General features: G+C 65.4%; 36 protein-coding genes and 1 riboswitch. Of the genes, 22 read left to right on the forward strand and 14 right to left on the reverse strand.

From position 1 onward, the window contains the following. Positions 1–1,335: ATP-binding protein (locus tag ACFP9U_RS07740; protein WP_378620325.1), on the reverse strand; the 1,335-nt coding region annotated here is incomplete at its 3' end. A 306-nt stretch (positions 1,336–1,641) separates the two neighbouring features. Between ACFP9U_RS07740 and ACFP9U_RS07745 the strand changes: the two genes are divergently transcribed. After that, positions 1,642–2,274: a LysE family translocator gene (locus ACFP9U_RS07745; protein WP_378620327.1), complete on the forward strand. Its 633-nt coding sequence runs from the start codon at positions 1,642–1,644 to the stop codon at positions 2,272–2,274. 113 nt (positions 2,275–2,387) lie between these two features. Here the strand turns inward: ACFP9U_RS07745 and bmt are convergent, their stop codons facing one another. The 10 genes from bmt to ACFP9U_RS07795 form a co-directional block, all read right to left on the reverse strand. Further along, entirely contained in the window at positions 2,388–3,407 is a 1,020-nt protein-coding gene (bmt, locus tag ACFP9U_RS07750) for a betaine--homocysteine S-methyltransferase (protein ID WP_378620329.1), read from the reverse strand. A gap of 453 nt (positions 3,408–3,860) precedes the next feature. Continuing rightward, entirely contained in the window at positions 3,861–6,662 is a 2,802-nt protein-coding gene (gene gcvP / locus ACFP9U_RS07755) for an aminomethyl-transferring glycine dehydrogenase (protein WP_378620331.1), read from the reverse strand. Positions 6,663–6,671: 9 nt separating this feature from the next. Beyond that, a complete protein-coding gene (gcvH, locus tag ACFP9U_RS07760; protein ID WP_378620333.1) occupies positions 6,672–7,040 on the reverse strand; it encodes a glycine cleavage system protein GcvH in 369 nt (122 codons plus the stop codon). Positions 7,041–7,046: 6 nt separating this feature from the next. After that, positions 7,047–8,150 (reverse strand): glycine cleavage system aminomethyltransferase GcvT, encoded by a 1,104-nt coding sequence (gene gcvT / locus ACFP9U_RS07765; RefSeq protein ID WP_378620334.1) that lies wholly within the window; start codon positions 8,148–8,150, stop codon positions 7,047–7,049. Between the two features lie 148 nt (positions 8,151–8,298). Further along, positions 8,299–8,386: riboswitch (glycine riboswitch) on the reverse strand. Between the two features lie 108 nt (positions 8,387–8,494). Next, positions 8,495–8,830 carry a helix-turn-helix domain-containing protein gene (locus ACFP9U_RS07770; RefSeq protein WP_378620385.1) on the reverse strand — a complete coding sequence of 112 codons (336 nt, stop codon included), beginning with the start codon at positions 8,828–8,830 and terminating at the stop codon, positions 8,495–8,497. Positions 8,831–9,099: 269 nt separating this feature from the next. Further along, entirely contained in the window at positions 9,100–9,936 is an 837-nt protein-coding gene (fghA, locus tag ACFP9U_RS07775) for an S-formylglutathione hydrolase (RefSeq protein WP_378620335.1), read from the reverse strand. 10 nt (positions 9,937–9,946) lie between these two features. Next, complete coding sequence (locus ACFP9U_RS07780) at positions 9,947–10,216, reverse strand: type II toxin-antitoxin system RelE family toxin (RefSeq protein WP_378620336.1); 270 nt, start codon at positions 10,214–10,216, stop codon at positions 9,947–9,949. Further along, complete coding sequence (locus ACFP9U_RS07785) at positions 10,200–10,427, reverse strand: DUF6290 family protein (protein ID WP_378620339.1); 228 nt, start codon at positions 10,425–10,427, stop codon at positions 10,200–10,202. Before ACFP9U_RS07785 ends, ACFP9U_RS07780 begins: the two co-directional genes overlap by 17 nt. Positions 10,428–10,482: 55 nt before the next feature. Then, complete coding sequence (locus ACFP9U_RS07790) at positions 10,483–10,941, reverse strand: YaiI/YqxD family protein (RefSeq protein WP_378620341.1); 459 nt, start codon at positions 10,939–10,941, stop codon at positions 10,483–10,485. Between the two features lie 13 nt (positions 10,942–10,954). Beyond that, complete coding sequence (locus tag ACFP9U_RS07795; protein ID WP_378620343.1) at positions 10,955–12,082, reverse strand: S-(hydroxymethyl)glutathione dehydrogenase/class III alcohol dehydrogenase; 1,128 nt, start codon at positions 12,080–12,082, stop codon at positions 10,955–10,957. 178 nt (positions 12,083–12,260) lie between these two features. Here ACFP9U_RS07795 and ACFP9U_RS07800 point away from each other — a divergent pair, with 178 nt between their 5' ends. The 11 genes from ACFP9U_RS07800 to ACFP9U_RS07850 all read left to right on the forward strand — a co-directional run bounded on the left by ACFP9U_RS07800 (position 12,261) and on the right by ACFP9U_RS07850 (position 29,406). Then, a complete protein-coding gene (locus ACFP9U_RS07800) occupies positions 12,261–14,270 on the forward strand; it encodes an acetyl-CoA carboxylase biotin carboxylase subunit (RefSeq protein WP_378620345.1) in 2,010 nt (669 codons plus the stop codon). A gap of 114 nt (positions 14,271–14,384) precedes the next feature. Next, on the forward strand, positions 14,385–14,750 hold the full coding sequence (locus ACFP9U_RS07805) for a GIY-YIG nuclease family protein (protein WP_378620386.1): 366 nt from the start codon (positions 14,385–14,387) through the stop codon (positions 14,748–14,750). A gap of 95 nt (positions 14,751–14,845) precedes the next feature. Further along, positions 14,846–18,373 (forward strand): DNA polymerase III subunit alpha, encoded by a 3,528-nt coding sequence (gene dnaE / locus ACFP9U_RS07810; protein WP_378620347.1) that lies wholly within the window; start codon positions 14,846–14,848, stop codon positions 18,371–18,373. A gap of 379 nt (positions 18,374–18,752) precedes the next feature. Beyond that, the gene (locus ACFP9U_RS07815; protein WP_322452112.1) at positions 18,753–19,331 is read left to right on the forward strand and encodes a sigma-70 family RNA polymerase sigma factor; all 579 of its coding nucleotides are present in this window, start codon (positions 18,753–18,755) and stop codon (positions 19,329–19,331) included. A gap of 69 nt (positions 19,332–19,400) precedes the next feature. Then, positions 19,401–19,991: an ANTAR domain-containing response regulator gene (locus ACFP9U_RS07820; RefSeq protein ID WP_378620349.1), complete on the forward strand. Its 591-nt coding sequence runs from the start codon at positions 19,401–19,403 to the stop codon at positions 19,989–19,991. Between the two features lie 8 nt (positions 19,992–19,999). Continuing rightward, positions 20,000–21,232 (forward strand): CmpA/NrtA family ABC transporter substrate-binding protein, encoded by a 1,233-nt coding sequence (locus ACFP9U_RS07825; protein ID WP_378620350.1) that lies wholly within the window; start codon positions 20,000–20,002, stop codon positions 21,230–21,232. Positions 21,233–21,559: 327 nt separating this feature from the next. Further along, positions 21,560–22,837 (forward strand): MFS transporter, encoded by a 1,278-nt coding sequence (locus tag ACFP9U_RS07830; protein ID WP_378620353.1) that lies wholly within the window; start codon positions 21,560–21,562, stop codon positions 22,835–22,837. Positions 22,838–22,864: 27 nt separating this feature from the next. Beyond that, positions 22,865–25,309 (forward strand): nitrite reductase large subunit NirB, encoded by a 2,445-nt coding sequence (nirB, locus tag ACFP9U_RS07835; RefSeq protein ID WP_378620354.1) that lies wholly within the window; start codon positions 22,865–22,867, stop codon positions 25,307–25,309. Continuing rightward, a complete protein-coding gene (gene nirD / locus ACFP9U_RS07840; protein ID WP_378620357.1) occupies positions 25,306–25,644 on the forward strand; it encodes a nitrite reductase small subunit NirD in 339 nt (112 codons plus the stop codon). Before nirB ends, nirD begins: the two co-directional genes overlap by 4 nt. 45 nt (positions 25,645–25,689) lie before the next feature. Then, positions 25,690–26,541, forward strand: coding sequence for a formate/nitrite transporter family protein (locus ACFP9U_RS07845; RefSeq protein WP_378620359.1), 852 nt, complete (start codon positions 25,690–25,692; stop codon positions 26,539–26,541). Between the two features lie 12 nt (positions 26,542–26,553). Next, positions 26,554–29,406 carry a molybdopterin-dependent oxidoreductase gene (locus ACFP9U_RS07850; RefSeq protein ID WP_378620361.1) on the forward strand — a complete coding sequence of 951 codons (2,853 nt, stop codon included), beginning with the start codon at positions 26,554–26,556 and terminating at the stop codon, positions 29,404–29,406. Between the two features lie 185 nt (positions 29,407–29,591). Here the strand turns inward: ACFP9U_RS07850 and radC are convergent, their stop codons facing one another. Genes radC through sfsA form a run of 3 tightly spaced genes read right to left on the reverse strand, consistent with a single transcriptional unit; the run spans position 29,592 to position 31,917 of the window. Beyond that, positions 29,592–30,356, reverse strand: a complete 765-nt coding sequence (gene radC / locus ACFP9U_RS07855) for a RadC family protein (RefSeq protein WP_378620363.1) — start codon at positions 30,354–30,356, stop codon at positions 29,592–29,594. Between the two features lie 33 nt (positions 30,357–30,389). Beyond that, positions 30,390–31,217 carry a type I methionyl aminopeptidase gene (map, locus tag ACFP9U_RS07860; protein ID WP_378620365.1) on the reverse strand — a complete coding sequence of 276 codons (828 nt, stop codon included), beginning with the start codon at positions 31,215–31,217 and terminating at the stop codon, positions 30,390–30,392. Next, complete coding sequence (gene sfsA / locus ACFP9U_RS07865; RefSeq protein WP_378620366.1) at positions 31,201–31,917, reverse strand: DNA/RNA nuclease SfsA; 717 nt, start codon at positions 31,915–31,917, stop codon at positions 31,201–31,203. The genes map and sfsA overlap by 17 nt, the downstream gene beginning before the upstream one ends. A gap of 243 nt (positions 31,918–32,160) precedes the next feature. Between sfsA and ACFP9U_RS07870 the strand changes: the two genes are divergently transcribed. The 10 genes from ACFP9U_RS07870 (at position 32,161) to ACFP9U_RS07915 (ending at position 44,016) form a co-directional block, all read left to right on the forward strand. Then, positions 32,161–32,856: a hypothetical protein gene (locus tag ACFP9U_RS07870; RefSeq protein WP_378620368.1), complete on the forward strand. Its 696-nt coding sequence runs from the start codon at positions 32,161–32,163 to the stop codon at positions 32,854–32,856. 260 nt (positions 32,857–33,116) lie between these two features. Further along, positions 33,117–33,971 carry an IclR family transcriptional regulator gene (locus tag ACFP9U_RS07875; protein ID WP_378620369.1) on the forward strand — a complete coding sequence of 285 codons (855 nt, stop codon included), beginning with the start codon at positions 33,117–33,119 and terminating at the stop codon, positions 33,969–33,971. Positions 33,972–34,003: 32 nt separating this feature from the next. After that, positions 34,004–35,167, forward strand: coding sequence for a zinc-dependent alcohol dehydrogenase (locus ACFP9U_RS07880; RefSeq protein ID WP_378620372.1), 1,164 nt, complete (start codon positions 34,004–34,006; stop codon positions 35,165–35,167). A 31-nt stretch (positions 35,168–35,198) separates the two neighbouring features. Further along, positions 35,199–36,116 (forward strand): FAD binding domain-containing protein, encoded by a 918-nt coding sequence (locus ACFP9U_RS07885; protein ID WP_378620373.1) that lies wholly within the window; start codon positions 35,199–35,201, stop codon positions 36,114–36,116. After that, positions 36,109–37,992, forward strand: a complete 1,884-nt coding sequence (locus ACFP9U_RS07890) for a molybdopterin-dependent oxidoreductase (protein ID WP_378620375.1) — start codon at positions 36,109–36,111, stop codon at positions 37,990–37,992. The genes ACFP9U_RS07885 and ACFP9U_RS07890 overlap by 8 nt, the downstream gene beginning before the upstream one ends. Further along, entirely contained in the window at positions 37,992–39,008 is a 1,017-nt protein-coding gene (locus ACFP9U_RS07895; RefSeq protein ID WP_378620377.1) for a xanthine dehydrogenase family protein molybdopterin-binding subunit, read from the forward strand. The genes ACFP9U_RS07890 and ACFP9U_RS07895 overlap by 1 nt, the downstream gene beginning before the upstream one ends. Positions 39,009–39,078: 70 nt before the next feature. Then, on the forward strand, positions 39,079–40,056 hold the full coding sequence (locus ACFP9U_RS07900; protein ID WP_378620378.1) for a Bug family tripartite tricarboxylate transporter substrate binding protein: 978 nt from the start codon (positions 39,079–39,081) through the stop codon (positions 40,054–40,056). 42 nt (positions 40,057–40,098) lie between these two features. Continuing rightward, positions 40,099–40,611: a tripartite tricarboxylate transporter TctB family protein gene (locus ACFP9U_RS07905; protein ID WP_378620380.1), complete on the forward strand. Its 513-nt coding sequence runs from the start codon at positions 40,099–40,101 to the stop codon at positions 40,609–40,611. Positions 40,612–40,616: 5 nt separating this feature from the next. After that, positions 40,617–42,128 (forward strand): tripartite tricarboxylate transporter permease, encoded by a 1,512-nt coding sequence (locus tag ACFP9U_RS07910; RefSeq protein ID WP_378620381.1) that lies wholly within the window; start codon positions 40,617–40,619, stop codon positions 42,126–42,128. Beyond that, positions 42,121–44,016, forward strand: a complete 1,896-nt coding sequence (locus ACFP9U_RS07915; RefSeq protein ID WP_378620383.1) for a thiamine pyrophosphate-dependent enzyme — start codon at positions 42,121–42,123, stop codon at positions 44,014–44,016. The genes ACFP9U_RS07910 and ACFP9U_RS07915 overlap by 8 nt, the downstream gene beginning before the upstream one ends. Positions 44,017–44,169 lie beyond the last annotated feature (153 nt).

Genomic DNA, 44,169 nt, shown 5'->3' on the forward strand with positions numbered 1-44,169 from the left:
CTTGCGCACCGCGCTCTTGCGGCTCACCTCGCGCTCCTGCCGGCGGCGCAGCCGCTCGTCGGCGCGCGCGATCACCCAGTCGAGAAGCTTCGAGGCTTCGGCCGGGTTATCGGCGAGCCAGTGGTCGAAGGGGTCTCGCACGGCGTTCTCGACGATGCGCATCGCCGCGGCGGTGGCCAGCTTGTCTTTGGTCTGGCCGACGAATTCCGGCTCGCGCACGAACACCGACAGCATGCCGGCGGCCGAGATCATCACGTCCTCTGCCGTGATGATGGCGCCGCGCTTGCTGCCGGTCAGTTCGGCATAGCCGCGCAAACCCTTCACCAGCGCGTTGCGGAAGCCGGCCTCGTGGGTGCCGCCCTCGGGTGTGGGCACGGTGTTGCAGTAGGAGTTGAGGAAGGCGTCGCCGCCATACCAGGTGACGGCCCACTCCACCGCGCCGTGGCCGCCGCGCTTTTCATTGCCACCGGAGAAAACCTCCTTGGTGACCTGGAACTCGCCGTCGAGCGAGGCGGCGAGGAAGTCCTTGAGGCCGCCGGGGAAATGGAAGGTGGCCTTCTCCGGCGTCTCGTCCTTCTCCTTCAGGAGGGACGGCGCGCAATTCCAGCGGATTTCCACACCGCCGAAGAGATAGGCCTTGGAGCGGGCCATGCGGTAGAGGCGGTCGGGCGAGAATGTCGCGCCGGCGCCAAATATCTCGGCATCCGGCTTGAAGCGCACGCGCGTGCCGCGCCGGTTGTGAACCTCGCCGAGATTTTCGATCTTGCCCTGGGCCGCGCCGCGGGCAAAGCGCTGGCGGTAGAGTTGGCGATTGCGCGCGACCTCTACCTCGAGTGTCTCCGACAGCGCGTTGACCACCGACACGCCGACGCCGTGCAGACCGCCGGAGGTCTCGTAAACCTTGGAATCGAATTTGCCGCCGGCGTGCAGCGTGGTCATGATGACTTCGAGTGCGGACTTGTCCTTGAATTTCGGATGCGGATCGATGGGAATTCCGCGCCCGTTGTCGGTGACGGTCAGGAAGCCGTCCGCTTCGAGCTCGACCTCGATGAAGGAGGCGTGACCGGCCACCGCCTCATCCATGGAGTTGTCGATCACCTCGGCGAAGAGATGATGCAGGGCCTTGGCGTCCGTGCCGCCGATATACATGCCCGGGCGCCGGCGCACCGGCTCCAGCCCCTCCAGTACCTCGATATCCGCGGCGCTGTAGCCGCCATCTCCGGCCGGGACGGCCGCAGGATGCGACGGCTTGCGCTCGGCAGCGGCGGGTTCGGGCTGCTTCACGCGTTGTGCACTGGAGGCGAGCCCGGAAAAGAGATCGTTGGTTTCGTCCATATGAATTGTGCTTCCTAAACCCCCGAATCAGCCGTGATTCTGCCATGGAATTCATGGCGAAGCGAAGGCCGTTCCGGTTCCGTTCGGTTCGTTTCCCGACCGCGAGGGCAATCAGACGCGTTGCATGAATGTGGTCCGACGGCGTGCTGTGATAGGCGAAGCCGGCGTACGCTTCAATGCGCAAGTCCCGCGCTTCACCGGATTTCGGGAGATGCAGGGATGCAGGGCGTCTTGGCGGGGCGTTGCAAACCGGCTGCGGCGGTGGTCTAGTTCGCTCTCCGAGCGGAATGTCTCGAGGAGCGCGCCGTGGAACCCGCCGTCCTGTTGATCAGTGTCTTCGCCATCTTCATTCCCGCCCTGATCCTGCCCGGGCCCGATTTCGTCGCCGTGGTGCGCTCGTCGATGAGCAGGGGGACGACGGCCGGGCTTCTGACCACCGCCGGGGTGACGCTGGGGCTGGGCTTCTATGCCGCGCTCAGCCTGCTCGGCCTCTCCGCGATCCTGGCCCAGTACCAGTGGGTCGCCTGGGCGATACGACTGGCGGGCGGGCTCTATCTCATCTATCTCGGCGTGCGCCTGATCCTCTCCACGCCGGAGCAGATCACCGTGGACGAGGGCGATCAGACATCACGGGCCAACGCGTTCTTCTTCGGCTTTGCCGTCACGCTCACCAATCCCAAGGCGATCGTGCTGTTCGCCAGCGTCTTCGCCACCGCCGTCACGGCCGAGACGCCCGCCTGGGTCATGATCGTCATGGTCGGGCTGGTCATGGCGACCGCGCTTGTCTGGTATTCCTTCGTCAGCCTGTGCATGTCCTCCGCACCGGTGATCCGATCGTTCGGCCATGCCCGGCACTGGATCGAACGGGTGGCGGGCGTGTGCTTCGTCGGCATCGGCGGACGCATCCTCGCCGACAGCCGCAATCCGATCTCGACCTGAGGCCGTCAGGGCTCGGGACCGCAGGATGGGATGAACTGCGTTCATCTCCACGGGCATCATTCCGGACAACGGCGCGAGACGACCGGCCTTAACTCGTCTGCTTTCGGGGGAGGTCAGGCGCGCGTGCGGCGGCGCTCCCGGCGTCCCGGGCCGACGCTGCCGGCGCCGCTTTGGGCCGCGGCCTTGTTGCGCATGGGCCCGACGCGCGCCTCGATCCCGGTGATGTCCGGGCGTTCGGCCTTCTCGTGTTCGTCGAGCGCCTTGCGCATCGCCGCCAGATGGGCGAACGAGGTGCCGCAGCAGCCGCCGATGATCCTGGCTCCGCCGTCGACGGCGAGGCGCACATAATCGGCCATAAGTTCGGGCGTGCCGGAATAATGGATTTCCGACCCGTGGAACTCCGGGATGCCGCAATTGCCTTTCACGACGATGGTGGCGTCCGGCCGTGCTTCGGTCATATCGAGGAGCGCGGCCAGGATATCGGGTGCGCCGACGCCGCAATTGGCGCCCACGGCCAGCGGTCTTTCGGCAAGATCGTCGGCGACCCCGTGTATGTCCTTCGGCGCGAGGCCCATCATGGTGCGGCCGGCGGTGTCGAAGGATCCGGTATAGGTGTAGGGGAGCCCTACGCGGATGGCGGCCTCCGCCGCCGCGCGGATCTCGTCGGGGGCCGACATGGTCTCGATCCAGGCGACTTCCGCGCCGCCGGCCTTCAACCCCTCGATCTGCTCGGCAAACGCCTCCACCGCGTCTTCATAGGTAAGCGCGCCGAGGGGCTGCAGGAGTTCGCCCGTGGGGCCGACCGAGCCTGCGACGATGACGCGCCGGCCGGCCTTCGCCGCCACGGCGCAGGCGATCTCGGCGGCTTTCCTGTTGAGCGCGTGAACGCGGTCCTGCGCGTTGTGCAGCTTCAGCCGGTGGCGCGTGCCGCCGAAGGAATTGGTGAGGATGATGTCCGACCCGGCGTCGACGAAACCCTGGTGCAGCGCCTCGATCTTTTCCGGCGCTTCCTCGTTCCAGAGCTCCGGCGCTTCGCCCGACTGCAGACCCATGGCGAAGAGATTGGTGCCCGTTGCGCCGTCGGCGAGCAGTACGCCCTTTTCAGCAATCAGCGCATCGATGGGATTTTGCATGAGCGACCGCCTTTCGGGACGGGATTCAGTCTTCAGAATGTGAAGAATAAAGATATAAAGAAGTCTTTATGTGATGTCAATCACCATCGGCGGCCGGCCCCGGCATTCGGCGGCGACAGTCTCCGCCATTTTCGCCCGCCCGCGAAAGCAGGGCAATCGCATCTGCAGGAATTTTTGCCGCCTCGGCGACAACCGCGCCGTTACCCCGGAAAGCCGAGGCTTATCCGGGGCCTATTGGTCGCAAGATCATGGAGCACGGCCCGGTGCTCGTCCCGGTTGTGTTCAGGAACCGGCGGCGCTTTCTGCGGAGAACGGCCGCGCCTCTTAATGGGTCCCGGCTCGGCGGCTTCGCCGCTTGGCCGGGATGACGGGGGAGAGGACAGTGCCCCTCGCCCCATTGTTCAAACGCGATCGCCCGCCCGCATGCGGTCATTATGGCGGCTACGGTCAGCCTCAGCTCGCCAGTGCCTCCATCGGCGGGCAGGAGCAGACGAGGTTGCGGTCGCCGGCGACATTGTCGACGCGCGAGACCGGCGGCCAGTATTTCGAGCCGGCTTCCATGCTGCCCGTGGGGAAGGCGGCCTCGGCGCGCGAATAAGGGTGCGACCACTCATCGGCCATCAATTCGCTAGCCGTGTGTGGGGCGTTGACGAGCGGATTGTCGTCCTTCGGCCATTCGCCCTTTTCCACGCGCTCGGCTTCGCGGGCGATGGAGATCATGGCGTCGCAGAAGCGGTCGAGCTCGCTCTTCGGCTCCGATTCCGTCGGCTCCATCATCAAGGTGCCGGCCACCGGCCACGACATGGTGGGTGCGTGGAAGCCGTAGTCGATGAGGCGCTTGGCCACGTCCTCCACCGTGATCCCGGCACGGTCTTTCAGGACGCGCGTGTCGAGGATGCATTCATGCGCCACCCGGTCGTTGCGGCCCTTGTAGAGCACGGGATAGTGCGCCTTCAGCCGCTCGGAGACGTAGTTGGCGTTGAGAATGGCCATTTCGGTCGCCCGCTTGAGGCCTTCGGCGCCCATCATGCGGATATACATCCAGGTGATCGGCAGGATCGAGGCGCTGCCGAAGGGCGCACTTGCCACCGCATGGGTCGTGCCCAGCGCCTCGTGGCCCGGCAGGAAGGGCCGCAGATGTGCCTTGACGCCGATCGGGCCAACGCCCGGCCCGCCGCCGCCATGGGGGATGCAGAAAGTCTTGTGCAGGTTCATGTGGCAGACGTCGGCGCCGAGGTCGCCCGGGCGGGCGAGGCCGACGAGGGCATTCAAGTTGGCGCCGTCGAAATAGACCTGCCCGCCATGGTCATGGATCACCGCGCACATGTCGCGCACGCCTTCCTCGAAGACGCCGTGCGTGGAGGGATAGGTGATCATCAGGGCGGCGAGCCGCGCGCCATGCTCGGCGGCCTTGGCCTTCAGGTCCTCCATGTCGATGTCGCCACTTTCGGTGCAGCGCACGACGACGACGCGCATGCCGGCCATGGAAGCGGAGGCAGGGTTCGTGCCGTGGGCGGAGGAGGGGATGAGGCAGACGTCGCGCGCGCCCTCGCCGCGCTCGCGATGGTAGCGGCGGATGGCCAGAAGCCCGGCATATTCGCCCTGGCTACCGGCGTTGGGCTGAAGCGAGACGCCGTCGAAGCCGGTGATCTCGGCGAGCCAGCCTTCCAGTTCCCCGATCATGCGGCGATAGCCTGCCGTATGGCCTTCCGGGGCGAAGGGGTGCAGGCCGGCGACCTCGGGCCAACTCACCGGCATCATCTCCGCGGCGGCATTCAGCTTCATCGTGCAGGAGCCAAGCGGGATCATCGCCCGGTCGAGGGCTAGGTCCTTGTCGCCGAGGCGGCGCAGGAAGCGCATCATCTGTGTCTCCGAGCGATGCTCCTGAAAGACGGGCTGCGTGAGAAAAGCCTTGCCGCGCACCGGTGCCGGCGTGATCGGCTCGGCCGCACCGGGGACGGACACGCCGAACAGTGCGGCGATCGCCTGCAGGTCGGCCTCGGTGGAGGCCTCGTCGAAGGCGACACTGACGCGGTCGGCGTCGATGACGCGCAGCAGGCGGCCCGTTTGCTCGGCCTCGGCGGCGATTTTCTCCGCCCGACCGGGAACCGTGGCCGTGACGGTATCGAAAATCCTTTCGCCGGCAAGTTTCAGGCCTTCTTTCTGAAGAGCGGTGTGAAGGCGCGCAGCCAGTCCGTGGACATGAGCGGCAACCGCCTTCAGCCCTTCCGGGCCGTGCCAGATGGCGTAGGCGGCGGCCATGTTGGCGAGCAGCGCCTGGGCGGTGCAGATGTTCGAGGTCGCCTTGTCGCGACGGATGTGCTGCTCGCGTGTCTGGAGCGCCAGCCGGTAGCCGGGACGGCCGTGGGCGTCGGTCGACTGGCCGACGAGCCGGCCGGGCATGAGCCGCGTTAGCCGGTCGGAGACGGCGCAATAGGCCGCGTGTGGCCCACCGAAGCCCATCGGCACGCCGAAGCGCTGCATCGAGCCGACGGCGATCTCCGCCCCGAGGGCGGCGGGCGTCCGGCTCATCACCAGGCCCAGCGGGTCGGCGACGAAGACGACGATGGCGTCCTTCGCCTTGGCCTCACGGATAATGTCGGAATGATCCCCGTAGACGCCGTGGGTGTCGGCCCAGGGCACGATGACGGCGAAGGTGTCGTCGTCCACCCCATCCGTCGCGCTCTCCAGTTCCAGCGGCTCGGCGCGGGTTTCCACCACGTTGCGGGTCTGCGGGTGGAGCGCACCGGCGATCACCAGCCGGTTGCGCTTGCCGCGGTGGTGGCGCCAGGCGATCCCCACCGCCTCCGCCGTGGCCGAGCCCTCGTCCAGCAGGGAGGCGGAGGCGACGGGCAGGCCCGTCAGCTCGGTGACCAGCGTCTGAAAGTGGAACAGCATCTCCAGCCGCCCCTGGCTGATCTCCGACTGGTAGGGGGTATAGGCCGTGTACCAGGCCGGATTCTCGAAGAGGTTGCGCTGGATCACCGGCGGCACGTGACAGCCGTGATAGCCGGCGCCGATGAAGCTCTTCAGTACCCGGTTCTCACGCATGCAGGCCTGCAACTCGGCGAGCGCCTCAGCCTCGCTTGCCGGCGCCGGCAAGTCCAGCGGCCGCTCGAGGCGGATCGAGTTGGGCACGGCCTGGCTGACCAGCGTCTTCAACGACGGTACGCCGAGGGCGGCCAGCATGGCCTTCGTTTCCTCGCCGCGCGGGCCGATATGGCGTGCGTAGAAGGGTTGTATCATATCCGACATATAGTGTTCCTAAGCGATGCTTGCTTTATAGGCGTCCTCGTCCATCAGGCCTTCGAGCTGGCCCTGGTCGGAAAGACGCATCTTCCACAGCCAACCGTCGCCCGTGGGTGCGGTGTTGACGAGGGACGGATCGCTGGTCAGCGCCTCGTTGACGTCCGTCACCTCACCATCGGCCGGGGAATAGACGTCGGAAGCCGCCTTCACCGATTCAACCACGACCGCGGTGTCGCCCTTGGAAAGCGCGCGGCCGTTTTCGGGCAGGTCGACGAAGACGAGGTCACCGAGCTGCTCCTGCGCATAGTCGGTGATGCCGACCGTCGCCGTATCGCCCTCGACGCGGATCCACTCGTGATCTTCCGTGAAATAGGTCTTGCTCATGCCTGATTATCCTTTGCGATAGCGATGGGGCGTGAAGGGCAGGGGGTGGATCTCGATCGGTACGCGGTTCCCGCGCACCTCCGCGAAAAGGTGCGTGCCGATCTCGGCAAGGGATTTCTCCACATAGCCCATGGCGACGGGATGGCCGGCGGAGGGGCCGAAGCCGCCGGAGGTGACGCGGCCGACCGCTGCGCCTGTCTCATCGATCAGCGGTGCACTGGCGCGGACGGGCTGGCGTCCCTCGGGCTTGAGGCCCACGCGCTTTTCCTTCGCGCCGTCGGCCAGGAGGCGGCGCAGGGCGTCCGCGCCAACGAAACTGCCGTTCTCCCGCAGGCCCTTGGGGATTGCCCAAAGAAGCGCAGCGCTCGCCGGGTCGGCCGTTTCGTCGATGTCCTGGCCGTGCAGGCAAAGGCCGGCCTCCAGCCGCAGGCTGTCGCGCGCGGCAAGCCCGATCCACTGGGCGCGCTCGTCCGCCAGGATCTTTTCCACAAATGCGGGCGCTTCCTCGGGCGGCAGCGCGATCTCGAAGCCATCCTCGCCGGTGTAGCCGGAGCGGGTGGCGAACCAGTTCCCAAGCGGCTCGGCGGCGGTCATGAAGGTCAGGTCGCTCAGGTCCAGCCCGGCGCCGATGAGGACGGCCTCCGCCGCCGGGCCCTGCAAGGCCAGGAAAACACGCTGCAGCGGCTCGACCCGAACGCTGAAATCCTTGGCGATGGCGCGCAGATGCGCCTCGTCCTTGGCGGCGTTGCCCGCATTGGCGACCACCATGAAGCGCTCTGGCGCCAGGCGGGTGACGATGAGGTCGTCGATGATGCCGGCGCGCTCGTTAAGCAGCAGCGTGTATTTCGACTTTCCCTCGCCGAGCGCCGCGGCGTCCATGGGGCAGGCGCGGAAGAGAAAGGCGGCTGCGTCACCGCCTTCCACCGCGAAAAGCTGCATGTGGGAGATATCGAAAAGCCCGGCCTTCTCGCGGGTGTGAAGATGCTCCTTCATCACGCCGGCAGGGTAAGTGAGCGGCATGTGCCAGCCGGCGAAGGCGCCGAAACGCGCGCCTGCCTCCGCATGCAGGTTTTCGAGCGGAAGATGCTTCAAGGTGTCGCCTTCACTCATGCTGCCTCCAAAGATGCACAACACGCCGCGCATGCGGCATGGTCGTGCCCCTCTGTCGGAAGCCTGAGAGACTCGCACCGCCGGAACTCTGTCGACGACGCTTACACCTTCGGCGCGGGGCATTTTGCCCCGACTTTCCAGAGTGTCTGACCTGTCTACGGTACGTTTGCCTGAGAGATTTTGGGCGTTTTCCCCTTCGGCGGCAGCATTCCGCTGCTCTCTCCCACAGACAGGCAGGGCCTTTCGGGCCCTCGACGTTTTCGTACCTAACGCAGTTGCGGCGTCTTGTCACGCCCAGTCTGGCGACAGGGAAAACCCGTCCCCATACTTATCGCCGCACCGGCCTACTGGCTGTTGGACGCGCGCAGGAGATCCTGCTCGATCTGAGCGATGATGCGCCCGGATTCCTCGTGGAGGCGCCGCAGGCGCTTCAGATTCGCAGAGACCGCCTGAACCAGCTCGGAGCGGCTTTCGTCCGCCGGCGAGGCGCCGATGCCGTGGAGCAGCCAGGAAAGGCTGACATTCAAGACGCCGGCGAGCATCGTCAGCCTGTTGGCGCGCGGCTGCGAGCGGTCGCTCTCCCAGGCCTGGATGGTGGACGTCTTGACGCCGAGGCGCCGGGCGAGTTCGGCCGTGGTCAGGCCGGTGGCGTCGCGGGCACGCGAAAGGCGGCCGCCCATCGTGTCGCGATCAGGGATGTCGGAATAGATATCCGCGGTGTCAGGCACCGATTCGTTCCTCCATTTTTAGCTTATTGCTTTGCCGCGCTTTGAGCGGGCGAGGACACCCGAAGCATGAAGCACATGGCGCGCGATAACAAGCGGGTCGGCCGTTTTCGTTGGAGAGCTTCCGAAAAGGGCTTTTATTTCAGATCATTGGCGCCGGCAGAAATGAAAGCGGCGGCCGGGATCCTGCCGGGCCCCGGCTCACCTCATGATTTTCCGGGTCTCTACACGCCAAGCCGCGCCGCGTGCCAGGCGAGGTGGTCCTCCATGAAGCTGGACATGAAGAAATAGGAGTGGTCGTAGCCCTCCCGCATGTTCAGCGTGAGCGGGATGTCCGCCTTGCGGCAGGCTTCCTCGAAAAGCCACGGCCGCAGCCCTTCGTCAAGGAAACCGTCCGCGGTGCCCTGGTCGATCAAGAACTCGTCAAAGCGGTGGCCGTCCTCGACGAGCGCGCAGGCGTCATACTGGCGCCAGCGGGTTTTATCGGTGCCCAGATATTTTTCGAACGCCCCCTTCGACCAGCCCGCCGTCGACGGCTCGACGATCGGCGCGAAGGCGGAGCAGCTTTTGAACCGGCCGGGGTTCTTCAGCGCCATGGTAAGCGCCCCGTGGCCGCCCATGGAATGGCCGAAGATGGACTGGCGGCTGAGATCGGCGGGGAACTCCTTTCCGATCAGCGCCGGCAGTTCCTCCATGAGATAGGAATACATGCGGTAGTTCTGATCATAGGGTGCTTCGGTCGCGTCGAGATAGAAGCCGGCACCGGCGCCGAACTGCCAATTGTCTGCCTCGTCGGGCACATGCTCGCCACGCGGGCTGGTGTCCGGGCAAACGACGATGAGGCCAAGCTCGGCCGCCTTGCGGCGATACTCGGCCTTTTCCATTGCATTGGCGTGCGTGCAGGTGAGGCCCGAGAGATACCAGAGCACGGGGCAGGGGCCGTCCTTTGCCTGCGGCGGCACGAAGACGGCGAAGGTCATGTCGCAGCGGCACGTCTCGGACGTGTGCGAATAGACGCCCTGTATGCCGCCGTGGGACTTCGCGGTGGAGATGGTTTTCATTGAATTCCTTTCACCGGTAAATTTCGCGCCGATGCCCTATTTCGAGCACCAGAACGACGAGCTTGTGATCTTGTATGTCGCAGATGATCCGGTAGTCGCCGACGCGATAGCGCCAGAAGTTACCGAGTCTCGAACCGCTTAGCGCCGCACCGAGTTGGCGGGGGTCGTCGAGAGAGGCTATCCTTTCGCTCAGAAAGTGGCGAATCCGGCTGCGCGTTTGGGAATCCAGCTTTCGGATGCTCTTGCGAACCGACGTGTTGTATTCAATCGTCCAGTTCACGCCAGAATTCCTCGGCGCTCACCACTTTGGATTCGCCACGCTGGATGCGTTCTAGCGCTTTCTCCGCAAGATAAATGTCTTCCAACTCCTCAAGCCGCTCCTCGATGGCCTCGCGGATATAATAGGAGGCGGTGCGGCCCGTCCGCTTGGCCAGGGCCTGCAGGCGGGCATATGTCTCGTCGGAAAGGCGGATCGCCGTTTGCTTGCTCATCCTCGGACTCCGGATTGGGATGCGTGTATCCCATATAGCATCTTTAGGGCCGAATTCACGCATCCCTTTCGCGCAAAGCGCGCCGTACGACGATGTCCAGCGCTTGCAGAAAGGCGGAGCGGTCTTTTGGCGTGAAGCCGGCATTGTAGCCCTTGATCTCGCCCGCCTCGCGCAAGTCCTGCTTCAGGTTGCGCATGGCGACGTCCATGCCGATGCTCTGCCGCGTGAAGGTGCGGCCGGTGGGGCCGAGCACAGCCAGGCCTTTTTCCACCAGCCGTGCGGCGAGCGGCACGTCCGCCGTGATGCCGATGTCGCCGGGGGCGGCGTTTTCGGCGATCCAGTCGTCCGCGGCATCCGCCGTCCCCGGCACGACCACATGGCGCACCATGGGATCGCGCGAGGGACGCAAGCCCCCGTTGGAGACGAAGACGACGGGAACGCTGTGGCGCTCGGCCACGCGCGTCACCTCCGCTTTCACCGGGCAGGCATCGGCATCGACATAGATCGTGGGCAAGGTGCCGCCTTGGTTAGTAGATCACCACGCTGCGGATCGACTCGCCCTGATGCATCAGGTCGAAGCCCTTGTTGATCTCGTCGAGCGCAAGCGTGTGGGTGATCATCGGGTCGATCTCGATCTTGCCTTCCATGTACCAGTCGACGATCTTCGGCACGTCGGTACGCCCACGCGCGCCACCAAAGGCGGTACCTTTCCAGACACGGCCGGTGACGAGCTGGAAGGGACGGGTGGAGATCTCCTGGCCGGCACCGGCGACGCCGATGATGATGGACTCGCCCCAGCCGCGATGGGCCGATTCCAGCGCCTGGCGCATGACGGTGACGTTGCCCGTGCAGTCGAAGGTGTAGTCCGCGCCGCCGATCTGGTCCGCGCCACGCTTGGTCATGTTCACGAGATAAGGCACGAGGTCGCCCTCGACCTCCTTCGGATTGACGAAATGGGTCATGCCGAAGCGCTCGCCCCATTCCTTCTTGTCGTTGTTGAGGTCGACGCCGATGATCATGTCGGCACCGGCAAGGCGCAGGCCCTGGATGACGTTGAGGCCGATGCCGCCGAGGCCGAAAACGATGGCCGTGGCGCCGATCTCGACCTTCGCCGTGTTGACGACGGCGCCGATGCCGGTGGTCACGCCGCAGCCGATGTAGCAGATCTTGTCGAAGGGTGCGTCCGGGTGCACCTTCGCTACCGCGATTTCAGGAAGCACGGTGAAGTTGGAGAAGGTCGAGCAGCCCATATAGTGGTGCAGCTTCTCGCCATCGAGCGAAAAGCGCGACGTGCCGTCCGGCATCAGGCCCTGTCCCTGGGTCGAGCGGATGGCGGTGCACAGATTGGTCTTCTGCGACAGGCAGGAGGGGCATTGGCGGCATTCGGGCGTATAGAGCGGGATAACGTGGTCGCCCTTCTTCAGGCCGGTCACGCCCGGGCCGACATCGACGACAACGCCAGCGCCCTCGTGGCCGAGAATGGCCGGGAAAAGCCCTTCCGGATCGGCGCCGGACCGCGTGAACTCGTCCGTGTGGCAAATTCCCGTGGCCTTCACTTCGACCAGGACCTCACCTTCGCGCGGGCCTTCCAGATCCACATCCATGATTTCGAGCGGCTTGCCGGCGGCAAGGGCGACGGCGGCGCGTGTTTTCATCAGGCATCCCTCCTGCTGGGGTATCGTTTCGTGGTTTCCGGTGCCCGGCAGTGATGTTTCAGGAATTGGCCCGCTTCGCAAGTCCTTCGGCGCGGCGAATCGCGCCCACGCTTCAGACCATGCTTGAGCCGGGCTCGCCAAGCCCTTAGAAAGAGCCGATTGCTGGGGAAACGGCCGCATGTTCAAGAAGATACTGATCGCCAACCGGGGGGAGATCGCCTGCCGCGTCATTCGGACGGCCCGCAGAATGGGGATCGCCACCGTCGCCGTTTATTCGGAAGCGGACGTGGATGCCGTCCATGCGGAGATGGCGGATGAGGCGGTCGCGATCGGCCCGGCGCAGGCGTCCCAGAGCTATCTTTCCATCGACCGTGTCATCGCCGCGTGCAAGGAGAGCGGAGCCGAGGCGGTCCATCCCGGCTACGGGTTCCTGTCTGAGAACGCCGTATTCTGTGAAAGGCTGGAGGACGAGGGCATCGTCTTCATCGGCCCGAAGGCTGCGGCGATCCGGGCCATGGGCGACAAGATCACCTCCAAGAAGATGGCGCAGGAAGCGGGTGTTTCCACCGTGCCCGGCTTCATGGGGCTCGTCGAGGACGCCGATGATGCGGCTCGAATCGCCGCCGAGATCGGCTATCCCGTGATGCTCAAGGCGTCCGCCGGCGGCGGCGGCAAGGGCATGCGGATCGCCTGGAACGACGATGAGGCGCGGGAGGGCTTCGCGCGGGCCAAATCGGAAGCCGCCGCCTCCTTCGGCGACGACCGCATCTTCATCGAAAAGTTCATCGAGGAGCCGCGTCATATCGAGATCCAGGTGCTGGCGGACGGCCATGGACACACGATCCATCTGGGCGAGCGCGAATGCTCGATCCAGCGGCGCAACCAGAAGATCGTGGAAGAGGCGCCGTCGCCCTTTCTGGACGAAGAGACGCGCCGGGCCATGGGCGCGCAGGCGGTGGCGCTGGCCGAGGCGGTCGGCTACCAGAGCGCGGGCACGGTGGAGTTCATCGTCGACAAGGAGCGCAATTTCTATTTCCTCGAAATGAACACGCGTCTGCAGGTGGAGCATCCTGTGACCGAACTCGTCACCGGCATCGATCTCGTGGAGCAGATGATCCGGATCGCCGCCGGGGAGACGCTCAAAACAGCGCAGAAGGACGTGAAGCTTGACGGCTGGGCCGTCGAAAGCCGCATCTACGCGGAAGACCCGCTGCGCAATTTCCTGCCCTCGATCGGCCGGCTGACGCGCTATCGCCCGCCCGGGGAGGGGCGGCAAGGCGACGTCGTGCTGCGCAACGACACGGGCGTGGCCGAGGGATTGGAAATTTCCATGCACTACGATCCGATGATCGCCAAGCTGTGCGCTTGGGCCCCCGAGCGTCTTTCGGCCATCGACGCCATGTCGGCTGCGCTCGACCGCTTCGTGGTCGACGGGATCGCCCACAACATCCCGTTCCTGTCCACCCTCATGCGCCATCCGCGCTGGCGGGAGGGGCGGCTGTCGACCGGTTTCATTGCCGAGGAATTTCCGGACGGCTTCTCCGCGCCGAAGCCGGACGAGGAGGCGCAGGCGATCTTTTGCGCGGTGGCGCTGGCCATCGAGCTTTTGCGCCGCGACCGCCTGGACCGGCTGCCGGGGCGGCTCGCACCCCATTCGGGCGAGATCCGGCGGGACTGGGTGGTGAAGCTCGACGAGGCGTATAAGCCGATCTCGGTTGTGGAGGGGACGATCTCCATTCCCTTGAAACTCGATCTTTCCATTGGCGGCAAAACGGTCGACCTCTTCTCGTCCTGGCGGCCGGGCGAGCCGGTCTGGGAGGGCAGGGTCGGCGGCCGGGACCTGGCGTTGCAGGTCCGTCCCATTCTCAACGGAGTGAGGCTTTCCCGGCAGGGGATGGCCTGCACAGCACGCGTGATGCTGCCGCGCGTGGCCGAACTCGATCGCCTGATGCCGGTGCGCGAGCCGCCGGACACGACGAAGATGCTTCTGTGCCCCATGCCCGGCCTCGTCGTCTCGATCACCGTCAGGGAAGGCCAGGAGGTGAAGGCAGGGGAAGTGCTCGCGGTCGTGGAGGCCATGAAGATGGAAAATGTGCTGCGCGCCGAGTGGGATTGCACGATCGCCGCCATCAAGGCCGCGCCCGGCGACAGCCTGGCCGTGGACGCGGTGATCATGGAGTTTGCGTGAGGTTTTTTCCGGCGGCGTGATGCAGGTGGCGGTGTTCCGGAATGGATCCCGGACGGCCCTCCGGGCTTCCGGGATGACGGCGTGGCTGTGCTTTGAGCAGGTATGGACCAGTCGATGGGTGGGTATGTGTACATTCTGGCTTCGAAAAGGGGTGGAACACTGTACACCGGCGTCTCCGCGGATTTGGCGAGGCGCGTTTGGGAGCATAAGCAGCACCTTTCGAAGGGATTCACATCCCGCTATGGTGCAGTCCGGTTGGTCTGGTCTCAGGAATTCTTCGATATCGGCGACGCCATTCTTTACGAGAAGAAGATCAAGCGATGGCGGCGAGCGTGGAAGATCCGGCTGATCGAGGAGATGAATCCCGATTGGCGAGAGCTCTATGGCGGAATGGGTTGGCAGCACGCGGGCCGTCATCCCGGAAGCTGGAGCGAAGCGGAGGCTGTCCGGGATCCATTCCGTGACGTCCCGGCCATATAGACGTCTGTGATCAACTGCATCGCTGACTCGACCTGTGAAGCATGATCCGAAACAATGGCCGGCAGGCGCAACCGAGTCTCAAGAGCTGAACCGACATGGCAAGCGACAGGCGATCGCGTGATCCCCTCCTGGCGGAAGCCGCCCGTGCAGCGGCGCGGCCGGAGCGGCCGGAACGGCCGTTTATCCATCTTCGGGTCCATTCGGCTTATTCGCTGCTCGAGGGCGCGCTGCCGATCGGCAAGATCATCGGCCACGCCGTCAAGGACGAGACGCCCGCCATCGCCGTCACCGACACCAACAACCTCTTCGGCGCGCTGGAATTTGCGCAGAAGGCGGTGAAGGAGGGGGTGCAGCCGATTATCGGCTGCCAACTCGACATCGCTTTCGAGGATGCATTTTCCGAAGCGCGGCGGAGCCACAGCCGCAAGGGCGGAAGTCCGTTCGATCCGCTGGTCCTGATCGCCGCGACGGAGGAGGGCTACGCCAATCTCGTGAAGCTGGTCAGCCGTGCCTATCTGGAGAACGAAGCCGGGGCGGACCCGCATATCGCGGCAGGGTGGCTGGAAGATCATGCCGAGGGAATCGTTTGTCTCAGCGGCGGCCCGCGCGGGCCGGTGGGCGCAGCACTGAAGGCGGACCGGGCGGAAGTCGCCGAGGCGCGACTTTTGTTTCTCAAGAAGGCGTTCGGTGATCGGCTCTACGTGGAGCTCGAGCGGCTGCGCGATTATGACCGGGCGGTCGAGGCGGCGACGGTCGACCTGGCGTACCGTCACGATTTGCCGCTCGTGGCCACCAATGAAGGCTTCTTTCCCACCCGCGAGGATTTCGAGGCGCATGATGCGTTGATCGCGATTGCCGAGGGCGCGGTCATCGCCATGGACGACCGGCGCCAGCTCACGCCCGACAATTACCTGAAGAGCCAGGCCGAGATGGGGGTGCTGTTCGCCGACCTGCCGGAGGCGATCGACAACACGGTCGAGATCGCGCTGCGCTGCTCCTATTATCCGAAGACCTGCAAGCCGATCCTGCCGCGCTTCACCGGTGGGGAGACGGAGGATCCCGAGGCGGTGCTCGAGGCCGAGGCCGACGAGTTGCGCCGGCAGGCACGCGAGGGGCTGGAAAGGCGGCTGGAGGCGCAAGGGCTAGCGGAAGGCTATACGCGCGAGAACTACTTGGAGCGGCTGGAGCACGAACTCGGCATCATCGTGCGCATGAAGTTTCCCGGCTACTTTCTGATCGTTGCGGACTTCATCAAGTGGGCGAAGGCGCGGGATATCCCCGTGGGGCCGGGGCGCGGCTCGGGCGCGGGCTCGCTGGTCGCCTATGCGCTGACCATCACGGATGTCGATCCGCTGCGCTTTTCCCTGCTTTTCGAGCGCTTCCTCAACCCCGACCGCGTGTCGATGCCGGATTTCGACATCGACTTCTGCCAGGATCGCCGCGACGAGGTGATCCGCTATGTGCAGGAGAAGTACGGCCACGACCAGGTGGCCCAGATCATCACCTTCGGGACCCTGCAGGCGCGGGCCGTGCTGCGCGACGTCGGCCGCGTGCTGCAGATGCCCTACGGGCAGGTCGACCGGCTCACCAAGATGGTGCCGTCGAACCCGGCCAATCCCACGCCGCTCCACAAGGCGATCGAGGACGAGCCGCGCTTTGCCGAGGAGGTGGAGAAGGAGCCGATCGTCGGAACGCTTCTGGAAATCGCCCAGAAGCTTGAAGGCCTCTACCGCCACGCCTCGACGCATGCCGCGGGTATCGTCATCGGTGACCGGCCGCTCTCGGAGTTGGTGCCGATGTATCGCGATCCGCGCTCCGACATGCCGGTGACCCAATACAATATGAAATGGGTCGAGCAGGCGGGGCTGGTGAAGTTCGACTTTCTGGGTCTGAAGACCCTCACCGTGCTCGAGAAGGCGGTCAAGCTCATCCGCCGCCGCGGTATCGAGATCGATCTGTCGAAAATACCGCTCGACGACCCGGAGACCTACGCGATGCTGTCGCGCGGCGAGACGGTCGGCATCTTCCAGGTGGAAAGCGCCGGCATGCGCAAGGCGCTGATCGGCATGAAGCCCGACCGCATTGAGGACATCATCGCCCTGGTGGCGCTCTACCGCCCGGGCCCGATGGAGAACATCCCCACCTACAACGCCCGCAAGCACGGCGAGGAGGAGATCGCCTCCATCCACCCGAAGATCGACCACCTGGTGAAGGAGACGCAGGGCGTTATCGTCTACCAGGAGCAGGTGATGCAGATCGCGCAGGAGCTTTCCGGCTATTCGCTCGGCGAAGCGGATCTTCTGCGCCGCGCCATGGGCAAGAAGATCCGCGCCGAGATGGACAAGCAGCGCGTGCGCTTCGTCGAGGGCGCGGTCGAGCGCGGGCTCGACAAGGCGCAGGCGGACTTCATCTTCGATCTTCTGGCCAAGTTCGCCGACTACGGATTCAACAAGTCGCATGCGGCCGCCTATGCGCTCGTCTCCTACCAGACGGCCTATCTGAAGGCGCACTATCCCGTGGAGTTCCTGGCCGCGTCCATGACCTACGACATGGCCAACACGGACAAGCTCAACGATTTCCGCCGCGATGCCATGCGGCTCGGCATCGAGGTCGTCTCGCCCTCGGTCCAGGCGGGCTATCGCGACTTCGAGGTGGGCGAAAACCGCATCTTTTATTCGCTCGCCGCCATCAAGGGCGTGGGCGACGCTGCGGTGGAGCACATCGTCCAAAAACGGCGGGAGAAGCCGTTCGAGACCCTGGAGGATTTCTGCGCGCGCGTCGACCCGAAGATCGTCGGCAAGCGGGTCCTCGAAAGCCTGATCCAGGCCGGCGCGTTCGACTGTTTCGGGCACGACAGGGCGGCGCTCTTCGCCGGCGTCGACCGGCTGATGGGCATGGCCGCGCGGGCGGCGGAGGACGCGGCGATGGGGCAGGGCGATATCTTCGGCGCCGCGCAGCTCGAGCCGCAGCGCCTGCAGCTTCCCGCCGCCGACCCGTGGCTGCCGTCGGACAAGCTGCACCGGGAATTCCAGGTGGTCGGCTGCTATCTCTCGGCCCATCCGCTCGACGATTATCTGCCGACGCTGGAGAAGATGCGCGTGCAGAGCTGGGCGGAGTTCCAGGCCGCCGTCAAGCGTGGCGCGACGGCGGGCCGGCTCGCCGGCACGGTGACGGCCAAGCAGGAGCGCAAGACGCGTACCGGCAACAAGATGGGCATCGTCCAGTTCTCCGATGCGACCGGCCAGTACGAGGCGGTGCTTTTCTCGGAGACGCTGCACCAGTATCGCGACCTTCTGGAGCCCGGCCGCTCGGTGGTCATCATGGTCTCGGCGGAGGACAGGCCGGAGGGCGTGAACCTGCGCATCCAGACGGTGCAGTCGCTCGAAGAGGAGGCGAGCCGCATGCAGAAGGCGCTGCGCGTCTATCTGCGCGATTCTGCGCCCGTCGGCGCCATTTCCGCGCAGCTTCAGGGCCGCGGAGAGGGGCAGGTAAGCTTCATCGTGATCAAGGAGGGCGGCCAGGGCGAGATCGAGGTCGGCCTGCCCGACCGCTACCGCATCTCGCCGCAGATCGCCGCCGCCATGCGCTCGGTGCCGGGCGTGGTGGACGTGGAACTGGTGTAGGTGGAGCTTGCATCAAATAGCCGCGCTCCTTCACACCCCAAATCGCAATGGTCGGCGCTCGCCGTCATCCCGGAAGCTGCAGCGATAGCGCAGGCTGTCCGGGATCCATTCCGCACGGTTCGGGCCGGACCGAAGCATCACAGGATTCCGGCTTCGCTCCGTTCGACCGGGATTGTGCCGGCATGGCGGAACGGCTGCGCCGTCGACTAATCCGGGAACGAAAGGCGGGAAGGGGGCGCTGCGGCATCCGCGGTCCGAAACCACACATGCGGCGTTTGCCAGAACGCTTGCCGGCGCGCGGGAACTCCTGGGAGTATCGCGCATTAACCGGGCTGACTGCCGAAAAAGATTTATGCCGTGAGAGGAAGGGATTTTCGGAATGGCACCGTCCCCCCGTTCGAGAGACAGCGCTCCGAGGCATCCCGGCTCCGAGATCGTCGACCTCATCCCCGCCCTGCGTGCCTTCGCACGAACCTTCTACCGGGACGCGAACGATGCCGATGACCTGGTACAGGAGACGTTGACCAAGGGCCTTTCCCATCTGCACCAATTCGAAGCCGGGACCAGCATGAAGTCCTGGCTTTTTACCATCATGCGCAACACCTTTTATACGAAGATCAAAGTGTCCAAGCGCGAGGCGCCGGGCTCGGCCGATTGTGTGTCGGCGCGCCCGGTGGTGGGTGCCACCCAGGAGTGGTCCGCCCGAGGGCTCGAGGTTCACAACGCCATCCAGCGCCTGCCGGAGCAGCAACGCGAGGTGATGATGCTGATCGGCGTGCTGGGCATGAGCTACGAGGAAGCGGCCACGATTTGCGATTGCGCGATCGGCACCATCAAGAGCCGCCTCAACCGTGCCCGCCTGCGACTGCTTGCCGAACTGGGCGAGAAATCCGGCGTCTCGGCGGTGGAACGCGAGGAAGCAAGCCCCGGCAGCGACAGCGGCATTTTCTACGTCTGAGGCGCGGCTTTTCACCGGCACATCGATTTTTCGCATTGCACAATCATTGTGCATGCGCAAAATAGAGGCATGCCGGTCCAATCACTTTCCGTCCTGGTCATCGACGAAAACAAGGTGCGCGCCGCCATCATAGAGGCGGGCCTGCGCGAGGCTGGGCACGAGCGCGTGACGCTCGTCCACGACGTCGACGCGGTGGCGCGGCGGATCGAGGAGGTCAGTCCGGATGTCATCGTCATCGATCTGGAAAACCCCAACCGCGACGTGCTGGAGAACATGTTCAACCTGTCGCGGGCGGTGAAGCGGCCGATCGCCATGTTCGTCGACCGTTCCGACGAGACGATGATCGCGGCGGCGGTGGAGGCCGGGGTGTCGGCCTATGTGGTGGACGGGTTGCGGCAGGAGCGGGTGAAGCCGATCCTCGACATGGCCATCAGCCGCTTCAACGCCTATTCGCGCATGGCGCGCGAGTTGGAGGAGGCCAGAAACGAGCTGCAGAGCCGCAAGCTGGTCGACCGCGCCAAGGGGATCCTCATGCGCTCCAAGGGCATCTCCGAGGAGGAGGCCTACGCGCTGTTGCGGCGCACGGCGATGAACCAGAACCGAAAACTCTCAGAGATTGCCCAGAGCCTGATCCTGGCGTCCGGGCTTCTGGACGAATGAGGCCGGCCATGGGCGCGCATCACATCACTGCCGGATTCCTGCCGCTGCTCGACAGCGCTGTCCTGGTGACGGCCCGGGAGAAGGGATTTGCCGCCGAGGAGGGGATCGAACTCACCCTTTCCCGGGAGATTTCATGGGCCAATATCCGCGACAGGATCGCGGTCGGACATTTCGACGTCGCGCATATGCTGGCCCCCATGCCGATCGCCACCAATCTGGGCCTGACGCCGATGCGTCTGGACATGGTCGCGCCCTTTGCCCTGGGGCTCGGTGGCAACGCCGTCAGCGTCAGCAAGGCGCTGTGGTCGGCGATGGCCGATGCCGGGGCCGGAGGGCCGGACGCGCCGGCAGCGGTCGGAGCGGCGCTCCGGCGTGTCGTGGAGGAGCGCCGGTCGAGCGGACGGGAGCGGCTGTGCTTTGCCGTGGTGCATCCCTATTCCGGGCACAATTTCGAGCTGCGCTACTGGCTTGCCGCCTGCGGCATCGATCCCGAGCGTGACGTCGAGATCACGATCGTACCGCCGCCGCTGACGGCCGATGCGGTGGCCACCGGGCGTATCGACGGGTTCTGCGTCGGCGAGCCCTGGAGCAGCGTCGCGGTCGCCGGCGGGCATGCGCATATCGCAACGGTGAAAGCGGCCATCTGGAAGTCGAGCCCGGAAAAGGTGATCGGCGTGCGCGCGGACTGGGCGGAGGCGCACCGCGAGACGCTGCATCAGTTCCTGCGTGCGCTCTACCGCGCCGCCCTGTGGTGCGGCGAGAGCGAGAACCGGGAGGAACTGGCGGCGATGCTCGCAGGCGATATCTATCTCGCCCAGCCCAAGCGGCTTCTTCTGGGCGCGCTCGAGGGGCGGCTGCAGACGGGCGGCGGCGTGCAGAACATGCCCGAATTCTTCCTCCCGGTGCAGAAGGCGGCGAATTTCCCGTGGCAGAGCCATGCGCTCTGGTTCTATTCGCAGATGGTGCGCTGGGGGCAGGTTGCGCACGGCGCGGCCAACGCCGAGACGGCGCGCCGCACGTTCCGCCCGGACATCTATCGGGCCGCGCTCGGCCCCCTCGGCGCGCCGATGCCCTCGGCCAGCATGAAGGTGGAAGGCGCGCTCAACCTGCCGACGCCGGTCGGCTCGGCCTCCGGACGGCTGATCCTCGGCCCCGACGGTTTCTTCGATGGTGCCGTCTTCGACCCCGAAAAGCTGGACGACTACATCGCCGGTCAACGGGCGCCCGCGGCGAGTGCCTAAATTTTTGCCATTGATTTTGTCTGCCTAAAATTTGTTCTGTGCGCTGCAACAATGAACAGCAGAACGGTGCGGCGCCAAAATGCCCATGAGGCATCTATTTTTCTAAACCACTGAGTTTCAAAGGCTTTTCGTATCCAGTGCGAGTTGGCACGCAACCTGCATAGATAAAGGCGGGTCCAGAGGGGACACCAACAGAAAGCGTCCAATGAAGGGCGCTCGGGCAAAGCTGCCGATCAGCGATCGCCGCCGCCGTGACTGCGGAGGCGAGCCGTTGGCCGGCAGCTTTTTGTTTTGGCAATCGGGCGAGCAGTTGGAATGGAGCAGCCGATGACCACATCACAGCCAGCCGCACCAACACGGGACATCACACCGAGCCGCGCGCTCACCATGTCCACCGTGGCCTTCACCGTCTGTTTCGCGGTGTGGACGATCTTTTCCATCATCGGCGTGCGCATCAAGGACGAGCTTGGTCTGTCGGAAACCGCTTTCGGCCTGCTGGTGGGCACGCCGATCCTGACCGGATCGCTCGTGCGCCTGGCGCTCGGCATCTGGACCGACCGTTACGGCGGCCGACTGGTCTACACGCTCACCATGCTTGCCGCGGCGGTCGCGACGCTGCTTCTGTCCTTCGCGCATACCTATCCGCAAATGCTTGCCGCCGCTCTCGGCCTCGGCGTCGCGGGAGGCTCGTTCGCCGTCGGCGTCGCCTATGTGGCGCGCTTCTATCCGGCGGAAAAGCAGGGGACGGCGCTCGGCATCTTCGGCGTCGGCAATGTCGGCGCGGCGGTGACGAAGTTCATCGCGCCCTTCGTGCTCGTCGCCTGGGGCTGGGAGGCCGTGGCGCAGATCTGGGCGCTGGTCCTCGTCGTCATGGCCGTCGTCTTCTGGTTCACCACCGGCGACGACCCGGTGATCCGCGCTCAGCGGGCGGGACGCGCCGCACGGCCGAAACTTGCCTCGGAGTTCGCGCCGCTCAAGAGCCTGCAAGTCTGGCGATTCGCACTCTATTATTTCTTTGTCTTCGGCGGCTTCGTGGCGCTGGCGTTGTGGCTGCCGCGCTACCTAATCGGGGTCTACGGCTTCGACATCGCCACGGCGGGGCTGATCGGCGCTGCCTATTCGGTGCCTGCCTCCATCTTCCGTGCCTATGGCGGCGTGCTGTCGGACAAAGCGGGCGCGCGTAGCGTCATGTACTGGACCTTCGCCGTGTCCGCCGCCTGCACGGCGCTGCTCTCCATCCCGGCCGCCGATTACGTCGTCCAGGGGATCGACGGGCCGAAGGCCTTCCATTTCGAAATCGGGCCGTGGGCGTTTACGGCCATCGTCTTCGTCCTCGGCTTCTTCATGAGCCTCGGCAAGGCGGCGGTCTATAAGCATATCCCCGTCTACTACCCGCAGAATGTGGGTGCCGTCGGCGGCCTTGTCGGCATGATCGGCGGGCTGGGCGGCTTCTTCCTGCCGCTCCTCTTCGGCGTCCTCAACGACCTCACCGGCCTTTGGACGAGCTGCTTCATGGCGCTTTTCGTCATCGTCGCCGCTTCGCTTGCCTGGATGCATTTCGCCGTCCGGCGCATGGAACGCGACGAACGCCTGCAGCCGGCCTGAAGGCATTGCGCAGAACGGAAGGACAAAATGACTGAGAAACTCGTCGTTATCGGTGCCGGCATGGCCTCGGGGCGCATGCTCGAGCACCTGTTCGAGACCGATCCGAACGCCTTCGACGTAACGCTCTTCGGCGCCGAGCCGCGCGGCAACTACAATCGCATCATGCTCTCGCCGGTGCTGGCCGGCGAGAAGAGATATGAGGAGATCGTTACCCACGACGCGGATTGGTACGCCGCAGCCCAGGTGAACTGCCGCTTCGGCGAGACGGTGACGAAGATCGACCGCAAGGCCAAGACGGTTTCGTCGGCCAAAGGCGAGATGGCCTATGACAAGCTGGTGATCGCGACCGGTTCGGCGCCCTTCATCATCCCCATCGCCGGCAGGGACCTTCCCGGTGTAATGGCGTTCCGCGATCTGGACGACGTCAATGCCATGGTCGCGGCGGCGGGCAAGCCCGGGGCGAGGGCAGTGGTGATCGGCGGCGGGCTTCTGGGCTTGGAGGCGGCGGCGGCCCTGCGCCTGCGCGGGATGGAAGTGGTGGTGCTTCATCTGATGGACCACCTCATGGAGCGCCAGCTCGACCCGGCCGCCGGCTATCTCCTGCAGAAGGAACTGGAAGGCCGCGGCATCAAGATCCATTGCAAGGCACAGACAAAGGCCGTGCTCGGCGATGATCGGGCCGAGGCGGTGCTGCTGGAGGACGGCACGATCTATCCCGCCGACATTGTGGTCATGGCCGTTGGCATCAGGCCGGAGACGCGCATCGCCACCGATGCCGGCCTGCACGTGGAGCGCGGTATCATCGTCAACGACCAGATGGTGACCTCCGATCCGGACATTCTTGCGATCGGCGAGTGCGTGGAGCACGAGAACATCTGCTATGGCCTGGTCGCGCCGCTCTACGACATGGCCAAGGTGGCGGCCAGGACGCTCGTCAAGAAGGATGCGGCCTTCCGCCCCGTCGAGACGGCGACGCAGCTCAAGGTTACCGGCGTAAGCCTTTATTCGGCGGGCGATTTCGCGGAGGCGGAAGATCGCGAGGAGATCGTGCTGCGCGATGCCTCGGCCGGCGTCTACAAGCGGCTCGTTTTAAAGGACAACCGCATCCTGGGCGCCGTGCTCTATGGCGAGACGGCCGACGGTTCCTGGTTCTTCGACATGCTCAAGAAGGGCACCGACGTTTCGGAGATGCGCGACACCCTCATCTTCGGCCAGGCCTATCAGGGAGGGGGTCAGCTGGACCCTATGGCGGCCGTTGCAGCCTTGCCGGATGATGCGGAGATCTGCGGCTGCAACGGCGTTTGCAAGGGAAAGATCGTCGGCACCATCCAGGAGAAGGGGCTGACGTCGCTCGACGATGTGCGCGCCCACACCAAGGCCTCCGCCTCCTGCGGCTCGTGCACGGGCCTCGTCGAGCAGCTCATGGCGCTCACGCTTGGCGATTCCTACAACCCCGCCGCCGTCCAGCCCATGTGCGGCTGCACGGATCTCGGCCATGACGACGTGCGCCGCCTCATCAAGGCGAAGGGGCTGAAGACCATCCCCGCCGTCATGCAGGAGCTGGAATGGAAAACCTCCTGCGGCTGCGCCAAGTGCCGCCCGGCGCTCAACTATTATCTCGTGGCCGACTGGCCGGACGAATATGCCGACGACTACCAGTCACGCTTCATCAATGAGCGCGTGCACGCCAACATCCAGAAGGACGGCACCTATTCGGTGGTGCCGCGCATGTGGGGCGGCGTGACGAGTTCGAAGGAGCTGCGCGCCATCGCCGATGTCGTCGACAAGTTCGACATCCCGACGGTCAAGGTCACCGGCGGCCAGCGCATTGACATGCTGGGTATCAGGAAAGAGGACCTGCCGGCGGTCTGGTCCGAGCTCGGCAAGGCCGGCTTCGTCTCCGGCCACGCCTATGCGAAGGGCCTGAGGACCGTGAAGACCTGTGTAGGGTCCGACTGGTGCCGCTTCGGCACGCAGGATTCCACCGGGCTCGGCATCCGCATCGAGAAGTTCATGTGGGGCTCGTGGACCCCGGCGAAGGTGAAGATGGCCGTCTCCGGCTGCCCGCGCAACTGCGCGGAAGCCACATGCAAGGACGTGGGCGTGGTCTGTGTCGATTCCGGCTATGAGATCCATTTCGCCGGTGCCGCCGGTCTCGACATCAAGGGAACGGAGGTGCTGGGCCTGGTCAAGTCCGAGGACGAGGCGCTGGAGGTGATCGTGGCGCTCGTCCAGATGTATCGCGAGCAGGCGCGCTACCTGGAGCGCATTTACAAGTGGGCCAAGCGCATCGGCTACGACGAGGTTCGCCGCCAAACCCTCGACGACAAGGAAAAGCGCAAGGCCTATTACGACCGCTTCGTCTTCTCCCAGAAATTCGCCCAGGTCGACCCCTGGTCTGAGCGTGTCTCGGGCAAGGACAAGCACGAGTTCAAGCCGATGGCGACCCTTTCCCTGGAGGCTGCGGAATGAGCACGGCGAACTGGTTTCAAATCGGCAAGCTCGACGACATTCCGAGCCGCGGCGCGCGCTGTGTGGACACGCCCATCGGGCGGATCGCGGTCTTCCGCACCGCAACGGATGAGGTCTACGCCATCGAGGACCGCTGCCCTCACCAGGGCGGTCCCTTGAGCCAGGGCATCGTCCACGGCGCGCATGTCACCTGTCCGCTGCACAACTGGGTGTTCTCGCTGGAAAGCGGGCTTGCCCAGGGGGCAGACGAGGGCGCGGTGCGCACCTTCGCGCTGAAGCGCGACGGCGATCGGATTTTGATGGACACGACGATGATGCTGGCCGCGGCGGAGTAGACGCTCCGCCCGGCTTCGCTTCCTCCCAACGCAGGAGACACGATCATGGCATATGTCACACCCAACGAGTTCGTCACGAAAATGGTCGACGCCGGCGAGGCGAAGGTCTTCATGTCGACGCGGGACACGCTGATCCGCGCCTTTATGGCCGGCGCCATCCTGGCGCTGGCCGCTGCCTTCGCGGTCACCATCACAGTTCAGACCGGGGAACCCCTGCTGGGCGCCGTTCTCTTTCCCGTGGGGTTCTGCCTGCTCTACCTCATGGGCTTCGATCTGCTGACCGGCGTCTTCACCCTCGTTCCCCTGGCGCTTATGGACAAGCGCCCCGGCGTGACCATGAACGGTGTGCTGCGCAACTGGTGGCTGGTCTTCGTCGGCAATTTCGCCGGCGCGTTCCTCGTCGCCGTCATGATGGCGATTACCTTCACCTTCGGTTTCACGGAAGCGCCGAACGCCGTCGGCCAGAAGATCGGCATGATCGGCGAAGGCCGTACCGTGGGCTATGCGGCGCATGGCGCGGCGGGCATGCTGACCCTCTTCATCCGTGGCGTGCTCTGCAACTGGATGGTCTCGACCGGGGTCGTCGCGGCGATGATGTCGACCTCCGTCTCGGGGAAGGTGATCGGCATGTGGATGCCCATCATGCTGTTCTTCTACATGGGCTTCGAACACTCCATCGTGAACATGTTCCTGTTTCCGTCGGGACTCATGCTGGGCGGCAATTTCTCCGTCATGGACTACCTGCTTTGGAACGAGATCCCGACGGTCGTCGGCAATCTCGTGGGCGGGCTCACCTTCGTCGGGCTGACGCTCTACGCCACGCATCACCGCACCGGCCCGAGGCGCGCGGCGCCGGCGGGCGACGTTGCCGCCCCCGCGCGGGTTCCGGCAGAGTAGGGCGGCGTGACGATGCAGACGGCCGGCCTCCAGACAAAGACCACGTGTCCCTATTGCGGGGTCGGCTGCGGCGTCCTTGCCGGACGGCAACCCGACGGCTCGGTCTCCATCAAGGGTGATCCCGAACACCCGGCCAATTTCGGCCGGCTTTGCTCGAAGGGATCGGCCCTTGCCGAGACCATTGGCCTCGAGGACCGGCTGCTTCATCCGGAAGTCCACGGCCACCGGACAGGCTGGGACGACGCCCTCGACCTCGCCGCAGAAAAATTTTCCCAGGCGATCGCCGAGCATGGGCCGGATTCGGTCGCCTTCTACGTCTCCGGCCAGCTTCTCACCGAGGACTACTACGTCGCCAACAAGCTGATGAAGGGCTTCATCGGCTCGGCCAATATCGACACGAATTCGCGTCTCTGCATGGCCTCCTCCGTCGCCGGCCACCGCCGCGCCTTCGGCGCCGACACGGTGCCCGGAACCTATGAGGACCTGGAGCTCGCCGACCTCGTGGTGCTGACCGGCTCCAATCTCGCCTGGTGCCATCCCGTGCTCTATCAGCGGCTGGCGGCGGCGAAGGAGAAGCGCCCGGAGATGAAGATCGTGCTTATCGATCCGCGCCGCACCATGACGGCCGATATCGCCGACCTGCATCTCGCCATCGCGCCGGACGGCGACGTCGCGCTGTTCTGCGGGCTGCTGCGCTACATCGCCGAAAACGGAATCATCCGAATCCCTTACGTCGAGAAGCACACAAACGGATTCAACGATGCCATTGCCGCCGCGCAGCCCTTTTCGATCGATGCGGTGGCCGCTTCCATCGGCCTCGCGCCCGGCGACGTGGAGGCGTTCTATAGGCTCTTTGCGGAGCGGGAGCGCACGGTCACCGTCTACAGCCAGGGCGTCAACCAGTCGGCCGCCGGCACGGACAAGGTCAATGCCATCCTCAACTGCCATCTGGCCACCGGCCGCATCGGCCGGCCCGGCATGGGGCCTTTCTCCGTCACGGGCCAGCCGAACGCCATGGGCGGGCGCGAGGTGGGCGGGCTCGCCAATATGCTGGCGGCGCATATGGACCTCGAGAATGCATCCCATCGCGCGCTTGTCCAGCGCTTCTGGGGCGCGCCCCGCATGGGCGACAAACCGGGTCTCAAGGCGGTGGAGATGTTCAAGGCCGTGGGAGCGGGGCACATCAAGGCGCTCTGGATCATGGCGACCAACCCCGTCGACAGCCTGCCCGAAGCAGATGCCGTGGAGGCGGCGCTGAAGGCGTGTCCCTTCGTGGTCGTCTCCGACGTGGCGGCGGTGACCGACACGCTGCGCCACGCCCATGTGAAGCTGCCTTCCACCGCCTGGGGCGAGAAGGAGGGCACTGTGACGAATTCCGAGCGCCGCATCTCGCGCCAGCGCGTCTTCATGGCCGCCCCCGGCGAGGCGCGGCCGGACTGGTGGCAGATCGTGGAGGTCGCGCGGCGCATGGGCTTCGGCGCGGCGTTCGACTATTCCGCGCCGGTCGACATCTTCCGCGAGCACGCCGCGCTCTCGGCGCTGGAGAACGAGGGGACGCGCGACTTCGACATCGGTGCCTGTGCCGAGATCAAGGTGGCGGATTACGAGGCACTGACGCCGTTCCAATGGCCGGCGACGAGAAAAGGGGGCGTGCCCGATACCGCAACTGTCATCCCGGAAGCCGGAGCAAAGCGGAGGCTGTCCGGGATCCATTCCGAAACCTGGCCGTGTCACGGAATGGATCCCGGCTCGCGGTCGCAAAGCACCCTTGGCCGGGATGACGTATGGCGTTCGGGCGGGGCACCCGTCTCTCGGGAGGAGGGACGGCGGGTGGAGGCCGAAAGCTCCCGCTTCTTCGCCGACGGCAAATTCTACACGCCTGACCGCCGCGCCCGTTTCGTTGCCGTGTCGCCCAGGCCCCGGCGCGTGGTGGAAGCGCAGTACCCCCTGGTCCTCAATACCGGACGCGTGCGTGACCACTGGCACACCATGACGCGGACCGGAAAGAGCGCGCGCCTTTCCGGCCATATGGCCGAGCCCTACGCCGAGATCCATCCCGCCGATGCGGCCGATCTGGGCATTGGCGAGGCGGACCTGGTTCACGTCGAAAGCCGCTATGGTGCGATCATCCTGCGTGCGCTGATTTCGGAACGGCAGCGCCGCGGGTCCGTTTTCGTGCCGATGCACTGGACGGACCAGTTTTCGGCCAAGGGGCGCGTCGATACGTTGGTCGCGCCGGTCACCGATCCGGTATCCGGCCAGCCGGCCTCGAAGAATGTCGCCGTCCGGCTGCGCCCGTTCGCCGCCCGGTTCTACGGCTTTGCCGTCTCGGTTGCGCGGCCGGTCACGCGGGGGCTCGATTACTGGGCGGTGGCCCGTTGCGCGGGCGGATGGCGGGCTGAAATCGCTCACGGCGCACTGCTGGAGGGAGCGGAGGCGGTTATGCGGCGGCTGCTGGCACTGCCGCAATCGGCGGAGATCATCGCCTATCACGATGAACGGCGCTCGGATCACCGCATGGCCGCCTTCCACGGCGGGCGGCTCTTGGGTGCGCTTTATCTTTCGCCGGAGCCCGTTGCGGTCTCGCGCGGCTTCGCGGTGGAGCAACTCGGTATAGACCACCCGGACACCCGCGGGCGCTTTCGCGTGGTGGCGGGTCGGGCTGGGGCCGACCGGCCGGACATCGGCGCCATCGTCTGCTCCTGCTTCGGCGTCGGCGCCAATCAGATCGCGACCGCCGCGCGCCAGGGCTGCACGAGCGTCGAGGCCGTCGGGCGCGCGCTCTACGCCGGCACCAACTGCGGTTCCTGCCGTGCCGAGATCAGGGGGATTGTGGAAATGAACCGGGCGGTGGCGGCGGAGTAGACCTCACGCGCCCGGCATCCCGCCCTCGTGGTTGGACAAGCTCACCATGAGGGCTGTGTTTCGCCTCACCATGAGGGCTGGGTTTTGCGCCCGACCGTTTACGTCAAAATTTGCAGCAGCGGTGCCTTGCCCTGACCCTCATGGTGAGCTTGTCGAACCACGAGGGTCACTGCGCGTCCATTCACTCAGATCAGTTGCATCCCCTTCATGCTGGCATGGCCGTTCTTGCCGATGATGATGTGGTCGTGGATCGTGATCCCCAGCGGCTCGGCGGTGGCGATGATGGTCTTGGTCATCTCGATGTCGGCGCGCGAGGGGGTCGGATCGCCGGAAGGGTGGTTGTGGACCAGGATGATGGCGCTGGCGGAAAGCTCCAGCGCCCGGCGCATGACCTCGCGGGGATAGACCGGGGTATGGTCGACCGTTCCGGTCTGCTGGCGCTCGTCGCGGATGAGGCAGTTCTTCTTGTCGAGGAAGAGGATGCGGAACTCCTCGCGGTCCTCATAGGCCATGCTGGCGCGGCAATAGTCGAGCACCTGCGACCAGGAGGTGAGCACCTTTTTGCCGCGCACTTCGCTTCTGAGCATTCGCTGGGTGAGGGCGGCGATCAGCTTGAGATCGCGTGCCGCCGCCTCGCCGATGCCGGGGACCTCGCGCAGCCGGTGCTCCGGGGCGCCCAGCACCTCGCCGATGGAGCCGAAATGCTGCAGCAGCGCCTTGGCCGGCGCCTTGGTGTCGGCGCGCGGGATGGAGCGGAAAAGCACTATCTCCAGAAGTTCGTAGTCGGAAAGGGCCTCGCTGCCGGCTTCGGCGAAACGCGCGCGCAGACGTTCCCGGTGCCCCTCATAGTGCTTTTTCGCCGAGGTCCGGGGCGGTTTGCCGCCGTTCAAGGCCTGCGCCGGCTCGAAACCGCGCTCACTGAAGAAGCTTCGCTCGTCATCCGCTTCCATGACCTGCCCCCGCCGCCAGCTTGAGGGGCAAGTCTATGAGGCAATGCCCGGCCGGTCCAGCCCTGCGGGCGAGAGGGTGAAGACTTCACAGCCGTCTTCCGTGACCCCGACCGTATGCTCGTACTGGGCCGACAGCGAACGGTCGCGGGTGACCGCCGTCCAGCCGTCGGAAAGCACCTTCACATGCGGCCGGCCGAGATTGATCATCGGCTCGATGGTGAAGATCATGCCCGGGCGCATTTCCACGCCCTCGCTGGGGCTGCCGTAGTGCAGGATGTTGGGCGCGTCGTGGAAGAGGAGCCCCACGCCGTGGCCGCAGAAATCGCGCACGACGGAACAGCGCTGGGCTTCCGCATAGGCCTGGATCGCTGCCCCGATCGCACCGGTGCGTGCGCCGGGTCTCACCGCCGCCACGCCGCGCATCAGGCATTCATGCGTGACCTCGAGAAGCCGCTCGCCAGCGCGCTTGACCTGGCCGACGGGATACATGCGGCTCGAATCGCCGTGCCAGCCGTCCAGAACATAGGTTACGTCGATATTGACGATGTCGCCTTCCTTCAGCGGTTTGGCATCGGGAATGCCGTGGCAGACCACGTGGTTGATCGAGGTGCAGGTCGATTTCGTGTAGCCGCGGTAATTCAGCGTCGCCGGCACGGCGCCGTGGTCCATGCCGAACTCGAGGACGAACCGGTCGATCGCATCGGTGGTCACGCCAGGCCGCACGATATCGGCCAGTTCGTCGAGGCAGCTTGCGGTAAGGTGGCAAGCCTTGCGCATGCCCTCAAAGCCCTCTTCGCCGTAAAGGCGGATCTGGCCCGTGTTGCGCAACGGGGCGGTGTCGGCATCAAGATACGTGACCATCGAACTCCATCTCGATCAGGCGATCGGGCACGATCGCGTCTGCATTGATTTGGCACCCTATCACGAAAGCTTCAACCCCGGCATCACAGGCCCTTGCGAAGGCGGCGGCATAGAGCGGGTCGAGATCGGCGCAAAGGCGGAACCGGTGGCAATCCGAGCGCTGCACCACATAGACCATGACGGCGCGCGCGCCTGCCGCCCGCATGGCCACCAGTTCGTCGAGGTGGCGGGCGCCGCGGGCCGTCACCGTGTCGGGAAACTCCGCAAGGCCCGGTTCGCGCATGTAGTGGACGTTTTTCACCTCCACATAGGCCGGCGGGCGGTCGGGATGCTCCAGAAGGAAGTCGATCCGGGAGCGCTCGCCATAGCGCTGCTCCGGCCGCAGCACGGGATAGGTGCCGAGATCACCCACGAGGCCGGCACGGATGGCCTCGGCCGCCAGGCGGTTCGGCAGGCCGGTGTTGATGCCGACCAGCGTCCCGTCCGCCTCCACGATCTCCAGGGAGTGGGGATATTTGCGCTTGGGATTGGCGGAGCGGGAAAGCAGCACGCGCGAACCCGGCGCCGTCAGTCCGAGCATGGAGCCGGTATTGGGGACGGCCACCGTGCACAAGGTGCCGTCGGCGAGCTCGACATCGGCGAGGAAACGTTTGTAGCGGCGGATCAGGCGCGCTTCGATCAGCGGTGCGGGAAACTTCATCGGCGTAAACGGGCGGTTTCGGGAATCCTTGGAGCAACGGCGGCAGGGGAGCGGCGGACAATAGGGGTTGCTTGCCTGAACCGCAAATCCGCCGCTGAGACGCTTGGAGAAGCGGCAGGTTTTCCATGGCGGGGCCTGTCGGAACAGACCGGCAGGGCACTGGTTCGGTCGGGTGTCGCGGGCGCGATGCCGGAAACGGCCGCGTTGGTGGTGGGTTTCGACACAAGGCAACGGAGGCATGGAATGAGAAACGACATCAAGGCCATTTTTCTCGGCACGGCGGCCGGCCTGCTCATTGCGGGTGGTCCGGTCCAGGCACAGCAGGCGCAAAACCTCACGGAGGACGAGGTCCGCAGCTTCTTCGACACGATGCAGCAGGACGTGACCGAAGCCGTCGAGGCGGGCGACTTCGAGCGGCTGGTCGAATGGACACAGAACCGAATCGCCGAAGAAGCCGTGTTCTCGGTCAGCAATGAGGTCTACCGGGACGATGAGCGCAAGAGTTTCGCCGTCGTCTCGCTCGACAAGGAGGACATGGTGCGTCTCGGCCACATGGCCGCCGGCATGCTGTCGGGGATGCAAGGCCAGCCGCTGCAGGACTATTCTCTGGAGATCCAGGTGAGGGATGTCACGCCGATCGGTGCCGATGCGGCGAGCGTGACCGCCGAGTTCACCGAAAGCGGTACGCTGACCATGCCGCAACACGGCGCGCCGGACGCGGCGGCGGTGGATGAGAGCATGCAGACCGGCGCGACCGGGACCGAGCCGCAGCAGGCCGAAACCGGCGATACGGCCGCGCAGCAGCAGGGTCGTTCGGTGCGGATCGAGGCCAACGCCGAGTGCAACCACGTCGTTCACCGCGGCGAGACGGAAGATCAACTGGTGATCGGCCTGTCCACCTGTCAGGCGCGAACGAACCTGCAGCCCTCCAGCGGGTAGTTTGCCACAGCCGGCCCATCTTCGCTTCCCCTGAGCGGAGCGAAGATGGGTGGTGACGGCTCACGTGGGATATCCGCCAACTTCTTCAAAACGCACGTTGATTTCAGCAAGGCCGTGCGATGGGGAGCGCGCGTGCTTACACGCATCTCCGTCTATATTTCCATATTATGAAATCACTTTTTATGATGTCGATATAAGCTTGACCGTTTTTCAACATGGCGGCTAACCTTTCCGCATCATTGGGAGGGAGGAGCGGACCAGTGTCGTCAGCCGCCGATAACAACAAGAACGCCTCGACCAGGCCGTCCAACTATGGCGAGACCAGGCTGAGCCTGGAGGAGCGTGGCGCTGCTCCGCGCCTGATCCAGTCCGTCGAGCGCGCCCTCTTGCTTTTGGAGACGCTCGCCGAGCACGACGGGCCCTTGCTGCTGAACGAGCTCGCCCGCAACGTGAACCTGAACGTTTCCACCTGTCACCACCTGCTGGCGACGCTGGTTGCGCGTGGTTACGTCCTGCATGGCGGGCGCAACCGCGGCTACATGCTCAGCTCGAAGCTGCGCGAACTGGCCGAGATGGCCGACCGCGAGGTCGATATTCTCGATTTCGTCCGCGCCGATCTCGAAAAGCTCAATGCGAACCTGCGCGAGAGCGTGCAGATGGCGGTGCTGCGCGGCTCCGCGCTGGTGACGCAGGTCCGTTACGGCTCGATGATGCCCACTCATGTGGAGCCGGACGAAATCAAGAAGATGCGCGCCGCGCACGCGACGGCCACGGGGAAGGCGATCCTCGCCTGGCTACCGGAAGCCGAGATGGCGCGCGTGGTCTCCGACAACGGCCTGACCGCCTTCACGCCCAACACGATCACCACGCTTTCCGGCCTCATCGAGGAATTGCGGCTGGTCCGCCGCTCCGGCTTCGCGATCGACGAGGAGGAACTGGAGGAGAACGTGATCTGCTACGGCGCCGCCCTGCGTGACGGGGCGGGTGCGGTGATCGGCTCGATCAGCTGCTCGATTCCCAAGAGCCGGGCCACCCCCGATTACCGCACACACATCGCGCGCTCCGTCGTTCGCTGCGCGCAGGATCTTTCCGACCGGCTTCGCGTCGGTCGCTGACACGGTTGCACAACAGTTTGGAGGAGAAGCAAATGGCGATGCCGCAGGACGTCAAGACGCACCCGGACTTTCCCGTTCCCGAGACGATGAAGGCATGGGTCCTGGGCGAGCCGGGGGAGCTGGATCTTGTCGACAAGCCTGTGCCTGCGCCGAGCAAGGCCGAAGTCCTAGTGCGCATCGACGCCGTCGCCATTTGTGCGACCGATCTGGAGATCATCCATCACGGTCCGCCGGCGCAGATCGAGGGCGGGCTGCCGTTCAACAAGAACTTCACGCCGGGCCATGAGTATATGGGCACCGTCGTCGCGCTCGGCCCGGGGGTCGACGAATATGCCATCGGCGACCGCGTGACGGTTGAGATCCATGCCGGCTGCGGGCAGTGCAAGCGCTGCCGCGAGGGCATGTACACATCCTGCCACAACTACGGAAAGAACTACGGCGAGGTGGACAAGGGCCATCGGGCGAACGGCTTCACCACCGATGGCGGCTTCTGCGAATACCAGGTCAACAACATCAACACGCTGGTGCACGTGGCCGACACGATGAGCGACGAGGAGGCGACGCTCGTCGTCACCGCCGGCACGGCGATGTACGGCCTGACCGAGCTCGGCGGCCTGGTGGCGGGCGAAAGCGTCGTCGTCAGCGGGCCGGGGCCGATCGGCCTTTTGGGCGCGGCCGTCGCCAAGGCGCTCGGCGCCCATCCGGTGATTCTTACCGGCACGCGCGACAACCGGCTCGAGATCGGCAAGCGGTTGGGTGCCGACCATGTCGTCAATGTGCGCAAGGAGGATCCCGTGGAGGCCGTGCGGCGGCTCACCGACGGCCAAGGCGTCGACTACGTGGTGGAGTGCTCGGGCGCGCCGAACGCGGTGAACGAGGCGGCACGGATGCTCAATCGCGGCGGCAAGCTGTGTTTGGCCGCCTTTCCGAGCGATGCCGTACCGGTCGACGTCGCCTATCTCGTGCGCAACAACATCTATGTCTTCGGCATCCGCGGCGAGGGTAAGTCGGCCACGCACCGGGCGGAAGCCTTCATGCGCCAGAAGCGCTTCGACGCCTCGCTGATCCACACCCACACCTTCCAGATGGAGGATCTGAAGGAGGCTCTTCGCTACGCCAAGGACCGGGTCGACGACGCCATCAAGGTGGTCGTGCGCAACCGGAGCGCCGAGAGCCAGCGCGTGGCGGCCGAATAGGGCGCCGACGAGGATCGGAGCGAGGACTGCCATGCTGACCTGCGACAACTATCACAGGCCGACCACACTGGAGGAGGCGCTGCATCTCCTGCGCGAGGCGCCGGAAGGCAGCCGTCTCGTGGCGGGCGCCACGGACATCCTGCCCTATGCCCGCGAGGGCAGGGGCGGGGACGTCCATCTGCCGGCGATGATCGACGTCACGCGCATCGAGGCGCTTTCCGACTATACCATCGCCGACGGCCAGGTGCGGCTTGGCGCCAATATCGTGTTCCAGGACTTTCTGACCGACACGACGCTCGCGCGCCATCTTCCCTGCATGCCGTTCTGCGCGGTGTGGTTCGCCGACGACCAGATCCGCGAGCAGGCCACACTTGCCGGCAATCTGATCAACGCTTCGCCGGCGGCCGATGGTACGCCGGCGGTGCTGGCCATGAACGGAGCCGTCGAGCTGGCGCGACTCGAGGGCGGCGCGGTCGCGCGGCGGACGGTTCCCGTGGCGGATTTCGTCAAGGGACCCGGGCGAACGGATCTCGCGCCCGACGAGATCGTGACCGCAGTCATCTGCGATTCCCTCGACGGCTATGGCGGCGCCTTCGAGAAGGTCGGCCAGCGCCGTTCGCTGGTGATCTCGGTCGCATGTGCCGCGGCGGTGGTGAAAACGGACGTCTCCGGCCAGTTCTTCGAGGATGTCCGCATCGCGCTCGGCGGCGTCGGGCCGGTGCCGCAGCGCCTGAACGATATCGAGGAAAAGCTCGTCGGCGAGCGCATATCGGCCGGGATTATCGCCAAGGCGAGTTCGGCGGCGGTGGAGCGCGTCGCTTCGCGTTCGCGCATCGCCTATCGCCGGCGCGTGGTGGCGGGCTTCGTGGAAGCGGCGATCGAGGATGCGCTCGCCGCAGCCAATGCCCCCGTCCACACGAGGATGCAAAGGGAGGAAACCCATGTCTGACGGCAAGATCAGGATGACCGTCAATGGCCGCAAGATCGCCAAGCCGGTCGAAGGTCGTTACCGCCTGCTCGACTTCCTGCGCGAGGAGCTTCATCTGACCGGCACCAAGGAAGGTTGCGGCGCCGGCGAATGCGGCACCTGCTCGGTGTTCGTCGACGGCAAGCTGGTCAAGTCCTGCCTGATGCCGACGGCGAAGGCCGAGGGTGCGGAAATCGAGACGGTCGAGGGGCTGGCCGTCGCCGGCGAACTGACCGCGCTGCAGAAGGCGTTTCACAAGACCGGCGCCAGCCAGTGCGGCTACTGCATCCCCGGCATGGTGATGGCCGCGACCTCGGCATTGAGAGAGAACCCGTTCGCCGACATCGAGGAGATCAAGGAGCGGCTCGGCGGCAATATCTGCCGCTGCACCGGCTATACCAAGATCTTCGAGGCGGTGGAGCTGGCGCGCGATATCATGAACGGCAAGCGCCCGGCGACCGCGCTAGACTCCGAAGGCGCCGGAGACTCCTACATCGGTAACAACGTGCGCCGTCTGGATGCGCCCAGCAAGGTGTCCGGCGCCTTGAAATATGCCGGCGACATGACGATGCCGGGCATGCTGCACATGCAGGTGCTTCGCAGCCCGCATCCGCATGCGCGCATCGTTTCGATCGACACGTCCGAGGCCGAGGCGATGGAAGGTGTCGCCTGCGTCATCACGCACAAGGACGTGCCCGGGAAGGACGGCTTCGGCGTCTTCGTGCACGACCAGCCGATCATGGCGCGCGACAAGGTGCGCTATGTCGGCGAGGCGGTGGCGGCGGTCTCTGCCGAGACCCAGGAGATCGCCCGCAAGGCGCTGGCGCGCATCAAGGTCGACTACGAGGAACTGCCCGCCGTCTTCGATCCGGAAGAGGCCATGGGTGAGGGCACGGCGCGCGTCCACGACTATGCCGAGAACAACATCGTCAAGCACATTCCCGTGCGCAAGGGAGACGTGGAGGAAGGTTTCGCCGAGGCCGATCTGGTGGTCGAGAACACCTATACGACCCAGCAGGTCGAGCACGCCTATCTCGAGCCGGAGGCGGGCCTTGCACATGTCGACCATGACGGGGTGGTGACGATCATCTCGCCGAGCCAGAACATTACACACCACCGGCACATGCTGTCGACCATCATCGACAAGCCGATCAGCAAGGTGCGCTTCATCATGAGCCCGGTCGGCGGCGGTTTCGGCGGCAAGGAGGACATGATCTACCAGGGCATGCTGGCGCTCTCGGCGATGAAGTCGGGAAGGCCCGTGCGGCTGGTCTTCACGCGCGAAGAGTCGGTCATCTCCACCGCCAAGCGGCATCCGGCCCGCATCACCTACAGGATGGGATTGAAGAAGGACGGCCGGATCACCGCCGTCTCCTTCCGCATGATCAGCGACGGCGGCGCCTATGGCCTGTCGACCGAGGGCGTGATGCGCAAGGCGGCGATCCTGTCGCTCGGGCCCTATGACATCGCGAACGCGCGGATCGACACCTACGGCGTCTACACCAACAACACGCCGTCCGGTGCCTTCCGCACTTTCGGTGCCATGCAGGCGCAGTTCGCCACCGAATCCCATCTCGACATCTGCGCCGAGAAGCTGGGGCTCGATCCTTTCGAAATCCGTCGGCGCAACATGATGAAGCAGGGCTCGCTCACCCATACGCAACAGAGGCTGGAGCGCGCCGCGATCGGTGAGGTGCTCGACACGGCGGAGGCGTTCTGCCGCTGGGAGAAGGGCGCGCCGATGTCGCGGGGTGCCGTGCGCAAGGATCTCGGCGGGCCCGATACGCGCCAGCCCTGCACGCTGGGCGCGCGATTCCGCAAGCCGGCAGAGGCGGAAGACAAGCAGGAGGTGGCATGATGGCGCGCTGGGCGAGAGGACGCGGCATGGCCGCATCCTGGTACGGCATTGCCCGTACGGCGACGATCGATCGGGCGGGCGCATGGGTCGAGATCGACGACGGCGGCTCCGCCAAGGTGGTGACCGGCGTGACGGAAATCGGCGAGGGCATTCTCACCGTGCTCGCGCAGGTCGCCGCCGAGGAGATCGGCATCAAGCCGGAGGACGTCGTCATCGGCGACAACGATACGGCACGCTCGCCGGAGGCCGCGCATGCCGGTGCGACGCGCCAGACCTACATGATCGGCAATGCGGTGGCGCTCGCCTGCCGCGACGCGCGTCTCAAACTCGACAAGGAGATCGCCGATCACTGGGGTGCGGGAGCCGACCAGATCAGGGCCTTCGACGGCGAGATCTGGGCGGAAGGGACCAACAACCGCATGCCGATGGAGGAGGCCATCGAGATCTGCAAGAAGCGTGGCGTCGTGCCGGTGGGCTCGGCCTCCTTCACCGCGCATGGGACCGGGCTCGACCCCGTGGACGGATCGGGGGCGCCCTGGCAGGCCTATGTGTTCGGCTGTCAGGTCGCCGAAGTGGAGGTCGACCGCCTTACCGGAGAGGTTCAGGTCCTCGGCATGTGGGCCGTGCACGACGTCGGACGCGCCATCAACCCGCGCGGCGTGGAAGGCCAGATCGAGGGCGGCATCGTGCAGGGGCTGGGCCAGGCGCTGATGGAGGACTATCAGCTCGAGCGCGGCCACACGAAAACCCACGGCTTCGCCAAATACATCCTGCCGACGGCGCTAGACGTGCCGCAGATCAACACCAGGCTGGTCGAGGATCGCGATCCGTGCAGCCCTTTGGGAGCCAAGGGCATCGGCGAGCCCGCCCTGGTGCCGACCGCGCCGGCCATCATGAACGCCATCTATGACGCGATCGGCGTGCGCATCACCGCACTGCCGGCAACGCCCGAGGCGATCCTGACCGCCCTGGAGGAGAAGGAAAGGGCTGAGGCGGAGGTTGCCGGTCAAAGCTAAGGGAAACTCCCGCCGCTGAGGAGGCAGTGGGCGGGAGGTTCACATCGAAATCGAAGAGGGAGGAGAAACCATGCTGAACAGGTTGAGACGTGGAATCGGCGCCGCCTTGGTCGTCGGCGCATCGGTGGCGGCGGGGACGCTCGCCATGGGTTCGCCGGCGCGGGCGGACTATCCGGAAAAGCCGGTGGAGATGACCGTCCTTTTCGGCGGCACGGCCAACACGATCGCGCAGTTGCTGACGGAACTGATGTCGGAGGAGCTCGGAAATCCCGTCGTGCCGGTCAGCCGTCCCGGCGGTGGCGGGGCCATCGGCTATGCGCACGTGCAGTCGACGCGCCCGGACGGCTACAACATCGTCTGGAACTCGAATTCCATCAACACCGCCCACCACCTGGGCAATTTGCCCTTCGGCTACGATGCTTTCACGCCCATCGCCCGCGTATCGGTCGAGGTGCCGGTGCTGGCCGTCAACAAGGACAAGGGCTGGGAAAATCTCGACGACATGGTCGCCGCGGTCAAGGAGCGCGGCAAGCCGATCAATGTCGGCATTTCCGGCAAGGGATCCTTCACGCACCTGACCTCCGTCGCGCTCTTCGACGCGATGGGGATTGCCGACAAGGTCAACTACATCTCCTATGGCGACGGCAAGGCGCCGGTGGAGCTCCTGGCCGGACGCATCGACGCGGCGATCCAGTGGCCCGGCCAGTTCGTCTCCTATGTGGAGTCGGGCGATGTCGTGGTGCTGGCCTCCACAGGTTCCGAAAAGGTCGAGGTGATCCCCGGCCTGAAGACCGCGCAAGAGCAGGGCTACGACATCGATATCGCCATGTGGCGCGGGCTTGCCGCTCCCAAGGGAACGCCGCCGGCGGTGGTCGAGAAGCTGGAGGCGGCAGCGCAGGCGGCCGTGAAAACGGAGGCCTTCCAGAAAGCCTCGCAGACGATCGGCTTCAAGCCGGCCTTTCTCGGCAATCAGGAATTCGGCGAACTGATCGCGCATGACGACGCCTTCTACGCCGATCTGCTCGAAAAGCTCGGGATGACCAAGTAGCCCGGCAGAAGCCACGCAGCGGGACATCGGGAGGAATCCATCATGACGGACAGAACGGGAGAGCTGTTTACCGGCCTTGCGCTGCTCGCCCTTGCCCTCGTCTGGAGCATCACCGTCTGGTTGACGATCCCCGGCGGGATGGGCGGCGGCGACGTGGGGCCGCGTGCATTCCCCCTGTTGCTCGGTGTCCTGCTCGGCGTCTGTTCCCTTGCGCTCATCGGCCGGGTACTGCTTCGTGAGCCGGATGGTGCCCGGGAGAAGGACCCGGGCGAAGAGGAGGTCGCCCCGGAAGCCGGGGCGGCGACCAAGGGCGTGGTTCTGCCGCTGCTCGTCACCCTCGGCCATATCGCCGTCTACGGGTTCATGATGCAGCGGATCGGCTTCGTGCTGGCCACGCTCGTCGTCGTCGCCTCGGCCATGGTCATCTGTGTCGGCGAACGGTCGCCCTGGCGGATCGCCGCCATGAGTGCCGGCGTCACCTTCGGTTGCTGGCTGATCTTTTCCAAGATCCTCGGTGTCTACCTGGCGGCAGGCACCTGGATCAATCTTGGGTGAGCGCCATGGATTTCTTCCTCGCAGCCCTGACGGAAACTCTCCAGGTGCAGGTGATCGGCGCCGTTGTGCTCGGTTCGCTCATCGGCCTGATCTTCGGGTCCATTCCCGGCCTGACCTTCACCGTGGCGTTGGCCCTGGCGCTGCCGCTCACCTTCGGCATGGACACGACGGCGGCCATCGCCCTGCTTCTGGGCACCTATATCGGCGGCATGACCGGCGGCTCGGTGTCGGCCATATTGCTCGGCATTCCGGGCACGCCGTCGGCGGCGGCGACGCTCCTCGACGGTTATCCGATGGCGCGCAACGGGCAGGCCTCCATCGCTCTCGGCATGGCCGTGATCGTGTCGGTCTTCGGCGGTCTTTTCAGCCTTGCCGCAATGGTCATCTCCGTCGATCTGGTCTCACGCGTCGCGGTGTCCTTCGGACCGGCGGAGATTTTCGCCCTGGTGGTCTTCGGCCTGTCGACGATCTGCGGGCTGGCTGGCCGCTCGATCCTGCGCGGCGTCATCGGCGGCATCCTCGGGCTGATGGCCATGACGATCGGTCTCGATCCCCTGGACGGCGTGCAGCGCATGACGTTCGGGACGACCAGCATGCTCCAGGGCATCAACATGCTGGTCGCCATCATCGGCCTCTTCGCGGTGCCGTTCATCGTGCAGGTCTTCGAGGAGCACAGGAACGGTGCCATTGCCCGCGTGGAGACAAGCCGGGTCCGCATGGAGCTTCCTTCCTGGCGCATGCTGCGGCAGAACTTCTGGCTGATGATGCGCTGTTCGGTGATCGGCACCGGGATCGGTGCCATTCCGGGCGCGGGCGGCCCCATCGCCTCCTTTATCGCCTACGACCATGCCCGTCGTTTCTCGCCGCATCCCGAAAGGTTCGGGAAGGGTGCGGTGGAAGGCGTCGTGGCGCCGGAGACGGCGAACAACGCGGTGACGGGCGGCACGATGATCCCGCTTCTGTCGCTCGGCATTCCCGGCGACCCGGCGACGGCCATCGTGCTCGCCGGGCTTGCGATCCACGGCATCGTGGCAGGTCCGGCGATGTTCATGTCGCACCAGACCGACGTCTACAGCATCTATATCGTCATCGTGTTCGCCTATCTGGCGCTCTTGGCGATGCAGCTCGTCGGCATCCGGCTCTTCGTGCATGTGTTGCGCGTGCCGCCGCAACTCATGGCCGTCATCATCATCGTCTTGTGCGGCATCGGCGCCTTCACTGTGCGCAACAGCGTCTTCGACATCTATACGATGGCCGTTGTCGGCGGGCTCGCCTGGGCTCTGATGAAAGCGGAGATCCCGGTGACGCCCATCATCCTCGGGCTGGTGCTCGGGCCGACGCTGGAAAGCGAGTTCCGCACGGCCATGAACCTGTCCGGTGGTTCCTACGCCATCTTCTACACCTCGCCCACGGCCCTCTTCTTCTTCGGCCTGGCGGCACTCGTGGTGGTGCTGCAGTTCAGCGGCGGGATTTTCAGGAAAAGCACGAAAACGACAGTCGAGACGAGCAATGCTTAAGGATTATCATCAGGAGATCGACCGGGAGGGGGCTATGCGTGCCCGGGCGCGCACGATCGTCGAGCGCGGCGGGGTCGACGCAACCCTCGACGTGGACGGCGGCCGGGGCGTGATCGAGACCACGCTGTCGGAAGGCCTCGTCATCGGCCTCCTGAAACAGGGGGTCTCACGCTTCTTCGCCATATTCGGGCACGGCTCGACCGACCTCGGCAACGTCCTGCGCGTCTATGCGGAGGAGGGGGCGGTGAGCGTCGTCAACTGCCGCAACGAGGTGGAGATGGCGCACGCCGCCACCGCCTTCGCCTGGCAGACCGGCGAGACGCCGGCGGTGGTCACCTCGATCGGGCCGGGCGGGCTCCAGGCCATGGCCGGCTCGCTGGCCGCGGCGTCCAACGGGGTCGGCGTCTACCATATCTACGGCGACGAGACGACGCGCGGCGAAGGCTACAACATGCAGCAGGTGCCGAAGCGCGAGCAGGGGCTGTTCGGCAGGATCACCGCGCTGATGGGGCAATCTTACACGCTGCACACGCCGGAGGCGCTGCGCGAGTGCATGCGGCGCGGGACCAATTGCGTCCACCAGCCCTACCGCCCGGCGCCGTTTTTCATCATGCTGCCGATCAACACGCAGCCGCAGATGACGACGGTGAATATCGGCACGCTGCCGGGACGCCTGGCTCTGCCGGCGGTCGCACCGGCGGACGACAGCGCCTACGACGAAGCCGCGGCCCTGCTCGCGCGCTTCGACAAGATCGTGCTCAAGGTCGGCGGCGGGGCGCGCAGGCATGCTGCCGCGGTCCGGGCTCTCGCCGAGGGCTGCGGCGCGGCGGTCGTGCTCTCGCCAGGGTCGACGGGTGTCATTCCGGATGCCCATCCGCAGAACATGCATGTCGGCGGGTCGAAAGGTTCGATCTGCGGCAATTTCGCCATGGAAGAGGCGGAACTCGTCGTCTTCATCGGCTCGCGCGGTGTGTGCCAGGCCGACTGCTCCGGCATCGGCTATCCGAACGCAAAGGCCGTCATCAACATCAACGGGGACATCGGCGACGTGACGCATTACGCCAACACGCTTCCGCTCCCCGGCGATATCGGCGCCGTGATCAAACGGCTGATGCCGGTCTTGAAGCCGGGCAAAAGTTCCGCCGCCGGCGAAGAGTGGCTGCGGCAATGCGCGGCGAAGAAAATGGAGTGGGCTTCCTGGAAGCGCGAACGGGTCGAGGCCGCTCCGGTCTTCGACGAGGTCTGGCGCAAGCCGGTGCTGACGCAGCCCGCCGCCATCCACGCGGTCGCCGCGTTCGCCAAGCGCATCGGCGCCGTCAAGTTCTTCGACGCCGGCGACGTCCAGGCGAACGGCTTCCAGATCGTCGAGGACGACCGGGTGGGCGAGACCTTCACCGAGGCGGGCGCCTCTTATATGGGCTTCGCCGCCTCGGCGCTTCTCGGTCTTGCCGGTGTGAAGGACGCCCCCTATGGCATCGCCTTTTCCGGAGACGGGTCCTTCATGATGAACCCGCAGGTGCTTATCGACGGCGTTGAACACGGTCTGAGGGGAATGATCGCGCTCTTCGACAACCGTCGCATGGCGGCGATCACCAGCTTGCAACTGGCGCAGTATGGGCGGGAATTCCGCACCAATGACAGTGTGGCGGTCGACTACGCCGCCATGGCCGCCTCCGTCAGCGGCGTCAAGGCTCTCTTCGGGGGGACGAGCCGCGAGGAACTCGCCGCCGTGCTCGAAGAGGCCTATGCTCACGATGGCCTGTCGCTCATCCACATCCCTGTCTATGCCGGGAGTGATCCGGTGGCGGAAATGGGTGCGTATGGCCAGTGGAACGTCGGCAACTGGGTGGAAGACGTCCAGGGTCGCTATCTCGAACAAACCATATAGACGGAAACTCGTATGTATCCCGATCTGCAGCTTTACATCGATGGTACCTGGCGCGCGGCCGCGAGCGGCGAGACGCGCCCAGTGACGGACCCCGCCACGGAGGAAACGCTGGGCATGATCGCCGTGGCCGGCGAGGCGGACCTGGACGCGGCC

The sequence above is a fragment of the Nitratireductor sp. GCM10026969 genome (assembly GCF_042660605.1).
Classification (GTDB): Bacteria; Pseudomonadota; Alphaproteobacteria; order Rhizobiales; family Rhizobiaceae; genus Chelativorans.

What these genes read in the sequence shown, in the direction of transcription:
- bmt (WP_378620329.1), bottom strand. Translation starts at nt 3,407, where the DNA reads ATGCAAAATCCCATCGATGCGCTGATTGCTGAAAAGGGCGTACTGCTC.
- gcvP (WP_378620331.1), bottom strand. Translation starts at nt 6,662, where the DNA reads ATGTCGGATATGATACAACCCTTCTACGCACGCCATATCGGCCCGCGC.
- gcvH (WP_378620333.1), bottom strand. Translation starts at nt 7,040, where the DNA reads ATGAGCAAGACCTATTTCACGGAAGATCACGAGTGGATCCGCGTCGAG.
- gcvT (WP_378620334.1), bottom strand. Translation starts at nt 8,150, where the DNA reads ATGAGTGAAGGCGACACCTTGAAGCATCTTCCGCTCGAAAACCTGCAT.
- ACFP9U_RS07770 (WP_378620385.1), bottom strand. Translation starts at nt 8,830, where the DNA reads ATGGGCGGCCGCCTTTCGCGTGCCCGCGACGCCACCGGCCTGACCACG.
- fghA (WP_378620335.1), bottom strand. Translation starts at nt 9,936, where the DNA reads ATGAAAACCATCTCCACCGCGAAGTCCCACGGCGGCATACAGGGCGTC.
- ACFP9U_RS07785 (WP_378620339.1), bottom strand. Translation starts at nt 10,427, where the DNA reads ATGAGCAAGCAAACGGCGATCCGCCTTTCCGACGAGACATATGCCCGC.
- ACFP9U_RS07795 (WP_378620343.1), bottom strand. Translation starts at nt 12,082, where the DNA reads ATGAAAACACGCGCCGCCGTCGCCCTTGCCGCCGGCAAGCCGCTCGAA.
- ACFP9U_RS07800 (WP_378620345.1), top strand. Translation starts at nt 12,261, where the DNA reads ATGTTCAAGAAGATACTGATCGCCAACCGGGGGGAGATCGCCTGCCGC.
- ACFP9U_RS07805 (WP_378620386.1), top strand. Translation starts at nt 14,385, where the DNA reads ATGGGTGGGTATGTGTACATTCTGGCTTCGAAAAGGGGTGGAACACTG.
- dnaE (WP_378620347.1), top strand. Translation starts at nt 14,846, where the DNA reads ATGGCAAGCGACAGGCGATCGCGTGATCCCCTCCTGGCGGAAGCCGCC.
- ACFP9U_RS07815 (WP_322452112.1), top strand. Translation starts at nt 18,753, where the DNA reads ATGGCACCGTCCCCCCGTTCGAGAGACAGCGCTCCGAGGCATCCCGGC.
- ACFP9U_RS07820 (WP_378620349.1), top strand. Translation starts at nt 19,401, where the DNA reads ATGCCGGTCCAATCACTTTCCGTCCTGGTCATCGACGAAAACAAGGTG.
- ACFP9U_RS07825 (WP_378620350.1), top strand. Translation starts at nt 20,000, where the DNA reads ATGGGCGCGCATCACATCACTGCCGGATTCCTGCCGCTGCTCGACAGC.
- ACFP9U_RS07830 (WP_378620353.1), top strand. Translation starts at nt 21,560, where the DNA reads ATGACCACATCACAGCCAGCCGCACCAACACGGGACATCACACCGAGC.
- nirB (WP_378620354.1), top strand. Translation starts at nt 22,865, where the DNA reads ATGACTGAGAAACTCGTCGTTATCGGTGCCGGCATGGCCTCGGGGCGC.
- nirD (WP_378620357.1), top strand. Translation starts at nt 25,306, where the DNA reads ATGAGCACGGCGAACTGGTTTCAAATCGGCAAGCTCGACGACATTCCG.
- ACFP9U_RS07845 (WP_378620359.1), top strand. Translation starts at nt 25,690, where the DNA reads ATGGCATATGTCACACCCAACGAGTTCGTCACGAAAATGGTCGACGCC.
- ACFP9U_RS07850 (WP_378620361.1), top strand. Translation starts at nt 26,554, where the DNA reads ATGCAGACGGCCGGCCTCCAGACAAAGACCACGTGTCCCTATTGCGGG.
- radC (WP_378620363.1), bottom strand. Translation starts at nt 30,356, where the DNA reads ATGGAAGCGGATGACGAGCGAAGCTTCTTCAGTGAGCGCGGTTTCGAG.
- map (WP_378620365.1), bottom strand. Translation starts at nt 31,217, where the DNA reads ATGGTCACGTATCTTGATGCCGACACCGCCCCGTTGCGCAACACGGGC.
- sfsA (WP_378620366.1), bottom strand. Translation starts at nt 31,917, where the DNA reads ATGAAGTTTCCCGCACCGCTGATCGAAGCGCGCCTGATCCGCCGCTAC.
- ACFP9U_RS07870 (WP_378620368.1), top strand. Translation starts at nt 32,161, where the DNA reads ATGAGAAACGACATCAAGGCCATTTTTCTCGGCACGGCGGCCGGCCTG.
- ACFP9U_RS07880 (WP_378620372.1), top strand. Translation starts at nt 34,004, where the DNA reads ATGGCGATGCCGCAGGACGTCAAGACGCACCCGGACTTTCCCGTTCCC.
- ACFP9U_RS07885 (WP_378620373.1), top strand. Translation starts at nt 35,199, where the DNA reads ATGCTGACCTGCGACAACTATCACAGGCCGACCACACTGGAGGAGGCG.
- ACFP9U_RS07890 (WP_378620375.1), top strand. Translation starts at nt 36,109, where the DNA reads ATGTCTGACGGCAAGATCAGGATGACCGTCAATGGCCGCAAGATCGCC.
- ACFP9U_RS07895 (WP_378620377.1), top strand. Translation starts at nt 37,992, where the DNA reads ATGGCGCGCTGGGCGAGAGGACGCGGCATGGCCGCATCCTGGTACGGC.
- ACFP9U_RS07900 (WP_378620378.1), top strand. Translation starts at nt 39,079, where the DNA reads ATGCTGAACAGGTTGAGACGTGGAATCGGCGCCGCCTTGGTCGTCGGC.
- ACFP9U_RS07905 (WP_378620380.1), top strand. Translation starts at nt 40,099, where the DNA reads ATGACGGACAGAACGGGAGAGCTGTTTACCGGCCTTGCGCTGCTCGCC.
- ACFP9U_RS07910 (WP_378620381.1), top strand. Translation starts at nt 40,617, where the DNA reads ATGGATTTCTTCCTCGCAGCCCTGACGGAAACTCTCCAGGTGCAGGTG.
- ACFP9U_RS07915 (WP_378620383.1), top strand. Translation starts at nt 42,121, where the DNA reads ATGCTTAAGGATTATCATCAGGAGATCGACCGGGAGGGGGCTATGCGT.